The sequence below is a fragment of the Lentilactobacillus sp. Marseille-Q4993 genome, assembly GCF_951230165.1.
Taxonomy (GTDB): Bacteria; Bacillota; Bacilli; order Lactobacillales; family Lactobacillaceae; genus Lentilactobacillus.
On sequence record NZ_CATNVB010000012.1, the window covers coordinates 1 to 57,671 of the forward strand.

The 57,671-nt window shown below is 40.8% G+C and carries 53 protein-coding genes and 1 other annotated feature (1 of these 54 running past the window's edge); of the genes, 35 read left to right on the forward strand and 18 right to left on the reverse strand.

Annotated features, from left to right (window positions below):
* Nucleotides 1-353: 353 nt before the first annotated feature.
* Complete coding sequence (locus QOW94_RS06010; protein WP_283679359.1) at nucleotides 354-1,157, forward strand: helveticin J family class III bacteriocin; 804 nt, start codon at nucleotides 354-356, stop codon at nucleotides 1,155-1,157.
* Nucleotides 1,158-1,292: 135 nt separating this feature from the next.
* Here the strand turns inward: QOW94_RS06010 and QOW94_RS06015 are convergent, their stop codons facing one another.
* Nucleotides 1,293-2,132, reverse strand: a complete 840-nt coding sequence (locus tag QOW94_RS06015) for a hypothetical protein (protein WP_283679360.1) — start codon at nucleotides 2,130-2,132, stop codon at nucleotides 1,293-1,295.
* A gap of 274 nt (nucleotides 2,133-2,406) precedes the next feature.
* Between QOW94_RS06015 and QOW94_RS06020 the strand changes: the two genes are divergently transcribed.
* Nucleotides 2,407-3,183 (forward strand): helveticin J family class III bacteriocin, encoded by a 777-nt coding sequence (locus QOW94_RS06020; RefSeq protein WP_283679361.1) that lies wholly within the window; start codon nucleotides 2,407-2,409, stop codon nucleotides 3,181-3,183.
* A gap of 57 nt (nucleotides 3,184-3,240) precedes the next feature.
* On the opposite strand, the gene QOW94_RS06025 is transcribed toward QOW94_RS06020, so the two are convergent.
* A complete protein-coding gene (locus QOW94_RS06025; protein WP_283679362.1) occupies nucleotides 3,241-4,053 on the reverse strand; it encodes a hypothetical protein in 813 nt (270 codons plus the stop codon).
* Nucleotides 4,054-4,349: 296 nt separating this feature from the next.
* Nucleotides 4,350-4,979 carry a helix-turn-helix domain-containing protein gene (locus QOW94_RS06030; protein WP_283679363.1) on the reverse strand — a complete coding sequence of 210 codons (630 nt, stop codon included), beginning with the start codon at nucleotides 4,977-4,979 and terminating at the stop codon, nucleotides 4,350-4,352.
* A 395-nt stretch (nucleotides 4,980-5,374) separates the two neighbouring features.
* Between QOW94_RS06030 and QOW94_RS06035 the strand changes: the two genes are divergently transcribed.
* The 3 genes from QOW94_RS06035 to QOW94_RS06045 all read left to right on the forward strand — a co-directional run bounded on the left by QOW94_RS06035 (nucleotide 5,375) and on the right by QOW94_RS06045 (nucleotide 7,645).
* Nucleotides 5,375-5,674, forward strand: coding sequence for a hypothetical protein (locus QOW94_RS06035; RefSeq protein ID WP_283679364.1), 300 nt, complete (start codon nucleotides 5,375-5,377; stop codon nucleotides 5,672-5,674).
* Nucleotides 5,675-6,530: 856 nt separating this feature from the next.
* A complete protein-coding gene (locus tag QOW94_RS06040) occupies nucleotides 6,531-6,692 on the forward strand; it encodes a hypothetical protein (RefSeq protein WP_283679365.1) in 162 nt (53 codons plus the stop codon).
* Between the two features lie 467 nt (nucleotides 6,693-7,159).
* On the forward strand, nucleotides 7,160-7,645 hold the full coding sequence (locus QOW94_RS06045) for a hypothetical protein (protein ID WP_283679366.1): 486 nt from the start codon (nucleotides 7,160-7,162) through the stop codon (nucleotides 7,643-7,645).
* 1,027 nt (nucleotides 7,646-8,672) lie between these two features.
* Here the strand turns inward: QOW94_RS06045 and QOW94_RS06050 are convergent.
* Entirely contained in the window at nucleotides 8,673-9,005 is a 333-nt protein-coding gene (locus QOW94_RS06050) for a helix-turn-helix domain-containing protein (protein ID WP_283679367.1), read from the reverse strand.
* Nucleotides 9,006-9,442: 437 nt separating this feature from the next.
* Between QOW94_RS06050 and QOW94_RS06055 the strand changes: the two genes are divergently transcribed.
* From QOW94_RS06055 to QOW94_RS06065, 3 genes are all read left to right on the forward strand, one after another.
* Nucleotides 9,443-10,450, forward strand: coding sequence for an aldo/keto reductase (locus QOW94_RS06055; protein ID WP_283679368.1), 1,008 nt, complete (start codon nucleotides 9,443-9,445; stop codon nucleotides 10,448-10,450).
* Nucleotides 10,451-10,559: 109 nt separating this feature from the next.
* The gene (locus QOW94_RS06060; protein ID WP_283679414.1) at nucleotides 10,560-11,951 is read left to right on the forward strand and encodes a class II fumarate hydratase; all 1,392 of its coding nucleotides are present in this window, start codon (nucleotides 10,560-10,562) and stop codon (nucleotides 11,949-11,951) included.
* 1 nt (nucleotide 11,952) lies between these two features.
* The gene (locus tag QOW94_RS06065; protein WP_283679369.1) at nucleotides 11,953-12,594 is read left to right on the forward strand and encodes an HD domain-containing protein; all 642 of its coding nucleotides are present in this window, start codon (nucleotides 11,953-11,955) and stop codon (nucleotides 12,592-12,594) included.
* Here QOW94_RS06065 and QOW94_RS06070 read toward each other — a convergent pair whose 3' ends face one another.
* Together QOW94_RS06070 and ybaK are read right to left on the reverse strand one after the other, a co-directional pair.
* Nucleotides 12,595-13,326: a hypothetical protein gene (locus QOW94_RS06070; protein ID WP_283679370.1), complete on the reverse strand. Its 732-nt coding sequence runs from the start codon at nucleotides 13,324-13,326 to the stop codon at nucleotides 12,595-12,597. It abuts the gene before it with no gap.
* Entirely contained in the window at nucleotides 13,307-13,828 is a 522-nt protein-coding gene (gene ybaK / locus QOW94_RS06075) for a Cys-tRNA(Pro) deacylase (protein WP_283679371.1), read from the reverse strand. Before ybaK ends, QOW94_RS06070 begins: the two co-directional genes overlap by 20 nt.
* 120 nt (nucleotides 13,829-13,948) lie before the next feature.
* Between ybaK and QOW94_RS06080 the strand changes: the two genes are divergently transcribed.
* Both QOW94_RS06080 and QOW94_RS06085 read left to right on the forward strand, forming a co-directional pair.
* A complete protein-coding gene (locus tag QOW94_RS06080) occupies nucleotides 13,949-14,680 on the forward strand; it encodes a GntR family transcriptional regulator (protein WP_283679372.1) in 732 nt (243 codons plus the stop codon).
* Between the two features lie 895 nt (nucleotides 14,681-15,575).
* The gene (locus QOW94_RS06085) at nucleotides 15,576-17,966 is read left to right on the forward strand and encodes a phosphoketolase family protein (protein WP_283679373.1); all 2,391 of its coding nucleotides are present in this window, start codon (nucleotides 15,576-15,578) and stop codon (nucleotides 17,964-17,966) included.
* Nucleotides 17,967-18,046: 80 nt separating this feature from the next.
* On the opposite strand, the gene aroB is transcribed toward QOW94_RS06085, so the two are convergent.
* Together aroB and aroF are read right to left on the reverse strand one after the other, a co-directional pair.
* Nucleotides 18,047-19,129, reverse strand: a complete 1,083-nt coding sequence (gene aroB / locus QOW94_RS06090; protein WP_283679375.1) for a 3-dehydroquinate synthase — start codon at nucleotides 19,127-19,129, stop codon at nucleotides 18,047-18,049.
* Nucleotides 19,129-20,139, reverse strand: a complete 1,011-nt coding sequence (gene aroF / locus QOW94_RS06095; protein WP_283679376.1) for a 3-deoxy-7-phosphoheptulonate synthase — start codon at nucleotides 20,137-20,139, stop codon at nucleotides 19,129-19,131. The genes aroB and aroF overlap by 1 nt, the downstream gene beginning before the upstream one ends.
* Nucleotides 20,140-20,518: 379 nt before the next feature.
* Nucleotides 20,519-20,760: a binding site (T-box leader), on the forward strand.
* A 41-nt stretch (nucleotides 20,761-20,801) separates the two neighbouring features.
* Between aroF and QOW94_RS06100 the strand changes: the two genes are divergently transcribed.
* The 3 genes from QOW94_RS06100 (at nucleotide 20,802) to ahpC (ending at nucleotide 23,506) form a co-directional block, all read left to right on the forward strand.
* A complete protein-coding gene (locus QOW94_RS06100; protein ID WP_283679377.1) occupies nucleotides 20,802-22,277 on the forward strand; it encodes an anthranilate synthase component I family protein in 1,476 nt (491 codons plus the stop codon).
* The gene (locus tag QOW94_RS06105; protein WP_283679378.1) at nucleotides 22,261-22,866 is read left to right on the forward strand and encodes an anthranilate synthase component II; all 606 of its coding nucleotides are present in this window, start codon (nucleotides 22,261-22,263) and stop codon (nucleotides 22,864-22,866) included. Before QOW94_RS06100 ends, QOW94_RS06105 begins: the two co-directional genes overlap by 17 nt.
* Before the next feature lie 76 nt (nucleotides 22,867-22,942).
* Nucleotides 22,943-23,506: an alkyl hydroperoxide reductase subunit C gene (ahpC, locus tag QOW94_RS06110; protein ID WP_283679379.1), complete on the forward strand. Its 564-nt coding sequence runs from the start codon at nucleotides 22,943-22,945 to the stop codon at nucleotides 23,504-23,506.
* A gap of 64 nt (nucleotides 23,507-23,570) precedes the next feature.
* Here the strand turns inward: ahpC and QOW94_RS06115 are convergent, their stop codons facing one another.
* Both QOW94_RS06115 and QOW94_RS06120 read right to left on the reverse strand, forming a co-directional pair.
* The gene (locus tag QOW94_RS06115; RefSeq protein WP_283679380.1) at nucleotides 23,571-25,037 is read right to left on the reverse strand and encodes an amidase family protein; all 1,467 of its coding nucleotides are present in this window, start codon (nucleotides 25,035-25,037) and stop codon (nucleotides 23,571-23,573) included.
* A 12-nt stretch (nucleotides 25,038-25,049) separates the two neighbouring features.
* Nucleotides 25,050-25,934: a LysR family transcriptional regulator gene (locus QOW94_RS06120; protein ID WP_283679381.1), complete on the reverse strand. Its 885-nt coding sequence runs from the start codon at nucleotides 25,932-25,934 to the stop codon at nucleotides 25,050-25,052.
* A gap of 106 nt (nucleotides 25,935-26,040) precedes the next feature.
* On the opposite strand from QOW94_RS06120, the gene QOW94_RS06125 reads away from it, so the two are divergent.
* Together QOW94_RS06125 and QOW94_RS06130 are read left to right on the forward strand one after the other, a co-directional pair.
* The gene (locus QOW94_RS06125) at nucleotides 26,041-27,666 is read left to right on the forward strand and encodes a malolactic enzyme (protein ID WP_283679382.1); all 1,626 of its coding nucleotides are present in this window, start codon (nucleotides 26,041-26,043) and stop codon (nucleotides 27,664-27,666) included.
* Between the two features lie 22 nt (nucleotides 27,667-27,688).
* Nucleotides 27,689-28,654 (forward strand): AEC family transporter, encoded by a 966-nt coding sequence (locus QOW94_RS06130; protein ID WP_283679383.1) that lies wholly within the window; start codon nucleotides 27,689-27,691, stop codon nucleotides 28,652-28,654.
* 93 nt (nucleotides 28,655-28,747) lie between these two features.
* On the opposite strand, the gene QOW94_RS06135 is transcribed toward QOW94_RS06130, so the two are convergent.
* Together QOW94_RS06135 and QOW94_RS06140 are read right to left on the reverse strand one after the other, a co-directional pair.
* Nucleotides 28,748-29,530, reverse strand: a complete 783-nt coding sequence (locus tag QOW94_RS06135; protein ID WP_283679384.1) for a hypothetical protein — start codon at nucleotides 29,528-29,530, stop codon at nucleotides 28,748-28,750.
* An 18-nt stretch (nucleotides 29,531-29,548) separates the two neighbouring features.
* Nucleotides 29,549-30,349 carry a hypothetical protein gene (locus tag QOW94_RS06140; protein WP_283679385.1) on the reverse strand — a complete coding sequence of 267 codons (801 nt, stop codon included), beginning with the start codon at nucleotides 30,347-30,349 and terminating at the stop codon, nucleotides 29,549-29,551.
* A gap of 200 nt (nucleotides 30,350-30,549) precedes the next feature.
* On the opposite strand from QOW94_RS06140, the gene QOW94_RS06145 reads away from it, so the two are divergent.
* The 4 genes from QOW94_RS06145 to QOW94_RS06160 are packed head-to-tail and all read left to right on the forward strand — an operon-like array spanning nucleotide 30,550 to nucleotide 33,157.
* Complete coding sequence (locus QOW94_RS06145) at nucleotides 30,550-31,062, forward strand: ECF transporter S component (RefSeq protein WP_283679386.1); 513 nt, start codon at nucleotides 30,550-30,552, stop codon at nucleotides 31,060-31,062.
* A gap of 2 nt (nucleotides 31,063-31,064) precedes the next feature.
* A complete protein-coding gene (locus QOW94_RS06150) occupies nucleotides 31,065-31,799 on the forward strand; it encodes an AIR synthase related protein (protein ID WP_283679387.1) in 735 nt (244 codons plus the stop codon).
* Between the two features lie 9 nt (nucleotides 31,800-31,808).
* Nucleotides 31,809-32,570 (forward strand): adenosylcobinamide-GDP ribazoletransferase, encoded by a 762-nt coding sequence (locus QOW94_RS06155; RefSeq protein WP_283679388.1) that lies wholly within the window; start codon nucleotides 31,809-31,811, stop codon nucleotides 32,568-32,570.
* Between the two features lie 8 nt (nucleotides 32,571-32,578).
* Nucleotides 32,579-33,157, forward strand: a complete 579-nt coding sequence (locus QOW94_RS06160) for a histidine phosphatase family protein (RefSeq protein ID WP_283679389.1) — start codon at nucleotides 32,579-32,581, stop codon at nucleotides 33,155-33,157.
* A gap of 59 nt (nucleotides 33,158-33,216) precedes the next feature.
* Here QOW94_RS06160 and QOW94_RS06165 read toward each other — a convergent pair whose 3' ends face one another.
* Nucleotides 33,217-35,199: an ABC transporter ATP-binding protein/permease gene (locus QOW94_RS06165; protein WP_283679390.1), complete on the reverse strand. Its 1,983-nt coding sequence runs from the start codon at nucleotides 35,197-35,199 to the stop codon at nucleotides 33,217-33,219.
* Nucleotides 35,200-35,342: 143 nt separating this feature from the next.
* Here QOW94_RS06165 and QOW94_RS06170 point away from each other — a divergent pair, with 143 nt between their 5' ends.
* The 6 genes from QOW94_RS06170 (at nucleotide 35,343) to QOW94_RS06195 (ending at nucleotide 42,368) form a co-directional block, all read left to right on the forward strand.
* Nucleotides 35,343-35,900 (forward strand): hypothetical protein, encoded by a 558-nt coding sequence (locus tag QOW94_RS06170; protein WP_283679392.1) that lies wholly within the window; start codon nucleotides 35,343-35,345, stop codon nucleotides 35,898-35,900.
* A 197-nt stretch (nucleotides 35,901-36,097) separates the two neighbouring features.
* Nucleotides 36,098-37,660 carry an Nramp family divalent metal transporter gene (locus tag QOW94_RS06175; protein WP_283679393.1) on the forward strand — a complete coding sequence of 521 codons (1,563 nt, stop codon included), beginning with the start codon at nucleotides 36,098-36,100 and terminating at the stop codon, nucleotides 37,658-37,660.
* 35 nt (nucleotides 37,661-37,695) lie between these two features.
* Nucleotides 37,696-38,142, forward strand: coding sequence for a universal stress protein (locus tag QOW94_RS06180; RefSeq protein WP_283679394.1), 447 nt, complete (start codon nucleotides 37,696-37,698; stop codon nucleotides 38,140-38,142).
* An 88-nt stretch (nucleotides 38,143-38,230) separates the two neighbouring features.
* Nucleotides 38,231-39,577 carry an MFS transporter gene (locus QOW94_RS06185; protein ID WP_283679395.1) on the forward strand — a complete coding sequence of 449 codons (1,347 nt, stop codon included), beginning with the start codon at nucleotides 38,231-38,233 and terminating at the stop codon, nucleotides 39,575-39,577.
* Nucleotides 39,578-39,802: 225 nt separating this feature from the next.
* Nucleotides 39,803-41,230 (forward strand): NAD-dependent succinate-semialdehyde dehydrogenase, encoded by a 1,428-nt coding sequence (locus QOW94_RS06190; RefSeq protein WP_283679396.1) that lies wholly within the window; start codon nucleotides 39,803-39,805, stop codon nucleotides 41,228-41,230.
* Nucleotides 41,231-41,453: 223 nt separating this feature from the next.
* Nucleotides 41,454-42,368: a metal ABC transporter solute-binding protein gene (locus tag QOW94_RS06195; protein ID WP_502867250.1), complete on the forward strand. Its 915-nt coding sequence runs from the start codon at nucleotides 41,454-41,456 to the stop codon at nucleotides 42,366-42,368.
* 81 nt (nucleotides 42,369-42,449) lie between these two features.
* On the opposite strand, the gene QOW94_RS06200 is transcribed toward QOW94_RS06195, so the two are convergent.
* Nucleotides 42,450-43,547, reverse strand: coding sequence for an ammonium transporter (locus tag QOW94_RS06200; RefSeq protein WP_283679397.1), 1,098 nt, complete (start codon nucleotides 43,545-43,547; stop codon nucleotides 42,450-42,452).
* A 213-nt stretch (nucleotides 43,548-43,760) separates the two neighbouring features.
* A complete protein-coding gene (yjeM, locus tag QOW94_RS06205) occupies nucleotides 43,761-45,248 on the reverse strand; it encodes a glutamate/gamma-aminobutyrate family transporter YjeM (protein WP_283679398.1) in 1,488 nt (495 codons plus the stop codon).
* A gap of 212 nt (nucleotides 45,249-45,460) precedes the next feature.
* On the opposite strand from yjeM, the gene QOW94_RS06210 reads away from it, so the two are divergent.
* On the forward strand, nucleotides 45,461-46,738 hold the full coding sequence (locus QOW94_RS06210; protein ID WP_283679399.1) for an APC family permease: 1,278 nt from the start codon (nucleotides 45,461-45,463) through the stop codon (nucleotides 46,736-46,738).
* Between the two features lie 8 nt (nucleotides 46,739-46,746).
* On the opposite strand, the gene QOW94_RS06215 is transcribed toward QOW94_RS06210, so the two are convergent.
* Both QOW94_RS06215 and QOW94_RS06220 read right to left on the reverse strand, forming a co-directional pair.
* A complete protein-coding gene (locus QOW94_RS06215) occupies nucleotides 46,747-47,640 on the reverse strand; it encodes an RluA family pseudouridine synthase (RefSeq protein ID WP_283679400.1) in 894 nt (297 codons plus the stop codon).
* Nucleotides 47,641-47,730: 90 nt separating this feature from the next.
* Nucleotides 47,731-48,183 carry a universal stress protein gene (locus tag QOW94_RS06220; RefSeq protein WP_283679401.1) on the reverse strand — a complete coding sequence of 151 codons (453 nt, stop codon included), beginning with the start codon at nucleotides 48,181-48,183 and terminating at the stop codon, nucleotides 47,731-47,733.
* Nucleotides 48,184-48,345: 162 nt separating this feature from the next.
* Between QOW94_RS06220 and lplA the strand changes: the two genes are divergently transcribed.
* From lplA to QOW94_RS06235, 3 genes are all read left to right on the forward strand, one after another.
* Entirely contained in the window at nucleotides 48,346-49,356 is a 1,011-nt protein-coding gene (lplA, locus tag QOW94_RS06225) for a lipoate--protein ligase (protein WP_283679402.1), read from the forward strand.
* Nucleotides 49,357-49,442: 86 nt separating this feature from the next.
* A complete protein-coding gene (locus QOW94_RS06230; RefSeq protein ID WP_283679403.1) occupies nucleotides 49,443-49,859 on the forward strand; it encodes a hypothetical protein in 417 nt (138 codons plus the stop codon).
* 12 nt (nucleotides 49,860-49,871) lie between these two features.
* The gene (locus QOW94_RS06235; protein ID WP_283679404.1) at nucleotides 49,872-50,363 is read left to right on the forward strand and encodes a hypothetical protein; all 492 of its coding nucleotides are present in this window, start codon (nucleotides 49,872-49,874) and stop codon (nucleotides 50,361-50,363) included.
* A 446-nt stretch (nucleotides 50,364-50,809) separates the two neighbouring features.
* On the opposite strand, the gene QOW94_RS06240 is transcribed toward QOW94_RS06235, so the two are convergent.
* Nucleotides 50,810-51,148, reverse strand: a complete 339-nt coding sequence (locus tag QOW94_RS06240; protein WP_283679405.1) for an iron-sulfur cluster biosynthesis family protein — start codon at nucleotides 51,146-51,148, stop codon at nucleotides 50,810-50,812.
* A gap of 364 nt (nucleotides 51,149-51,512) precedes the next feature.
* Between QOW94_RS06240 and QOW94_RS06245 the strand changes: the two genes are divergently transcribed.
* From QOW94_RS06245 to QOW94_RS06270, 6 genes are all read left to right on the forward strand, one after another.
* Nucleotides 51,513-52,676, forward strand: a complete 1,164-nt coding sequence (locus QOW94_RS06245; RefSeq protein WP_502867251.1) for an aminotransferase class I/II-fold pyridoxal phosphate-dependent enzyme — start codon at nucleotides 51,513-51,515, stop codon at nucleotides 52,674-52,676.
* The gene (locus QOW94_RS06250; protein WP_283679407.1) at nucleotides 52,673-53,698 is read left to right on the forward strand and encodes a D-2-hydroxyacid dehydrogenase; all 1,026 of its coding nucleotides are present in this window, start codon (nucleotides 52,673-52,675) and stop codon (nucleotides 53,696-53,698) included. Before QOW94_RS06245 ends, QOW94_RS06250 begins: the two co-directional genes overlap by 4 nt.
* A gap of 133 nt (nucleotides 53,699-53,831) precedes the next feature.
* Nucleotides 53,832-55,241: an APC family permease gene (locus QOW94_RS06255; protein WP_283679408.1), complete on the forward strand. Its 1,410-nt coding sequence runs from the start codon at nucleotides 53,832-53,834 to the stop codon at nucleotides 55,239-55,241.
* Between the two features lie 139 nt (nucleotides 55,242-55,380).
* Entirely contained in the window at nucleotides 55,381-55,806 is a 426-nt protein-coding gene (locus QOW94_RS06260) for an OsmC family protein (RefSeq protein ID WP_283679409.1), read from the forward strand.
* A 101-nt stretch (nucleotides 55,807-55,907) separates the two neighbouring features.
* On the forward strand, nucleotides 55,908-56,345 hold the full coding sequence (locus QOW94_RS06265; protein WP_283679416.1) for a MarR family winged helix-turn-helix transcriptional regulator: 438 nt from the start codon (nucleotides 55,908-55,910) through the stop codon (nucleotides 56,343-56,345).
* Nucleotides 56,346-56,406: 61 nt separating this feature from the next.
* Nucleotides 56,407-57,671 carry the 5' portion of a dihydrolipoyl dehydrogenase family protein gene (locus QOW94_RS06270; protein WP_283679411.1) on the forward strand. It continues 85 nt past the right edge of the window, so the window shows 1,265 of its 1,350 coding nt (coding positions 1-1,265); it begins with the start codon at nucleotides 56,407-56,409; the stop codon falls past the right edge of the window.

Below are 57,671 nucleotides of genomic sequence, written 5' to 3' on the forward strand. Positions count from 1 at the left end.
TGGTAAGATGCTTGTAGTGGCTCATAGCTAGATTCCTTTCATGATTGTTTTCGCAAACATCATTTTACAGGAATCCAGCTATGGGTCCTTTTTTTAGTCACTGTTGCACTTAAATTGTAAATTCAAGTATTATTAACTAATAATAGAACGGAGATATTTCTATGAATTTGGGTATAGTTTATTATGGCGATGTTATTTATATAGCCATAATGTTTTTGTTAGCTTTTGCAATTATTGGCGGAATAGTTTGGATTTTAATTAAACTGGGAAGTAAGGAAAAATCTGGTTAGAACTAGATTTAATCTTTTAGTGTGTGTTATAGCTACCCTAAAAATGTTGTATTTTCACGAGGATTGATACCAACCGATGGTTCTAAAGACATTGTTATGACGGATAAAATGCTATTAACCAATTTTGGACATTCCCAAACTCTTGAATATTACAAAGATCCCATTGACGGCCAGGACTACTTTTGGGTTGCAATGAACAACAAAAATACCCCATCATCTGATGAATATTGGGCTACCCAAATTGGAAAGATTCAGTTTGTGGCTAACCAAACCTGGGATTATACCCAAGCACCACGATTGACGAACTTAGTGGCAGCAAACTTTACCGGTAAAGCACCATTTTCGATTGCGCGTGCTGATGGCGCGCTATCATCAACACCAACCGCTAGCCGGACTAACGATGGGAAACAACGGCTAATGTTTATGACCAGTAATGCTACTGATGACACAGGTAGTTATCAATTATCGGCCTACAACGTAGATACGATTAGCGCAAAACTACATGCATCTGCTTCTGGAACTGTCTCATGTGCTGATCTTACAAGTAATCTTGTTAGTGCACACGTTTTTAAACCAGGTACTTTGGAAGTTCCTAATAAATCATGGCAAGGATTAGAGTTTGCGGATGATAATGCTGTGTATATTTCTGGTGGTCATACAGGAATGAAGCCAAAAATTATGAAAGGTAACTGGCAATTCACCAAGGAGCAAACCGTTAGTTTTTCCGGTATTGATGACATCACAGACGTTGAAACTGAAGGAATCCAACAAAAAGGAAATAAAATTTTTGTTGGTCTTGAGTTTCATCACAGCAATGCGGACCCACACCGCGTCTATTCAATTAGCAAGTCTAATTTTAAGTTTTAGTACTACAAACAGGTTCATATGATAAGCCCCTAAAATGAATCAGGCTCCGTCAAATTTTGGATAAACTTTGACGGAGCCTGATTTTTACGTTACACAAACAAAGCGACCTATAACACTTATATCCCTGGTCGCTATTTATTCCGGGATTGCAATGGTAAATCCAGGAGCTTCATCATCGATAAGACGGTGAGGATTGTTATAATAATAAATACCGATTTGATATCGGCTCAATGCATTCCGTTTTGTTTGACTATAACTTTTATCTAAACCATCTTTGATTAACTTAAATCTAGTGTTATCAGAGATATTTGGCTTGTAAAATCGCTTATTAAAATACCTTTGGACTACTGGAAATTCAAGAATGTTTTTGTAGCCATCAACTGTCGGGCTATTCCAATCCCAAGGGCTGGCTCCGTTAGAAGCTTTGGTAAGCTTGATTGATAATTGAGTATTAGGAAACAGCTTTAAAACTTCGCGGGTCAGTTTTTGCGATGGTGATTTTTTAATGTAATTTAAATATTCAGTGTCGGTATTGAAATAACGATAATTGATATTATTGAGTTGTTTATAGTTGGGATTAACACCTGGGGTTAGATAACCATGCCAAACAATCCCCCGTAATTTACTGCCATCATTACCATTGGGCGTGATTCCTTGAATATAGTAATAAACCGATCTTTTTGAATTGTGGGACAAGATCACGCTTTTGCCATAATATCGCCAACTGTAATTTTTATAATTACGTAAGTTAGCTTTAGCTTTCGTATGTGTCCCGTTCCAAAGATAAGCATTCTTGGAATTATTAGCTAAGTGATATGCTACGCTGGCATTACTACCAGTCATTTTTTTGACTACTGTATACCCTGAGTCAGCACTAGTGCTAATCATTGTTGTAGCAAACCCAGTGAGCAGGCTTGGAATTAATAGCATCAAGAATTTTATTTGTTTTTGTATGTTAATCCATTTTTTATTCATTTTAAATCTCCCCTCAATAACCACATTATCTAATAGCTAGGAGCAGTTTGAAAAAATTTATTAATCGATAAAACAACTAAGACAAAATCGAAAAAGTGGTGAATTTAAAATTCAATTAATATAATTAAGACAAAAATCATTGGCGTTTATTGGCTTCTTGGGCCACTCCTTGTAAGTTAGATACGAAAATAATTAAAACTCCAAGTTCATGAAGCGTCACATAACTTTAAAAAAGGAAAAACCGTTAATTATCTCTTAAAACCTGTCTCACATATTGACTACAATCCATTCTCAGGTATTGCAGTACTTCACTCATGGTGCTAACGCAACCCCGTATTTCTGGATTGCTATTAGGGGATCCCAAACCAATAAGGATAATGCGGATTCTAAAAAACCAGATTTAACTTACTGGCCTACTCAATTAGCAAGAGTTCAATATTCATCAGGGACAACGCTAGAATATACTCAAGCAACTCGCTTAATCAGTCTTCGGTATGCGAGTAATAAGGGAACATCAATTGGTAGCGTCTTACGAGTAGAAGGGGCGTTATCCAGCGATAAGTCCAAATTGCTTATCATGACAATCAATACCGATAGTCCACGAAAAGCAAGCTTTACAGAATATGATAACGAGGAATTGAACAACGCGTTGGATCAGGTTGCTGGAACTTCTAATCCTTCTCTAGGGTGTGAAACAAAAGTCGTGAAAGATGCTAGCACCGGGAAAAAGTTAAAACCAGGATTCATTAGCCAGAGTGTCTTTTCACTGTCTTATTACGGATCAATCCAAGGAACGGAATTAGCTGATAACGATGCAGTTTATTTATCAGCTAGTAAAACCGGAAAAGACGGCATTGCTTTGAGCAGAGTGAACTGGAACACAACTTCACCAATTCATAAAAAAGTTGATAACTCAAATTGGGTATCTGGTCAAACAGAAGGCGAAGCAATTCAATTGTCAGGTGATAATGTACTCATTGGAATTACAATGTATCCGGGAGCATCAGTTGAGAACCGAATCTACCGATTCCCTAAGTCTGCGTTTAACTAACCTAAAAAGCAGCAACTCACAAATTAGAGCTAAAGTGAGTTGTTGCTTTTTCGTGTGTTAACTTAGTGGCTTAGCTACCGTTACACCAGCATAATAACCGTCGTCATATGAAAGAACGCCACCGGTTTGCCGATTACTTTCGTAATAGATGCCAATTTGATAGTCATTCAAAGCTGACCGCTTTTGTTGGTTATATCCATGCGCATCGAAAGCTGTTTTAATTGCAGTTAGTTTTTGATTAGCAGAAGTTACTTTCCCGCGGGGATTGTAAAAGGCATAGTTGGCATCTTTAACGATAAGTACATCCGAAAATTTCTTTTGAAAGTCAGTTAAAGTTGATCCATAAGCCGTTAATTTTGACAAATTCAATGAAAGTTGGGCATTAGGAAATAAATGCAAAACTTTCCGGCTCAAGTTTTGCGAAGGTGATTGATTAATATAACGCTGATAGTCCTTGTCACTTAGAAAATAGTTAATGTCAAGGCCATTCCAAACCTTATAATTAGGGTTATACCCCTGCTTTAAATAGCCTCGCCAAACATACCCATAAAGATTGGGTGTCCCGTGGGGAGTCATACCTGCTACGTAGTAATAAACAGCAGATTTATTATTTTTCCGCATAATAACTGTCTTCGCACGTGTCCAAAAAGAGTTAGGATAGTTTTTGAGGTTGTGTAGCCGTTTTGTGTGTTTAGCATTCCAAAGATAAGTATTTTGCTTAGGATTCTTGGCGTGGAATGGCGTACTGCTAGTATAGTATTTTGTTTTCACAATTTGGTAATTACTGCTGGCCTGTAAATTATAATAGTTTGTAATTGTAAAAAGTAAAGATACCGTAAGTACTAATAGACCGATTCTGGTCCATTTCATAAAAACACCTCCTATCGTTTATCTTTATTATACTATATCGTGAAGACAGGGTAATCACATCAGGATTCGAAGTTGATTCACACAACCAGTTATTCCCGGATTAAAAACCGTTCAACGAAGTACCGGAAAAATGATAACAAATAGGGTTACTTTCAACCGAATAACGTTAAAACAGCCCCTCTAATCTATCGAATAGATTTGATGGGCTGTTTTAACAACGTTTCCAAGGGACGATAACTTAATATGGACCCTATTCTTAAAAGTTGTGAACGAGACAATCAAATATATTGTGGCCTTTAGTTTGTTCTTTTTCTGAAGGATGGTTTTAAAATAAACGCACAAATAGTTCCAAACATTAGAAAAATCATAAAAACTATTTTTCCAATTATTTCACCAGTTATGAACACTAAGTTTTGGGAAGAGATATTAATACTTTTTTCAAAAAAGACTAGCTCCGATATGCATACTATCAGAGTTACTCCAGTAACTAATAAAATTTTTAGAATCATTTTTTTGAAGGATATTATGCCCCAATCAGGATAAGTTATAACCACAACAACCGAACAAATTAACATAACAATCGGAAATATAAATTTAATATTATTAAATAGCCCAAAATATCTTAGATACGACAAAAAAGTAAATAAACAATTGACCTCGTATACAATAAAGAATACTTTGTTAAGTCTGTTATTACGAGAGTTTTGCTCTTTATAATGATCAAGCATATTCTCATCGTTTAATAAGTCATCTAACGAAATACCATATAACTTACTTAGTTTAACTAAACTACTGATATCTGGGAAACTACGATGGTTTTCCCATCCAGAAATAGTCTTTCTAGATAAATCAAGATATGTAGCAACATCTTTTTGCGTTAAATTTTTTTCTTCTCTAAGAATTTTTAATTTCTCGGAAATTTCCATATTTGTTCTCCTAGTATTATTGCCAAAAAATTAGAAACGCATCACAAAAAACATTTTATCACAATCCTATAATATCAGTGTTTGTTGCGGGTCTTAAAATCATAGCTTGTTTTTGTAATAGGTTGACCGTTTAATAATATTAAACAGGAGGGATATATATGGGTAAAAGCTTGAGAAATATTACTATTGAAAAGTTAACAAAATTTATTGGAAGCAAATCCAAAAAGCAGTTGCTTGTGGACAGTGGATTCTTGAATTTGCTTTCGTCTATAAAGTCTAATTATGTATAGATTAAGGATCAAAATAACCTAACGTCAACGAGTAAACTTAATAAAAAAGAGACTATATTTAACATGACTATATAGTAATTTAAATACGAAGGACAGGAGAAAACTATGAAAAAAATATTACATCCAACCACAAATAACATATATATATGGGGATTGCTTGACTGCCTCTGTTTAGCATCTATTGCAATATTAGGCCCTCTTAAAATTATAGGGAATGGTCAGAATGGAATAATAAGCAAAACTATTCTATATACTTACTTGCTGATTTTTTTGATAAGCATTTTTAAATCTATAGCAGGTATAGTATTCAATCAAAAATACACAGATGGCGGAATTCTAAGTGTTGTATTTTTAGAGTTATGTTTTTCTCCGTTAATTGTACTGATGGCACTAAGCACCTGGTAAAAATACCGGTCTCTGCACTTAATTAGTTATTGACTTTATGTAAATGAATTCTGATATACCATTCGTATATTTGATCATAATATAATGTGATGACTTGTGGAGTAACCGAATATGAATAGATATGATATTTAGTAAGGGTTTTAGGTTAATCTTTAACTGTTAATTCAAGTTCAACATCACTATTTAAAAGTCGACTAGTCCAGAATATTCTGCTCTGGTGGACTTTTATTTAATCAGGTGCTTTTTTATTATTTTTAGTGTTTATGGCATATTCCAAAAAACTAAAAATGAAAAAATTTGCATCAGCAAGGATAATACAAACACTACAATTAAAAACGCATCTGGTTTTTGTGTTGAAATAGTAGAACAATAATCCAAACTAGTGAAATAACAAAAAATAACAAACTCGTAAGTGACAACGCCAACACTCCCTTTCGGATCAACTAGAATAATAGACCAATAAGTTTACAGGTACAACTGCATAAAAGGAAAATTAACTTTTTAAGCATATTATTTTTTGCCGTGTTTCAAACCAACGTGATGTCATTTGTAAACTCAGAAACTCATTAGTAATTAAGCCTACTATAGTTCTGAATTTTTAAGTTTAGATATTAGCTAGAGAATCATCATTAGAGATATAGCATATCTTGAATGTACCGTTTTAATTCTGTGTAGGTTTTGTCCAAATTTTTATGGTACTCTCCACCAAAGTCTGTGCGACCAATTCATGTGTGGTAGACCCCCTTTAAAATAAGTGCTTACTTAAAATTAAAAAACAATTAACCACCTGTTGAGACGGTTTATATATGGATCTTTCGGTCTATACTTGAATAAAAAGTTAAGGGAGGTGGTTGTATTGCCAACTACAAGTTTGGTATTTTTTGTTATTTCATTGGCTTGGATTATCGTAAGAATATGTCAGCATAAAAAGCCGGATGCGTTTTTACTTTTAGTATTTATCTTGTCTGCACTCATGCAAGCTGCAGAAATCATGACTTTCTTGAACATGCCATATTAATAGCAATGGTAATCCAATAAAAGCAGCTTTTAAGTCATGAGCTTAAAAACTGCTTGGTCAAACTATTATGATCTCCACCACTTCTCTTGCGCCGTCTGGATAAATGCCAATCTCAATATGAACGGCTTCTTTGTTTCTTCAATCTATATTAAAGAAACATTCAATCATTAATCACGATATAGTCACATATTTATCAGATAGTAATATTATCACCAAATGGGTACATAATTCTTATTAATTCATGTTGTTATTTGAAATTTTTAGTATTAATAGAATGGGCGTGATAGTAATGCGGTTTGTTTATATTGATTATAATGGGTGGTTCGATTTCCAACCATTATCAGCACTGATATAGTGCAGTTTTTTGGCGATTATTACATTTTCCACTTACCAGATAAAAATAAGCAACGTTAAAAAAATGTATTTGGGTCAATGGAACATCATACATACGAGAAGGTGGCAATAACATGGAGAAAGCAAAGCAAAAAGGGATATGGATTAGTGCAGCTGCTATCTTATTACTATGCCTTTTGAATTTTGGAATTACAATAAACCGTTTGACACCCAGCAATCACAGTCTAACTCGAATTGCTAACCAACATCATCAAAAACTTAACAATCATTGGACGGTCACTAAAGTTGATCGAGAAGGTGATTTAATTTTGATGGGAACCACTAAGACCAGGCTAATTGTGCAGTTTCTACAAAAAAACGCTTTTTATTACAGAGCATTAGTTACTAGAACATACTTATTAAATACGCTGCGCTACCGAACAACTTATGATTTAATGCCGATTAAAAGAGCAAACTATTTTGTTTATGGTAAATTAAATCGGAATCGTGCGGTCCCAACAATTAATCATCGTCCAACTTCTAGCTTGGCAGTCGGAAAAGCACAGATTTGGTATGGATTAGAATCGCATAAGTTAAACCAAACTTTGCGGTTTCGGTGATTGTTCAATTAGTAAATTCAGTTTGAAATTTAGGCAGGCAAATAGGTTCGTGTGATAAGTGAACCGCCCCGTAATTGCTAGACAAATCTAACGATTATAGGGTGCTTTTGTTTACTATCATAATAAAAAACAAGGTTAATCAAGATAAGTGTATAATCCAAATTTGGCGCTTAAAGTAACTCATTAAGCTGAATGGGGTATCGAGTACAAACAAAAGAACTCCTAGTATATGAAATCAGAATTTTTGTTGTTCCGTGTCCAACATACTAGGTGTATCTTCGATAGTCTCAACACAGAGAACTTTTTTGTAATTTCAGCACTAGTTATGTAGTTTGATGATGGCTAGTATATCTAATTGCTAGTTTGCGGCCGAGATACATAATTCCGTTTACTATTGAGTAGTTAATCTTAAATTGAAGTATCAAAGCAAAAGGGAGTAGTAAAAATAGGGAGTCAGAAATTCTAATTGAAAATATTACTATCAAATTTAACCCCATGGTAATAAATAAGGATGCGATAATAATCGTCCAGTTTTGAGCCTTTGTAATTCTGGTCGCGAAGGTATGTTTGTTATCTTCTTTTATCTGGGAAAAAGTGGATTCTATTTTGCTTAAAAATTTGCTCATTAAAGACATCTCCTTCATCATTTTGTCTTAAAGAACTTACATCAATGTTGTCTGTCATCCATAGTGTAAGTTTTAATCTTAGCAAGTCAAGATTCATTCATGTTACATAGCATAAATATTTTCTTCATTTAAATAAGTGAAAATCTGTCTCGCGTATTGCCTACAATCCACCGTATGAATCATTCTTTAATGATACGTAGTACTTAATTTGACAATTCAAGATTCAAAAAACGATTGCATTCTCAAAGAGAAAGATGCAACCGCTTTTTGATAGTGAATCAGTTTTCTGTATACCACTTGATCTACCTAAAATCTTTAATGAAGATAATACGTTGCTTCATAAGCAAAGGAGGTAATCATTTGGGACTTGTTAGCTTGTATAAACTATCAATTTTTGTAATTTACAAGTACAATATGCAGAATGTCATTATAGCTACCACAACAGGTAACCAATATTCAGATAACCAGTTCCAGATACCCTCAATCGATGGGTTTTCGTTTACTGATTTAGATTTGTCTGCCGTAATTTCTTTTGTACCAAACACCAATTCATTCAAATCAACGCTTAGTGCTTCAGTCAGTTTAAGCAGTGTATTTAAATCTGGGACGGCTTCTCCTCGTTCCCATTTTGAAATCGATTGCCGGGTAACGAAAACTTTGCTGGCTAAATCGGTTTGCGACAATTGTTCCTTTTTCCTTAATTTGGTTAGTTGAGAACTAAATTTATTATCCATTTGGCAATCTCACCTTTCTAATTCAAAAAAATTATAATCTGGTAGTATTTGAGAGTAAAGCAATCGTTGAAACAAAGGTGTTAAGGGTGAGTTGCAATTGCGCAATTAAAATTAACAACGGTTAAAAAGATGACGTTACCGCAATAATAAAGCAGACCACTCCCACGCCTAAAGCAAACCAGAAGAGACGAGTAGCTTTTCCTATCTTTATACGAATGATCATTGAAATTAGTCCGACCAATAGACTTACTGACGTAAAAAGTAACATTATATTCATGGCTGTTATATTCTCTCCCTCAGTTGGATACTTATATGTATAGTTTTATTCAATGGTATATTATGCAATAATAAGATGAAATTTTAATGACGTTTTTCCTATTTAGATATGAAATATTGGTAAACTTACAGAACGTAACAGAAAGTAAAGAGGACAAACTATGTATATCGCAGCTAAAAATCGGTACCAAAATATGGTCTACAACCGGGTGGGGAACAGTGGTCTCAAGGTGTCTGCCTTGGCACTTGGATTATGGCACAACTTTGGTAGTGTGGACTCGTTTGAAAATCAAAAGGCAATCGTCAGACGGGCGTTCGACAACGGAATCACCTACTTTGATTTGACTAATAACTACGGTCCCGTTCCTGGTAGTGCCGAAGAGAATTTCGGTAAGATTTTGAAAACTGAAATGAAACCGTACCGGGATGAATTGGTTATTGCTTCCAAGGCGGGTTACGAAATGTGGGATGGCCCTTACGGTAACTGGGCATCAAAGAAGAGCATCATTGCGAGTGCTGATCAGAGTTTGCAACGACTGGGATTAGACTATGTCGATATTTTTTATTCCCACCGACCTGATCTAGAAACGCCAATTGAGGAAACTGCTCGGGCTCTTAATCAGTTGGTGACCCAAGGGAAGGCCCTCTATATTGGGATTTCTAACTATAACGGGGCTCAGACCAAGGCCATTGCTAAGGTTTTTGATGACTTAGGAACCCCGTTTATCATTTCGCAACCCCGATATAATATGTTCAACCGAGGGATTGAAAGTGACTTATTGCCAGTTATCAAGCAGGAAAAAAAGGCCGTTGTGAGTTTCAGCTCCTTGGCTCAAGGATTGCTGACTGATAAGTATTTGAACGGAATTCCGGCTGATTCGCGGGCCAAGAAGAGTACCAGTCCGTTTTTAAGCGATGATCAAGTTGAGCAAACGTTAGCAACGGTAAAGAAGCTAAATGAAGTGGCCAAAAGCCGAAACCAGACGTTGGCTGAAATGGCGATTGCTTGGAACCTACGGGAACCAGAGGTGGTCAGCACACTGATTGGTGCTAGTCGGCCAGAACAAATCGATGACAACGTTAAGGCGTTAGCCAATTTAGATTTTAGTGAGTCCGAACTGGCTGAAATCGACAAGATTCTGAGTGAACAAAATACCATTAAGTGGTAAATATTAAATTCTAGCCGGTGGTTTTCCGTTGAATGTTTGACGGAACCCCGGTTTTCTATTGCCATCAAATCAGCTATGATATGAGTAAAGCAAAAAAGATGGGAGCGTCATAATGGAATACCGAGTTGAGTCAGACACGATTGGAGAAGTTAAAATTCCCAAGGAAGCCCTTTGGGGACCGCAAACTGAGAGGAGTAGGCACAATTTTCAGGCGGGACCAGAAATGCCTTTGGAATTGATCAAGGCATTACTAAGAATTAAACGGGATGCTGCGAAAACTAATCTGAAGTTGGCTAATTTAGATAGTGAAAAGGCGGAGCTGATTGTGGCAGCTGTTGACGCACTATTGAGTCAAGATGACGACCAATTACGGCAAGAATTTCCCCTGAAGGTCTACCAGACTGGTTCAGGAACTCAGACCAACATGAACGTCAATGAAGTCGTTGCTAACATGGCCAAACGGTTGAATCCTCAAATTGAGATTTTACCAAACGATGATGTAAACCGGGGGCAAAGCTCCAACGATGTCTTCCCAACGGCAATGAACATTACTGCCCATCACGCGGTAATCCAATTGATTGATGCGGTTGAAGAATTAAGGACCGAATTGAGTAACAAAGAAAGTGAGTTTGCGACAACCGTAAAGATTGGTCGGACTCACTTGCAGGACGCCACTCCCTTGACGTTTGGTCAGGAAATTAGTGGCTGGATTGCGATGCTAGATCATGACATCAAGTTCTTGACCCAGCTAAACGACAGCTTAAGGTTTTTGGCAATCGGTGGGACTGCGGTTGGAACGGGGCTTAATGCGGTGCCTGGATTTGCGTCTGGAATTAGTGAGCTGCTCTCCGAAGATTACGATGCTGATTTTTCTGCGGAAACTAATAAGTTTGCGGGGTTAGCCGCGCATTCGGAACTGAATGTGGTCCATGGAGCAGTGAAGACGTTAGCTGCTGACTTGATGAAAATCGCTAACGATATTCGGTTCCTAGCTAGTGGTCCCAGGGCGGGCTACGGTGAGTTGCACATTCCAGCTAACGAACCTGGTTCATCGATCATGCCCGGTAAGGTCAACCCAACGCAGGCGGAAGCTCTAACAATGGCCGCTACCAAGGTGATGGGAAATGACGTCACTATTGACATTGCGGCTAGTCAGGGTAACTTTGAAATGAATGTTTACAAGCCGGTGATTATCCAGACATTCTTGGAGTCGACGGACTTGCTGACGAAGACCAGCGCTAGTTTTGCAACTAACCTAGTCGCAGGGATGACGGTTAATCCCACTAGAATGAGGGAGTTGGTGGACAATTCATTGATGACGGTTACCGCATTGTCACCCCACATCGGCTACCATGATAGTGCCAAAATTGCCCAGACTGCGGAAAAAGAAGGACTGACTTTGAAGCAGGCGGCTTTGCAATCCGGATTAGTCACCGAAGCCCAGTTTGATGTTTGGGTCGATCCGCTAAAAATGACAAACGCACAGAAAGAGGACAAATGAGATGCACAAGGAACTAAGAGCTATTGATGAATACGTGCAGTCTGAACTGGGGTACGAAACGTCGGGGCACGATTATACCCATATCAAACGAGTGGTGCGGTTGAGTGAGCGCCTCCTTGAAGGTGAACAAGCCGACGAAGAGTTAGTACTGGTCGCTGCGTACCTTCACGATGTGAGTGACGACAAGGTGACGACTGACCCCGCCAAGAAACGGCAAGCTATGAAGGATAAGTTGACAGAATTGGGTTATTCTGATGAATTCACTACCAAGGTGTTTGAAATCATCGATAATATGTCTTTCAGCGCCAATTTACAGGGAAAACACCACCTCAGTATCGAAGGACAAATCGTTCAGGACGCTGACCGCCTAGATGCAATTGGGGCGATTGGAATTGCCAGAACTTTTTACTTTGGCGGCCACTTTGGCGAAATCATGTACGATCCTCGAATCATGCCCAGACAAGAAATGGACAAGAGCGAGTACCGCAAACGGAATACGGTGGTCAATCACTTCTATGAGAAGTTGTTGAAATTGAAGGACCAGATGAATACCGAAACCGCAAAAAAAATCGCCGCAAATCGCCAGCAGGTGATGCTAGCGTTTCTCGACGAATTTTATGATGAGTGGAACGGCAAAAAGTAGTTAAACAATGCGAATTACTAGGTTTAATAGCACCGATATTCCGCAATTTAGGGTTAGAACTTCGGCTAAAATCAAAGTGGCTCGCTCTAAAATTGCAAACACAGAATTGAAGTCACTGAGAAGACTGATCAGCAATGTCAACACGACGAGGGCAATAATCAGCGGAGCAAGGCCAATCTTACTGTTAGCATAATCGGCACTACTGAGATCAAAGCCGCCAATGCAGATGTTAGCGGTCAGCAGGATGAAAATAATCAGCTTGCCGATGGTGAGACCACTCCATTCAATGGCCAACGGACTGCCAGAGAGAATACTGGCAGTGACTGGATTGGCGACGGTGGGGATGAGCCAGTGGCCAAGCAAAATAATCGTGATTGAGCAGGCAAACGTTGGGGCTAACCCAATTAGAAAGTTGCCTGCTTTTTGGTACCAGTTTGAATTATTCCACGAGTGATTAACGTAGCCGAGGGATGTGTCCACATTATTTGGAAATTTGATTAGTCTAAAGCCGTCAATTTTATGGCCAAACACCAGTGCTGTCAGCAGGTGGGCGGTTTCGTGAATAATAATCCCAATACACCCTAACCACAGCTGAGCATTCATTCCAAACCTGGTCGCAACCATCCGTTTGGTGTTGCGATTAATCAGCGTAAGAATTATGGTATAGATAAAAGGCACCAGCAAAAGAAGTGCCAGTACCAGCAAAATGTTTTTAATGAGTATCGTCAGCATTATCTTCCTTTATGTCGGCGAAATCCGCCTTAACGAGTTCGGCTAACTGAGTAGCGTCAAGTTTGACTGACCGACCGATTTGGCCAGATGAAACGATGATTTGGCCCATCTCCTTGGCCTCTTGATCGATATAGATTGGGTAGTGGAATTTCTCCCAGATTCCAACCGGGGTGTTGGCCCCGTGCTCATAACCGGTTGTTTTCAGTAGGTCTTTGAGCGGTACCATGCCGACCTTTTTGTTGCCGGAAGCCTTGGCGAGTTTTTTATAACTTAAATGCTCGTCAACTGGCAGGACACCAACCAATGGGCCAGTGTTGTTACCAGTGAGGACGAGCGTCTTGTAAATCGTGTGCTCGTCTTGGCCGATATGGTCAACGCTGAGTTGGGCCACGTCGCCTTCTTGGTGGGTTGGAAATTCCATTTGTTCAAACGGAACTTTGTTTTTATCAAGGATTTGCTCAACTAATGTTTTGTGAGCTTTTTTCTGTTTTTTCTTAGACATTTTGCAACACCTCGCATTTTATTTTACCATTCTGCGGGGTAATTACATATGGTTTCAAATTGATAATCTGGTATACTTTATCAATAGAATTTAATTTGGACGATGTACAGAGGGGTAACGATGGCTGATTTAGTTTATCGAAATATTATGAAGGATCTTAAGAAACGAATTCATGCTAATGAGTTTGAGACGAAGAGGCTGCCTGATGAACGAAGCTTAAGTGAAGCATACGGGGTGAGTCGAAGCTCTATAAAACGGGCGCTAAATGTGCTTGCCAACCAGGGCATTATCTTTAAAAAACGTGGGTCTGGAACATTTATCAACCCCCTGTATCAAAAGAACAGGTCGATTTTTCAGTATGAGGGGTCAAACTTGGGGGTCACTGATAGTTTTAAGAGTGACGGGAAAATTCCCAAGATCAAGCTGCTTGATTTCAAAGTGATTCCGGCTAGTGAAGAACTACAAACGGAACTGTTTTTGAATCCGGGCGAGTTTGTTTACCAAATTGAGCGACTGCGGACGTTTGATGACAAACCGTTCATGATTGAGATGGGCTTTATCCCAATTAGAGTGGCCCCTGAACTATCAAGCGAAGTTGTCGAAGGCTCGATTTTTAATTCGTTTGAAGAAAAGACTGGTAGGGCAGTAACTAAGTCATTTATGTCGATCAAGGCCGAACCGTCAACGGAAGAGGACCGTGAGTTGCTGAAGTTGAAGGACGTGGAGCCGGTTGGCGTGATGGAAGGGATTTTCTTCCTAGATGATGGGACCCCGTTTGAGGTTTCGAATATGCGATTGCATTACAAATATCTGAATTACAATACGTTTGTGGATTTGGATGAGAATAATTAGGGGGAGTGAGACCCTTTTGGGAATCACCGACTTTTATAATGACCACACTTACAAGTGATGTTGGGCTTGTAGGTGTGGTCATTTTTTTAAACTGAAATTAAGGTACATAGATTTAAAGTAAGATAAAAGATTTTTTGAATGTGGGCGAGGTAATTGACAGCAAAACTGTGTCGTCAAGTGGTCATTAAAAAGCAATCCATATCAGCAGTGGCGGTCGGACAGAAAGCATACGAAGATGCTTTCGGTGTCCCAGCGATTTTTAATCCGTATTCCTACAAGTAGCTAACCTTGTTATTTACTCAACTATCAGTATGTTGAAAAAAGATTAATTTTTATATTTGAAATCAGAATAAATCAATCTAAACAACACAGAAGTGCCCTTGAGTATAGAAGTGAGTTGATATTTAAGACTATGCTGCCAAGTAGTCATTAAAGACCAATCCATATCAGCAGTGAAATTATCCTTAGTGGTTTACCACTTAGGATAAGGCTAGTATTTAAGACTTTTGTTCTTTAAAAGGCTTAAATCTATGCCCACTGCGTTCCATATGGATTGGTAAAAATGACTACTTGATTTTAATCTATGCCCACTGCGTTCCATATGGATTGGTAAAAATGACTACTTGATTTTAATCTATGCCCACTGCATTCCATATGGATTGGCAAAAATAACTACTTAATAATAGAGTGTCCAAATCAATATCATGCTGAGAGAGTGATTATTTAACGATTTTTATTATTTAAAATTATTGGACCGTATCAATTTTTTAAAGGTTGACTTTTTCATTTTTTGGACTATTATTGGTGGTGTAAATTTGATTAATCATTTGATTGATGATTTTTACGGGTATTCAAATGCACAATAATGCTAAAACTTAGAAGGAGTGTTTAATTCATGGCTGTAGATTACGATTCCAAAGAATATTTGGAACTTGTTGACAAGTACTGGCGTGCTGCTAACTATATTTCAGTAGGTCAACTATACTTGCGTAAGAACCCATTGTTGAAAGAACCATTGAAGGCTGAAGACGTTAAAGTTAAGCCTATTGGTCACTGGGGAACTATCGTTTCTCAGAACTTCATCTATGCTCAATTAGACCGTGCTATTAATAAGTACGACTTGAACATGTTCTATATCGAAGGTTCCGGTCACGGTGGTCAAGTTATGGTTTCTAACTCATATCTTGATGGTTCATACTCAGAAATTTACCCTAACATCAGTCAGGGTGAAGAGGGTATGGCTAGATTGTTCAAGCAATTCTCATTCCCTGGTGGAGTTGCTTCACATGCTGCCCCTGAAACCCCAGGTTCAATCCACGAAGGTGGAGAACTTGGCTACTCACTTTCACACGGTGTTGGTGCTATCTTTGATAACCCCGACGTTATTGCTGCTGTTGAAATTGGTGATGGTGAATCTGAAACTGGCCCATTGGCTGCATCATGGTTCTCAGATAAATTCATCAACCCAATCACTGATGGTGCTGTTTTGCCAATCATCAACATGAACGGTGCTAAGATTTCTAACCCAACAATTCTTTCACGTATGAGCGATGAAGAATTGAAGGAATACTTCGGTGGTATGGGCTGGAAGGCTTACATTGTCGCTTGCGATGCTGATACTGATCACATGAAGGTCAGCGAAGAATTCGCTAAGACTTTGGATACTGTTATCGAAGAAATCAAGTCCATTCAAAAGAATGCTCGTGAAAATGAAACTCCTGACAATGTTAAATTGCCACATTGGCCAATGATTATCTTCCGTTCACCTAAAGGTTGGACTGGTCCTAAGAAGGATCTTAATGGTGACCCAATCGAAGGTTCATTCCGTGCTCACCAAATTCCAATTCCTGTTGACGCAAACGACATGGAACATGCAGACATGCTTGTTGACTGGATGAAGTCATACAAGCCTGAAGAATTGTTCAATGATGATGGTGTCTTGAAGGATGAAATTCGTGCCGTTGCTCCTAAGGGCGACAAGCGGATGTCAGTCAACCCAATCACTAATGGTGGTATCAACCCTAAGCCATTAGTTCTTCCTAACGTTAAGGACTTTGAAGTTAAGTTCAAGGCTCGTGGTACTGAAGAGAAGCAAGATATGGTTGTCTGGTCAGACTGGTTGAACGAAGTTGCACAACTCAACCCAACTAGTTTCCGTGGCTTCGGTCCTGATGAATCTAAGTCAAACCGTTTGTACTCACTTTTGGATAACCAGAAGCGTCAATGGATGGAAGATATTCACCCAACCTTTGATGAAAACATGGCAAACAGTGGTCGAGTTATTGATTCACAACTTTCAGAACACCAAGCAGAAGGTTGGCTTGAAGGTTATGTATTGACTGGTCGTCATGGGTTCTTCGCAACATACGAATCATTCGGACGAGTTGTTGACTCAATGTTGACTCAACACTTCAAGTGGTTACGTAAAGCTGCTGAACAAACTTGGAGAAACAAGTACCCATCATTGAACTTTGTTGATACTTCAACTGTATTCCAACAAGATCACAATGGTTACACTCACCAAGATCCAGGTATGCTTACTCACTTGGCTGAAAAGAAGCCAGAATTTATTCGTGAATACTTGCCAGCTGATGCTAACTCATTGTTAGCTGTTGGTAATGTTGCATTTGCTTCACAAGAAAAGATCAACTTGATTGTTACTTCAAAGCACCCACGTTTGCAATGGTACTCAATGGAAGAAGCAACTAACTTGGTTAACAACGGTCTTGGCTACATTGACTGGGCATCTACTGATCAAGGTCAAGAACCAGACGTTGTCTTCGCTGCTGCTGGTAGTGAACCTAACCTTGAAGCACTTGCTGCTATTTCAATCTTGAATAAAGAATTCCCAGAAATGAAGATTCGTTACATCAACGTTGTTGATTTATTGAGACTTCGTTCACCTAAGGTTGACCCTCGTGGTTTGAGTGATGAAGAATTTGACAACTTGTTCACTACTGACAAGCCTGTTATCTTCGCATTCCACGGCTTCGAAGGTTTGATCAAAGATATCTTCTTTGATCGTCACAACCACAACCTTCACGTACATGGTTATCGTGAAAACGGTGATATCACTACTCCATTCGACATGCGGGTATTGAACCAACTTGATCGTTTCGATCTTGCTAAGGAAGCCGTTCAAGATATTCCATCATACGCTGTTAAGGGTAGCTACTTCGTTCAACGTATGAATGACACTATTGATAAGCACAATGCTTACATTCGTGAAGTTGGTACTGACTTACCAGAAGTTACAAGCTGGAAGTGGGAAGGACTTAACAAATAATCTTTGATTATGAGTTAATCTTTTAAACTTAAAATAATGGAACCCCCAATGAGATTAATTTCTCATTGGGGGTTCTTTTTTTACACAGTTGCTTTTGAATTTAAATTAAGAAACTCAGCAAGTTCACTGATGGCCACTGTTTTGATAGCGGGGCTGCCAATTCGTTTGAGGTAAACCAAATTGATTGTACCGTCATGGGCTTTCTTGTCGTTCTTAATTTTATCTAGAATGTCCTCAGCTGAAAAGTTAGGTAGTTCAGTAGGTAACCCAACTGTGGTAAGACGCTCAAATAATTCTGATTCGATGGTGGTTGGTGCTAATGAATGGTCTGAAAAGACCTTGCAAATGGCTAACATGCCAATACTAACGGCCTCACCATGTCTTAGTTTACCGTCACTTAGGGCTTCAACCGCATGACCAATGGTGTGGCCAAAGTTAAGGACTTGACGAAGAGAACCTTCATGTTCGTCGGCTTCAACTACCTCAGCTTTGTACTTGATGGACAATTCACTGAGTTGCTCTGCGTTATCCAGGATATCTGCCGGTGAATTGATATGTTTTACTAGTTTCCAAATATCATGATCGGTCAGTCCGGCGACTTTGACAACTTCACCATATCCCTCAACTAGATCTCGCTGTGACAGAGTTTTCAAGGTATTGGGGTCAATAATTACCAAATCAGGCTGGTAGAAAGCACCAATGATGTTTTTAATGGTCCCAAGGTCCACGGCGGTCTTGCCACCAACTGAGCTATCTACTTGAGCGAGGAGTGAGGTTGGAATTTGAATCAAACTGATTCCGCGCATGAATGATGCCGCCAGAAACCCTGCTAGATCACCAGTTACACCACCGCCAAGGGCGATAACGCCATCATCTCGATTAAATCCATCAGCAGCCATTTGCTGAGCAAGATTTTCTAGAACAGTAAGTGATTTTGATTGCTCGCCAGCCGGAAAATGATAACAAATAGTGTTAAACCCAGCATGATTTAGTGAGTCAGCAACTTGTGATTGGTACAAGGGAGCCACATTATCGTCGCTAATGAGAGCAGCTTTTCTGGTTTCCCAGACAGAAGCCACCATTTCACCAACTGATGACAGTAATCCCCTGCCAATTTTGACTTTGTACGGGTGGTTTGCGGTGTTAACGTTAATTAATTCCATTATGCAGTCACCTCAGCTTTTTTGGTTGGCTTTACTAGTGACCGAATGGCTGTTGCTTGGTTAGCCATTTCAAGGAACTGGTCTGGGGTCAAAGCTTGAGCACCATCTGAAAAAGCATGGGCTGGATCATCATGAATTTCAACCACGAGACCACTGGCACCAATTGCAACCCCGGCGAGTGCTTCCTTAGTCACAAATTCAGTGTGACCGGCAGCGTGGCTAGGGTCAACGATGACTGGGTAGTGGGATAGTTTTTGGAGAACGGGAACTGCGCCAACATCAAGGGTGTTTCTGGTGTACTTATTATCAAAAGTTCTAATTCCACGCTCAGCAATCATAATTTGGGTGTTACCACCAGCAGCTATGTACTCAGCAGCATTTAATATGTCGTCGATTGTAGCTGACATTCCCCGTTTCAACATTACCGGAATTTTGGTCTTACCAACAGCTTTGAGCAGGGAGAAGTTCTGCATATTACGAGCACCAATCTGAAAAATATCGGTGTACTTGCCGACCATTTCGACGTGATCTTCGTCCATAACTTCAGTCAATACATCCAGACCAAACTCATCTGCAGCTTGGCGGAGAAATTGAAGACCTGGTTCACCTAGGCCTTGGAATGAGTATGGTGAAGTCCTTGGTTTGAAGGCACCACCCCGAAGAACGGTTGCCCCACCGGCCTTGGCCACTTCTGCCATTTTCCGAACGTGGGCCAGTGATTCGACTGAACAGGGACCTGCCATCATGGTGAAGTTGTCACCACCGATTGTGCTATGCGGGGTTTGGATAATTGTGTCCTCTGGGTGGAAAGCTCGACTTCCTTGAACTGAGGCTGGGTGATTTTCAATTATTTGCGCAGCTGCGTCAAGTTCAACTTTATTGAGTGCATCTCGGTCCGCTCCCTGAATGGCGATGCGATTGTCGTGAACGAAGACCTCGGTGTGATCCCCAAAACGGTTTGTAATTTCTGAAATAACGGCTTCTTTACCTGGCTTAATAACAATAATCATAGTGAATTCCTCTTTTCATTTTTTTAAAATAAAACCCACAGCGGTAGATTTGCTGTGGGGGAATTGAGAATAAAAAATGGCCCCACAGCTTGGATGCTTACTGTGTGACCAAAATAATCATGCTATAATTGGCCGCACGAGTTTTAGACAGTGTCCTCAACTCGTACGTTGATGACACTATCTCGACCAATAATAATATTGAACTAAATTACAAAAGTTAGTTTGCATGATTAGAATCTCCTGAATAAGTTTTAATTTAATTGTTATGAATTCTAATCCCTAAAACTAGTGGTGTCAACCCAGAAAAAATATTTTTTAATCAGAATTGACTTTTTCTAATTTTAACTGTATCTTAGATTCAACTTTTAAATAGTTACCCACTAAACCAATGAGGTGGAGATCAAGGTTAGGATGACCGCACAGAGAGTCGCAGATGCTGAGATGCGACCGGCCCCAACTAGCTAAATGGACCACTGAGGGTTTCTCCGAAGTAATAGTACGAGAAAACGGCACGGCACCCGTAAGCTGCCAGAGATATGTTAGTATCTCGCAGAGGGTGATGGATAAGCTTTTTTGCTTACCATTGAAGTAAGGTGGCACCGCGGAAACTCCGTCCTTAACGTTAATGTTAGGGCGGAGTTTTTTTGTTTGGAGGAAATAAGATGAAAATAGAAGAATTATTGAAGTACCAGGCTGAATATCAAATGGTTCCCGTTTCGGTTTCCGTTATTGATGATGGATTCGACTCCTTGCAAGCAATGACGGCTTTGCGGGAGAGTGGCAAGCCCAGCTTTTTGATGACGGGGAATACGCAGCACGGCAGGGATAAGTACACGTTCATTTGTGTTGACCCGGTATGTAGTTTGACTTACCTGGATGGCGTTTTGACGGTTGATGATTTTCATAACAATCCGAAACAAGAACGGGTCCAGCTGGCTGATTACGTGAATGAATTAATGGCAAGGTATAAAGCTCCAGTCGTTGATGGGTTGCCACCGTTTGTGGGCGGTGTATTTGGATATTTTAGTTATGACTACGCTCGGTATGCAACAACTGCTCCAATTAATCGAGTTGATAATCCGAATAATTTACCCGATGCGGATTTGTTGGTGGTGGACACTTCGGTCGCTTATAATCACAAGACTCATCAGATTACGGCGACAAAGCTGGTACCCGTAACAACGTTGACTGAACAATATGAAGCGGTCGTTGAGGGGCTTAATGATATTTTGCAAACGGCAGTTGATCTAAGGCAGGGAGGAAAGATTCAGACGCCCCAAATTAGTCCCTTGAAGTTACAATTTTCCGAGGCTGAGTTTGCGAATCGAGTGAAAACCACGCAGAAACACATTATTGATGGAGATATCTTTCAGCTGATTCTATCTAATCCTCATTATGCGAATATCAACGGTAAACTACTCTCGGCGGCTGCTAAGTTCTTTAGTGACAACCAAGCACCTTACCAATTTTACTTTGAACACAATGACTTTGAAGCCCTGGGAGCCTCACCGGAAACTCTGGTTGCCAAACGAGGTTTGCGGTTGTTTTCCTATCCACTTGCCGGGACAAGAAGGCGTGGCAGGACAGAAGATGAGGATAACCAACTCGCTCACGAACTGCAAACCAGCCAGAAGGAGTTATCAGAGCATAACATGCTGATTGATTTAGGGAGAAATGACTTGGGTAAGGTTAGTCAAATCGGGTCGGTTAAGGTAACGAGTACAAGGAACTTGCTTAGATTCAATAATGTGATGCACTTAGGGTCGGTGGTTGAGAGTACCATCGCGGAGCAGACTAAATTAATGGATATTGTTGATGCGGTCCTTCCTGCTGGAACCTTGTCTGGAGCCCCTAAGGTTTCAGCAATGCAGATAATCGCCAAGTTAGAAAATAATAAACGGGGGATATACGGTGGTGGTATTGGCTATCTTGGGTTTAATGATGAACTCGATCTAGCAATTGGAATCCGCTTAGTTTACCGAAAAGGTACCAAGTTGGTGATTCATTCTGGAGCGGGTATCGTTGCTGACAGCATTCCGAAGTATGAGTACCAAGAGTTTAACAATAAAGCGCGGGGAGTGATAAATTCACTCTATGCAGTAGATAGGGAGGGTGATGTAAATGAATTTGCTAATTGATAACTATGACAGTTTTACCTATAACCTAAGTCAGTTGATCAGCGAAGTAGCCGGCGAAGATACGATGGTCCTAAAAAATGATGACCCCCGGTTAGACAATATCGAGCTGCTTAACCCAACCCATTTGATCCTATCGCCAGGACCAGGACGACCAGAAGATGCTGGCAAATTAATCTCAGTGTTGAAACGCCAAATTAGTCGGGTTCCCATTCTAGGAGTTTGTCTAGGCCATCAAGCAATCACCGAGGTATACGGTGGTAAGGTGGTTCACGCACCAGAATTGATGCATGGCAAAGCGTCAAAGATGAAAGTTATTACTGCTAGCCCGCTATTCGCAAACTGCCCAGATACCTTTATAGCGGCAAGATATCACTCGTTAATCGCATCGCCAATGGGATTTCCCAGTGAACTGAAGGTGATTGCCGAAACGAAAACCAATGAAATTATGGCCATTGCCGATGAGCAAAACGCAGTCTATGGCGTTCAGTTCCATCCGGAATCAATCATGACTGATGAGGTGGTTGGTCGTGGAATTATCAGTAATTTTCTGGGAATTAAGATTCCAGAAACTGAAAAAGCCAGTCATTAGTTTAGAATGATTATTGATTACTCTTCCAATCTAGTTTAGAATGATTATAGATAGAAAACGAAAGGGGATTCTAATTATGAATTTTATTGGTAAGGAAATTGATGACTTTCAAGTTAATGCATATCAAGATGGTGAGGTTAAACAAGTCACTAAGAAGGATATGCTTGGTCACTGGTCAGTAATGTTATTTTATCCAGCTGACTTTTCGTTCGTTTGTCCGACTGAGTTAGGGGACTTGGCTGATAATTATGAGGAGTTTAAGGCAAATGGAGCGGAAGTATATTCCGTTTCAGAGGATACCGAGTTTGTTCATCAAGCATGGCATGAGCAGAGTGAGGAAGTAGGTAAGGTTCAATACCCAATGATTGCCGATCCGGCTGGAAAACTAGCTCGGTTCTTCGAGGTTCTTGATGAGGATGCTGGCCAAGCATACCGTGGCGTATTCATTATTGATCCCGAAGGTAAGGTTCGGTCATACACCATTAATGACATGGGCATTGGCCGTAACGCAAAGGAAGTACTGAGAACCCTTGAAGCAGCCCAATTTGTTGCGGAACATGGGGATCAGGTTTGCCCCGCAAACTGGAAACCTGGAGAAAAGACGTTGAAACCAGGGACCAAGTTGGTGGGTAAAATTTAGTTTTACAATGTAGAAAAACCGTTATTGATTTCTGACATAGAGATCAGTAACGGTTTTTTTGTTGTTATTTCAATTGTTCAAACAATCCCGCACTCTCAAACAACTTACCAGCATTCAATATCAAATCTTCGCGACCTTTACGAGCCATAAATTGGATACCGATTGGTAAACCTTCTTTTGACACGTGGGTTGGCAAACTAATTGCCGGTTGCCCACTGATGTTTGCTAGCTGGGTGAATGGTGACAGAGTCAATGATGGTAACCATTGATCCCAGATGATTTGTAGTTGTTCACTAGGATTGTAATCCTCGATGTGTTCCATCTTTTGGTAGTTCTCAGGAGAAACCAAGGGGGTGTCGATTCGTGGTGCGGTGTGGGCAGTTGCTGGAGTTAAGTACAGGGGGTACTTAGTTGCAAATGCATCCATCGTGGCCGCGGTCTCGTCCCAGAAGGTAAGAGAACTACTGTAATCGATAGCACTAACCCCTTTACCGGTGTAACCGAGAGCCCAGGTTAAGGTTTCCGCTTTCTGCTTGATGGTTGCGTCATCGAACGGCATCGACGCAAACATGGTTGCCGTTTCGCCAGCGTTCATTTGGTAATAGCTTTGCATTAGCTTGACCCCATCGATTGGGGCGTCAACTTCCTCTAAATCAAAGCCTTGGTCCTCAAGAAATGAAACGGCGTTGGTGACTGCTTCAACGGCGGCTTCAGATACTGTGGTACCAACGGGTGATTTGGTGCTAAAGGCAATTGGACCAACGTCAGGAGTCAGCTTGGTTAGCGTAGTTGCAAACGGCTTGGCAGGCAACGGCACCTGAAACGGAGCTGCCATCTGGACGGTCGAAAGGCCATCAAGCAGTTGAGCGGTGTCATCGATAAACTTAGTAATCGCAAAGTTGATTGATGCTCCTTGCCACCCCCGCCAGCCATCGGGGCCGGTTGGTACGCGACCTCTAGTTGGTTTTAAACCAATCGTACCGGAAAACGATGATGGAATTCTAATTGAGCCACCACCATCTGATGCGGTAGCGATTGGGAGCCAAGAATCACTAATTGCTGAAGCGGCTCCTCCAGATGAACCGCCAGAGAAGTAGTCTAGATTCCAAGGGTTGCGAGCATTACCATACAGTTCGGAATCGGTAATGTTTTTAAACCCGAATTCTGGGGCGTTAGTTGCTCCAACTGGAATTAAGCCAATTTCTAGCAGGCGTTTGACGAAATTGTTGGTCTGGGGGGCTCTAGCGTCTTTAAGTAGTTTAGAGCTACCACTATCAATCTCACCCGCTAATCCCTGACCAAGCCCCTTGAGGAGAATGGGGACCCCACCAAACTGACTGTCAGCGGAGACCGATTTCGCAAGTTCAAGCGCATGATCATGCCATAAATGGGTTACGGCGTTCAGTCGTTCATTATTAATATTGATTGTTTCGGTTAGTTCATTGATCAACTCAGCTGAAGTGACTTGATTAGTCTTTAGCAGCTGGGCTAATTCGATTGCTGATTTAGTTTTCATCAAATTGGCTGCCAAAATTTCCACCCCTTAGTCTATTTTCTTACCGCTTATTATATCAGTAAATTGCTGTTCCTTTGGTGGCAAACGATACCCTTTTCGGTAAGCAAGGTACACTTTGAAAGTAGGTAAAAATTTATCAGTCAAGGTTGTGGCTAACAGATTATCGTCATCACCAATTGCCAAACTAGTTAGCAAAGCGATTCCCGCCCCAGTTTGAACGATATTCTTGAGGATTTCGACTTCCGTGGTTTTAAAAATGGTTGCTGGTGACTTGCCAGTCCGTTGTTCGAGCATTTTAAATACACGATTATGAACGAAGCCTTCGTTAAACCCGACAAACTCGTGGTTGGCGGCTTCACTGAATGCAATCTGGTCAGTATTGATGGTTCCCTGCTTTGCACTGGAGATTATTTTGAATGAGTATTCAGCTAATAGCTTGATCTCCAAATCCTGGGAACTCAACGGTTCACTGGAGCCGAGGAAGGCGATGTTGATGTTGCCTGAAGTTAAGTCAGCTAGCAGGCTAGAAGAACCTCGAGTGACGGCATTGAGGTTTCGCAGTAGTCCTTGCTGTTTTAATGCTGGTACCAGTTTGGGGAAGAAATAGGTCCCAATGATTGGCGGGAGACCAAGGGAAATTGTCGGTTCCTGGGCGGATTTGATTTCCTGCTCGGCAACTCCCATCTCTGCCAGAATACTATTTGCCCGGATAGCAAACTGCTTGCCCGCTGCAGTGATATTAATGGTGTGGTGACCAGGATCGTTGATCACCAGTTTGGTTCCTAGATTGTCCTCCAACCTTTTAATGGCGTAGGTGATGGTTGGTTGAGTGACGCCAAAGTATTCGGCAACCTTTGAGAAATTGGTTAGTTTAGTTAATTGGACATAGTATTCTAAATCTTGAAATTGCATAGTCTCACTCCTTGCTATAAATAAATTTTATCATAACTAAATGGTTTGACTATATTTTTTATAGTGATTTATAGTGATTGCAGACTTTTACAAAGGGGTACAAAACATGAATGCACGAGATATATTAAATAATCCATTTTTAAATAAGGGAACTGGTTTTACGCAGGCTGAAAGAGATGACCTTGGCCTGAATGGTTTGGTCCCACCACGAGTTCAGACTATCGAGGAACAAGCCGAGCAGACCTACGCTCAATACCAAACTAAGGTTAATGCATTGGAAAAGCGGTTGTTCTTGATGCAAATTTTTAATGAGAACAGAACGTTGTTCTATAAGTTATTCAGCCAACACGTTGAAGAATTTATGCCAGTTGTTTATGATCCAACGATTGCGGACACGATTGAAAACTATAGTCATTTATTTGTTCAACCACAGGACGCAGTTTTCCTATCAGTTGATGAGCCTGACCATATTATCGAATCAGCTTTGAAGAACGGAGCAAACGGCCGGGATATTCGCCTGATCGTAGTTAGTGATGCTGAGGGAATCCTTGGAATTGGTGACTGGGGCGTTCAAGGAGTTGATATCGCAGTCGGTAAACTGATGGTTTATACAGCAGCTGCTGGAATTGATCCTAACCAAGTGTTGCCAGTCATCATTGATGCTGGAACCAACCGTAAGAGTTTGCTAGATGACCCCATGTATCTTGGTAACCGTCACGAACGAATTCGCGGTGACAAGTATTATGACTTTATCGACAAGTTCGTTGAAACGGTAGAGGACCTCTTCCCTAAGGTTTACCTGCACTGGGAGGACTTTGGCCGAAGTAACGCTGATAACATTCTTAACAAATACAAGGATAAAATTACGACTTTCAATGACGATATTCAGGGAACGGGGATTATCGTACTTTCAGGAATTCTTGGTGCGCTTCAAATCTCTGGTGAAAAGTTGACGGATCAAAAGTACCTGTCATTTGGAGCAGGAACTGCCGGTGCTGGAATCGTCAAACGAATTTATGATGAGATGGTGCTTCAGGGATTAAGCCCCGAAGAAGCTAGACAACACTTCTACTTAGTTGATAAGCAGGGATTGCTATTCGATGACGATGAAACGTTGACACCTCAACAGAAACCGTTTGCTAGAAGTCGGGCTGAATTTGATAACGCCGACCAACTTACTGATTTGGAAGCTGTCGTTAAGGCAGTTAAACCAACGATTATGGTAGGAACTTCAACGGTTCCCGGTGCCTTTACCGAAACGGTGGTTAAGGAAATGGCTGCCAATACGGACCGGCCAATCATTTTCCCAATTTCAAACCCAACTAAGTTGATTGAGGCTCAAGCTGAGGATGTTATTAAGTGGTCTGATGGAAAGGCGCTTGTTGCAACTGGAATTCCAAGTGCTCCGGTTGAGTATAACGGGGTGACTTACGAAATTGGTCAAGCCAACAATGCTCTTGTCTACCCAGGGCTGGCTCTTGGAACGATTGCGGCGGACTCTTCGATTCTTTCAGATGAAATGATTAGTGCTGCTGCTCATTCACTCGGCGGAATCGTTGACACTACTGTACCTGGGGCTGCTGTGTTGCCACCAGTTTCTCAATTGGATGTCTTTTCCAAGACGGTCGCGTTAGCTACTGCTAAGGCTGCTGTTGAGAATGGTACTAGCAAGCTCAGCGAAACGGATGCTGCCAACCAAGTTGACAATCTAAAGTGGGAACCAAAGTATTAATTGACGTTGAAAGGATTTTATAATGACTGCTTTAATGACTTCAATCTCAAGCGTGGCCGAAATTGTTTTGGTTATTGCTTTGGGGTTTTATCTAAGAAACTCCGGAAGGTTAGATGATAGTTTCAAGGGCAACATCTCGTTTTTGATTATGAATATTGCCTTGCCACTATCAATCTTCGTTTCCGTCCTTGAAAACCTTACCCGTAGCAAACTGGTTGGGCTGTCGAGTGGCTTGATCTATGTGGCAATTAGTTTTGCACTTGGCTACTTAATTGCCTGGCTACTGGTTAAGATTCTCAAGATTAGAAAGGGGCGGCGGGGGACGTTCATAAATATGTTCGTTAACGCCAATACTATTTTCATTGGCTTGCCGCTAAACTTGGCCCTGTTTGGCAAGATTAGTTTGCCATACTTCCTGGTGTACTATGTAGCCAATACCGTTTCTACATGGGCAATCGGGGTGTTCTTCATCTCAAACGATGACCCAACAAAGGATGGTAACAGTGAGAAACAAAAGTTTAACTGGCGCAAACTGTTGCCGGCACCGTTACTCGGCTTCTTGATTGCCCTGGTGTGGTTACTACTTGAGCTACCGTTGCCTAAGTTTATCGATTCCACCTTCTCAATGGTCGGTGGAATAGTGACTCCGATGTCCTTGATCTATATTGGAATCGTCTTAGCTGATGCTGGGCTAAAATCAATTCATTTTGACCGGGATACGGTCATGGCGTTGGTCGGGAGATTTATCATCGCCCCAGCAGTTATGATTGGCCTTGTGCTCATGTTTAAGAGCTCAGGTCACCCGATTCCAAACCTAGAATCAAGTACATTGATCATTCAGTCAGCTGCTCCTGGGTTAGCCGTACTGCCAATCTTAGTGGGTCAATCTCATGGAGATGTGGAGTACGCGACTAATGTTGTGACGACAAGTACGGTGCTGTTTGTGATTGTGGTGCCGATTTTGATGGAAATTGTGAATATTATATAAGTAAAAAGGCCGAGAATGGCGGTGGGACAGAAAGCATACTAAGATGCTTTTGTCGTCCCAGCCGTCTCCCGACCTTTTTTTAATTTAGATATTTCAACCGATGGTAAGCACATTGTTGTGGTTGTCCAACTTTGCTAGCTCTTTCTTAGAAAGAATATTTTTGTAGTACTTATCTGTGAACTTATATTTGATTTGATTTTTGGCTGGAAGTCGCCAAATCTTTACATCGCCTTTCTTTGCTAACTCCCTAACTCCGTTAACTGATTGGTTGGCACTATCGATTGTTTTCTTCGCAATCTTTTTATCAGCTGTTGAATATGTTGCAAGAGTTTTTGCTGGGACTAAGAAATGCCAGCCAGATAGAATCATTTGGTTATTTGCCTTTTTGGATACATTCATAAAATGAGCTAACTTCTTGTCATTAAATCTAGTTTCTTTAACCGTGGTGGTATAAAACGGGGTAACGATTTTAAAGTTCCGGTTGTATTTTAGCTTGCTCTTATCTTGCTTGATTTTAGTGGGTGTTCGGTAAGTTGCAAAGCTAACAAATTTCTTCTTAGGGTGTGATTTTGAGATCCATTTACCTGTGGTTACCTTTTTCTGACTTTGTTTTAGAACTGCGTTTTGCTTATCGATGAGCTTTATAGCGGTGATCAAGTCATCTTTGGAAAGACTAACGTCCCCCTTGGGAGATAGCGTAAATTGACCATTCGGTAACAGAGAAATGTACTTTTTGGCCTTCTTTGTGATAGCTAGGGCCGTTTTTGATGGTGCGGGAATATCTGGAGTTGTGGCAGCTTGAACAGCAACGGTACTGGCTGTAGCGGCCGTAACAATGGCTGCAAATGTTGCGATGATAGTTTTGAATAGTTTCATGGATTGATTCTCCTTGAATTAAAGTATTTGGGGTTTTAAATCTTTTTCTAGTTTTTTAATTTCGTGATGGGAAAGGCCACGGTTGATTTTCTCAAAGTATGGTTTTGAAACTTTGAGGATGACTTGGTTTTTCTTTTGATTCCGCCAGATTTTAACTTGGTTGGTTTTCGCTAATTTTCTGAAGTGGTCAATCACCTGATTACTCATCTTTAGGAAATTGTTGGCTAATTTGAGATCATGCCTGGAGAATTGGGACTGCTTATCCTTGGGGAGATAGTGGTGCCATCCAGCCAATTTGGAAAGCTTTTCGGTTTTGGCGAGAACTTTACTTTCGGCGTTAAATTGGTTGTTGGCACTACTTGTTGGAGTGGCAAAGTCTTTAGTAATTCGATAGAAGGGTTTAACCACGGTATACGTTTGGGTGGTGGCCCATTTAGTTCGCTTTACATTGTGAGGTTTGGTTAGGGTTATGTACTTAGCTGATTTGTGAACCCGATATTTTAGTTTGTGGTTTGCGATTTTGTTCTTTTGGTTAGATAGATATTGGTTACTTTTAGCTATGAGCTTTTTGGCAATTTTGACTTGTGATGCGGACAGGTGAGTATTGATGTTCTTAGACAGATTGAAATGAAAATTATCGTAAGTGACGTACTTAGCAGCTTTTTTGGTCACTTTGATCTGTGATGTAGTGAGGGGTGGATGGTACGTAGCGGTTTCATCTGCATTAGGACTAATTTTGGTAGCGTGGACCGTCGTTATGGAAACGGCAAATGTTGCCGTTATGGCAGCGGTTATTGAGATAAGTCGAGCCAGTTTCATAAGTAAACTCCTTCTTTTTCTTAAATTACTTATGATGGTATTACTTTGGTGGTGATTGTAAAAGGAACCAGTGGTTTACATGGCTGATAAAACGCATGATTTAAGCATTCAAACGATTAGATTTTTTTAATATTCATTTACTAACCAGTCAAAAGCAGTGATAATGAATGTATAACAAAAAATGAACGGGGAAGATACTAATGGGAAATACAGCGAATAATATAAAAATCAAAAGAATTGTGCTGGCGGCACTATTGCTGGCAACATGTGTTGTTGGAGCCAATATCAAAATTGCTGGTTCAATTGCTCTTGATTCGGCAGCAGCATTCATTGGGGCAATTGTTCTAGGACCAGTTGACGGGGCGGTGCTAGGGTTCTTTGGCCATATGATTTCGGCATTACTGTCCGGATTTCCATTGACCTTACCAGTTCACCTGATAATTGCGGTAATGATGGCGGTTTGCATGTTTATCTTCGCTTTAATCAGACAAAAGCTTGGCAAACGGAAGATGGGAGCCGTTATTTTTTCGGATATTGTTGGTTATCTAATTAATGTTCCCTTGGAGCTATTATTACTGTACCCAATATTGAAACAGGGAGTCTATGCGTTCTTTATTCCGTTGACGTTGGCAACGGTTGTTAATCTTGTGATTTGCGAAGTTATTTATATCGTGTTTGCGGATCGACTCAGTAAGTTAGTTGGTGAGGATTAGTTATGGCAAAATTCAGAGACTTAACGATTGTATCGCTGTCACCGACTGATACGCTGGTGATTGCTGCAGATAGTAGTGCTGGGATTGGTGAAAAACCGGATGACCAGGTTAGCGTTGATCCAGCTGTTACGGCAGCCTTTTCTTTGCGGGTACCCTTACTGGAATTACTGTGTTACGGGGCAACTCCAATCTGCGTTGTTGACACTATTGGTAACGAGATGAATCCGACTGGTGAGAAAATGATTGCGGGCATCAAATCAGAGCTTGAACGAGCTGGGTTAGCAAGTATTCCCTTAACTGGAAGTACTGAGGATAATATGACCACGATGACAACGTCAGTGGGCGTAACCGTGATCGGCAGAGTTCCGAATCGGCCTGAAGCAATGACTGAGGCGCTAACTGTTTACCAGATAGGGACGCCACTTGTTGGTGATGAGGTTAAAGACCATCTTGAAGACGTTCCAAGCTATGATTTGGTTCGCAAACTGAAATCGGAAACTGAAGTTCGCGATATGCTACCGGTTGGTTCCAAGGGGATTGCGTATGAGGTTAGTCAAATCGCTATCGTCAACGATTTGAATGAATCTGAGATTTCAACTGTGTTGGCAGACAATGAATATTTAAAATCGGCGGGCCCGGCAACCGTAATTTTAGTTGCAGTTGGTAAATCAGGAATTGCCTCCTTCGAAAAGAAGTACCCGCAAGCCAAGCGGTTAATTCAACTAGATAAAAAGTAGGAAGATAATATGATCAAAGCACTAGTTTTATACGCCCAGTTTTTTACAAGGATTCCGTTACCGTTTGCTATCGATGATCCAGGAACTAAATTTAAGCAAAATATCCAGTTCTTTTCTCTTTTTGGGCTGATTTTAGGGTGCCTTGAAGGGCTGATTTTTTGGGGCTGGCTCCAAGTGTTTCCGACCTGGTTTGCTTGGATATTGTTTATTATTGGTGATGGTATCATTACAGGCGGTTTCCACTTAGATGCATTTGCTGATACCGCCGATGGGTTGTTCTCCGCTAGGACGGTTGATAAAATGCTGACGATTATGAAAGACAGTCGTTTGGGTACAATGGGGAGCCTTGCCCTAATTTATTTTTATGCCATCATTGGTGGGGCGGGAATTGTCTTGGCAGATGCCAACTTTGATGATTTATTTTTTGTGCGACTAGCAATCATCATGATTATGATTACTAAAACCTCGGCCTGTCTCCAGTTTTATAAAATGAAGTATGCGGGCAAGGGTGGTGGTCTTGCCAGTATTTGGCAGGGGATATCTACATGGCGAATTGTGCTTGACCAAATCTTTGCGGCCATAGTGATTTTCCTATTATTAGGATACGTTGGTCTGATTAGCTATGTAGCGGTTGTGATTGTAGCCATTGGTTATCGTTGGGGGATTTATAAGCTCTTCAATGGAATGACTGGTGATACGGTTGGTAGTTTTGCTGAAATCGGACAAATCGTTTTCCTACTAGTATTCACAGCCATTAAAATTAATTTTTAGGTGAGTATATGAAATTATTTCTAACGAGACACGGTGAAACTAACCTAAACCTGAAACGGAAATTTTATGGTAGTTTGGATGTTCCAATTGATAATAAAGGATTTGAGCAGGCAAATGAGTTAGCGGATAAATTAAGATCAGTCCGGGTTGAAACTTGTTATACCAGTGAGTTGCAGCGGGCTATTCAAACAGCAACAATCATCCAAAGCGAAAATCAATTCGGGTTTCCGATTATGAAACTTAGTAATCTAAACGAGATGGGCTTTGGCCGCTGGGAAGGATTGGATGCCGATGAGATCCAGAATCAAGACCCAGTGGCTTGGCAACGTTGGCTAGATGATCCGTTTGGCGTAAAACCACCAGAAGCGGAAGGCTACGTAGCTTTTAAAAAGCGGGTCCGCAAAGTATTGGTTGAGATATTAAATCAATCGGATGAACAAGAACCGGTACTGGTTGTTGCCCACTTGGGGACACTTAGGGTAATCAACCAGTATTTCTTTCCTGAAGTCGGGTATTTTGATGCACTCTTTCCGGCTGGCAAGGTAATCGTGATTGATTCGCAAACCAAAGCAAGGACTGAAAAATAAATTAAAAGGGCCTCACCAAAGCTGAAACGTCAGCATTGGTGGGGCCTGTTTTTTATATTTTAATCAGCTGCTAAGGCATCGATTGGATTCAATCTTGATGCTCGTCTTGCTGGTAATAAGGCAGCAATAAACGAAATCACGATAGCAATAACGATTGTTGTAATGATATTGCCAGGCGTTATTTGGACCATATTGTACTTAACAATGCCGTAAAGAACACTGTTAAGACCGGCTGCAGCTCCCCACGCAAGCACAAGTGAGATTGCTGCTGAGAACAAACCGATAAAGACCGATTCGGCTGTGAATAGTCGCCGAACGTCCTTCCGACGGCCACCAAGTGCCCTCAGAATTCCGATTTCTTTGGTTCTTTCGGAAACTGACATGTACATTGTTACAATAATCATCAAGGCGGAAACTAACAATGATATTGCAGCGATTGCAGAAAGAATAATTGTAGCAATTTGAACGTACTGATTGACGGTGTCAAGAATTTCACCGACTGTGATGGCACCAAACGTGTATTTCCCATCGGTCTTGACATTCTTAATTGCTGTTGCAACCTTTTTGACTTCAGTACTCTTTTTAACGTTAACGGAAACGTAGTTTGCATTAGTTTCCGCTTTTGCGCGTTTTAGTAATTTTTTCATAGTGGCAAAGCTAGTAGCGGCGGGAACTGATGCCGTTCCACTCTTTGTAAAGCCTACCACCTTCAAGGTTCCCTTTACCTGAACTGGACGATTGCTATCGGTAATCCAAGGAAGGGTAAGCTTAATTTTCTTCCCTAGAAGCTTTTTGTAGGTTTTGCCACTGCTAAGAGCGATTGCTTCGTTCTTACTAATGACAATTTCATCGTTCCCTGGTTTATGGCCACTATTGATCGTGTTACTTGCGAATGCTTTTGACCAGGTCTGGATACCGTTCCCGTTGGAGTTTTTTCTACCTCGAGAGAGGGTATAAGTCGCTAACTGGTAACCTGGCTCAACCTTATCAACGTTTTTGATGTCATTAAGTTTGGCAACTTCGCTATCCTTTACCAACATTTTGCGAGGCTGGCTCTGGAACTTACTCATTGAAGCCTGGAAGGCAGCCGTGCTCATCTTTTTCCCACTTGGATTTTTCATTACTGTAATTGAGTTAGGGTTGACCATTGAGTTAATTTGGTCCTGGATAAACCCACTAACACCGTTCCCTAATCCACTGAATAGGAGAACAGCGAACAAGCCAATTGCGGTTCCTAACATGATGAGGGAATTTCGCCAAAAGTTATATTTAAGGTGCTTGAAGGCATTGTTGTAACTGGCTCCTGCAGATAGCGGTTTAGATTCAATCTTTTGAGTGTCCGTTGGGACTGGATATGCAGGCTTTAACCGTTTGTCATCATCCAAAATACCATCAGCCAAATGGACAATTCGAGTTCCGTAGTCAGCAACATCCTGAGAGTGGGTGACTGTGATCACTAATCGTCCCTCAGCTGCAATTTGGTCTAGAATTTCAAGAACTTCCTTAGTGTTTTGGGAGTCCAGTGCACCAGTTGGTTCGTCGGCGATAATAATGTCTGGGTCGCTGGCAAGGGCTCTGGCGATTGCAACTCGCTGTTTTTGACCACCTGATAATTGATTGGGGTGTTTCTTAAGCTGGTCCCCTAAGCCGACGCGTTTGAGTAGTTCAATGGCACGCTGTTTACGTTCACCACCACTTAGTTTAGTCATATCAAGGGAAACTAAAATATTATCGACGATGTTTAAGTGGCTAATTAGATTGTAAGATTGGTAAATGTAGCCAATCGTACTGCGCCGATAGTTATCGAGTTGCTTCTCCTTTGTATGATCGAGTTTCTTTCCATCAATGAGAACCTCACCGGAAAACTTGCGGTCAAGCCCGCCAATGATATTCATAAGTGTTGATTTACCACCACCGGATTCACCGAGAATTGAAACAAATTCTCCGCGTTCGAGGTTTAAATCGATTCCCTTCAAAACTGGGAACTCCTCACTACCTAAGTAGTACGACTTATGAATGTCGTGTAATTCAAGAAATGCCATTGTGCTCCTCCTTAGTTTGGATGCATGGTGTAAATATAAGCACATGAACGAATTAAGTCAAACGAAAAAATAATTATATTAGTTGTACACAACCTTTACGAACTATATACTTAGGGTGTAATAATAATAAAAGGAGTGATTAGATGACTAAATACGTTGCAAAGATTACACCATTAAATGGTGATAAGATTGGTTATAGTGCATCAGGTGAGGCCACATTTGAAGTTAAGGGTGACAAGCTTGACGTCGAGATTACGATGGATGGAACCTCGCCAAATACTGAACACTGGATGCACTTCCATGGATTTCCAGATGGCAAGGATGCTGAACCCGCAACTGCTGCCCAGGATACTAATGGCGACGGTTTTGTGGATCTTCCGGAAACGGAACCCGTATCTGGTACGACCATGGTTCCGTTCAACGATGCCCCTGAGGAAATGAACGTTTTAACCGATACCTATCCAGTTTCTGATGCAGATGGTCACTATCATTATGAAAAGGAAGTTCCGTTGAGCGAAATTAACGAAAAGTTCAAGGAAGTATTCAATGATGATGATTTACGTCTAGACAAACGAGTTATCTACATTCATGGTGTGCCAAAAGAAATGGAATTTCCAGACACTGTCCAGGGTGAAGTTGGGATGTATGATCCGCACACAACGTTACCAATTGCAACTGGCAAAATTGTTAAAGTTGACTAATTTATTAGAAAAAAGCTGATTTTTTAGAATTTTTTCAACCATTATCAACCGCTTACATGATTGATAACGCTGATAATTTTCGATTGTGAAGTACCTCTAAATGCCCGTGCACGGGCATTTGGGGGTTCTTTTTTTTGAAAACTATGTTAGTATTAACGATGGTGAATAGGACTTCACCTGAAGGAGGTATCCGCTTTATGGATAATAACAAATCTCCAAAGAAACAACATTTAATTCATTATGCAAATGGTCGTTCTTTGGAGGAAATCAACGGAACCGTTGAGGTACCAAAAGGAAAAGGATTCTGGAAAACACTGTTTATGTATTCAGGCCCTGGCGCATTAGTAGCTGTTGGATATATGGATCCAGGTAACTGGTCAACATCAATTTCTGGTGGTCAAAGTTTCCAATACTTACTGATGTCTGTGATCTTAATGTCGAGTTTAATTGCAATGTTGCTGCAATACATGGCGGCTAAACTGGGCATTGTGACACAAATGGATTTGGCTCAAGCCATCCGAGCAAGAACGAGTAAGGCACTTGGAATTGTATTATGGATTCTTACAGAATTAGCTATTATGGCAACCGATATCGCTGAAGTTATCGGTGCGGCGATTGCTCTTTATCTTTTATTCCATATTCCGCTAGTATATGCGGTGTTCATTACGGTTTTTGATGTTTTGCTTCTTTTGTTACTGACAAAGATTGGGTTCCGGAAAATTGAGGCGATTGTTGTTGCTTTGATTATGGTTATCCTATTTGTGTTCGTATATCAAGTTGCTCTTTCACAGCCTGATTGGCTGGGAGTATTGAAGGGATTGGTACCAACTCCAAAGACCTTCTCGAGTTCACCAGAAATTGGTGGAATGAACCCATTACAGGGTGCTCTTGGAATCATTGGGGCAACGGTTATGCCACATAACTTGTACCTTCACTCTGCTGTTTCACAAACTAGAAAAGTGGATCATGATGATGAGGAAGATGTTGCTAGAACTGTTCGGTTCTCAACATGGGACTCAAACATTCAGTTATCATTCGCTTTCGTTGTTAACTCATTGTTACTTATCATGGGAGTTGCCGTATTCAAGACTGGTGCCGTAAAGGACCCTTCGTTCTTTGGGTTGTTCCAAGCACTCTCAGATACTTCCGTATTGAGCAACGGAATTCTAATTGCTGTTGCCAAGTCAGGAATTTTATCGGTTCTGTTTGCTGTTGCCTTGTTGGCATCAGGTCAAAACTCAACTATTACTGGTACCCTTACCGGACAAGTTATCATGGAAGGTTTCATTCACATGAAGATGCCATTATGGTTACGTCGTCTGGTAACTCGTTTAATTTCAGTTATTCCCGTGTTGATCAGTGTGGCAATGACTAGTGGTCAATCGCCAATCAAGCAACACGAAGCTCTTAACACATTAATGAATAATTCCCAAGTGTTCCTAGCTTTCGCCTTACCTTTCTCGATGTTGCCATTACTCTTAATGACGAACTCGAAGGAAGAAATGGGAGATAGATTTAAGAACTCGTTCTTGGTTAAATTCTTTGGTTGGGTTTCAGTTGTTGCATTAACATTCCTTAACTTAAAGGGATTGCCAGATTCAATCGCTGAATTCTTCGGAGCAAATCCAAGTGCCGGTGAAATTCAAATGGCTCATTACATTGCTTACGTAGTGATTGTCTTGATTTTGGCACTGTTAGCTTGGACGATTTACGACTTGTATCGTGGGAATAAGAAAGTTAATAGTTTAGATAATAAATAATTAAAAATTGGAATAATCGAAAGAAGGGAAAGTTCATGCAAGAAGAACAGCATAAGAACTTTAAACGAATTTTAGTAGGTGTCGATGACTCAGAAGATGCTCAATTAGCATTTAGATACGCAATTAGAGAAGCACGAAGCTCAGATGCAACTTTAATTATTGCATCAATTCTAGAACATGAAGAAATGAATGTTTACGAAGCTTTGAATAAGGATTATGTTCATGGCAAACGTGACGAATTGATTGATCACATTTCTAAGTACCGTGACCTTGCTTTAAGGGCAGGAGTCAAGGAAGTTGAAATGATTATCGATGAAGGTGAGGCAGGGGAAACAATCGTTAAGAATGTTATTCCTGCATCCGATGCGGATCTACTGATTATTGGTTCATTATCGAAGACTGGGATTAGAAAATATTTCGGTTCGCAAGCAGCCTATATGGCTAAGTACTCACCAATCTCTGTAATGGTAGTTCGTGAGTAATCATTTATAACTGCTCGAATAGAAAGTTGAACTTTGATTTTGGGTTCAGCTTTTTTTATACCAAATTTTAATTAGGTGGGGGAAAATAATGGAACTTACAAATAAACAACGATGGTGGTTTACTGCCACTTTGTTAGTTGGAACGTTTACCATGTCAATAAGCCAGTCATCACTATCAACTGCATACCCAACGTTTATGAAGTATTTCAACTTACCGGCAAGTACAGTAGCTTGGTTAACTACCGGATTTATGTTGGTAATGTCGGTTGTGATGCCATTATCGCCGTGGTTGATGAATAATTTCAAATTTAAGCCACTCTACTTAACGTTATTAGCAATTTTTGGAGTAGGCACTATCATCATTATCTTTGCCCCAAACTTTCCGATTATGATGATTGGTAGGTTGATGGAGGCTGTTAGTGTTGGAATTCTGTTTCCGTCTTACCAATCAATAATCTTAGAAATCACACCCCAGGAGCACCGTGGTGCAATCATGGGAACTGTTGGACTGGTGATGGGATCTGCCCTCGCCGTTGGGCCAATCATTTCGGGGGTGGTCTTACAGGTTCTTAACTGGCAAGCAATTTTCGGCCTCTTTTTGGTCGTCCTGGTAGTTGTGTTCTTACTGGCTGCTAGAACGATTGTTAGTCCCCGTGAAATCAAGAGGACCAAGTTTGATTTTCTGTCTGTGTTTTACTCACTCGGAATTATTGGTTTACTATACTTCATTAATGAATTAAAACAATTGCAAACCGGAAACTATATCAACTGGATTATTCTGACTATTTCCTTAGTATTATTGGTTTTATTCGTTACAAGACAATTATCTTCAAAGGAGCCGCTGTTACGGTTAGATATTTTGAAAATCACTAACTTTGACTTAGGGGTGGCTTTGACTTCACTTTCATATATGTCGTTGATTACGGTGACTATCATTATGCCATTGTATTATCAACAGGTTCTCGGTATGACGCCACTCTGGTCAGGGTTATCGTTGGTACCGGCCGCTGCGTTGTTATCTTGGCTTAACCGGCGGAGTGGAAAAATGGCTGATCGGGTCGGTTTCAAACCTACGATCATGATTGGGTTTGGTCTTTTTATCGCTGGTTGGTTGTTATTGCTAGTGACATCAAATTGGCACAACGTCTGGATTGCCATTGTTGGTTCAATGGTGGTTGAAGCTGGAAATGCATTCGCGATGATGCCCGCAACAACCCTTGGAGCTAATTCGTTGACTGATGATTTGATTCCGCATGGTTCGTCAATTATTGCGACGATTCGCCAAATAATGGGATCGACGGCGGTTGTTATTGCTACGGTTATTCTGGGTGATGGTAACTTTGCTGGCGTGTTCCTAACTTTTATGACGTTAGAAATCTTTGCAATGGTTTTGGTATTTATTATCAAGGATAAACGTCACATGGTCGCAAAATAAAAATAATTTACAAAGCAGAACACCAATACAACGGCGTTCTGCTTTTATTATGTAAACAGCAGTGCTTGTGATTGATTCGGTTTACAGCTTGTGATATTCTTTTAAGTGAGCGACGAGCGAAATCGCTTTAAAAACTATTAAATCAGTCAGGCAGCCACGAAGGTGGTTGCTTTTGTGTTCTTTAGGGATTGATTACTGATTCACAAACTAGGAGGAATTAGCAAGATGGCATACAAAACTGTAAATCCATACACAAATGAAGTTGTAAAGGAATATCCTGAGGCTACAGAACAAGAGCTTCAAGGTGCAATTGCCACAAGTTATCAATTATTCAAAGATATGAAGAAACAACCAATTGCGGACCGAGCAAAGATTCTGCATGCGGTTGCCAAGAACATTCGAACTCACGCTGACGAGTTGGCTAAAGCAGCCACTGTCGACATGGGTAAATTACTTCGTGAATCAAAAGGGGAAGTAGAACTTTGTGCGATTATTGCAGACTGGTTTGCTGATCATGCCGAAGATTTACTGAAACCAGACAAAATCGATACTATCGCTACTGGTGAAGCCGAAGTCCAAAAGCATGCTACCGGAGTTATCATGATGGTTGAACCATGGAACTTCCCTTACTACCAAATCATGCGGGTATTTGCTCCTAACTTTATGGTTGGGAACACAATGATTTTAAAGCATGCTTCTAACACACCAACTTCTGCTAAGATGTTTGCTGATGTTGTTGCTGAGGCCGGTGCTCCAAAGGGGGCATTAACTAATTTATTCCTTAGTTATGATCAAGTTACTGAAGCTGTTTCAGACCCAAGAATTCAAGGGGTTGCTTTAACTGGTTCAGAGCGTGGTGGTCGTTCAGTTGCTGAAGCTGCTGGTAAGAACTTAAAGAAGAATACCATGGAGCTTGGTGGAATGGATGCATTCATCGTATTGAAGGATGCTAACCTTGATGACGTTAACGACATTGCATGGCGGGCTCGTTTGTACAATGCTGGTCAAGTATGTACTTCATCAAAACGATTCATCGTTATGGATAACCTATATGATGACTTTGTTGCCAAACTAAAGGAAAACTTTGCAAGCGTTAAGCCAGGTGATCCAATGGATGATGACACCACATTGGCCCCAATGAACTCAGAAAAGGCTAAGAACAAACTTCAAAAACAAGTTGACGAGGCTGTTGCAGCTGGGGCAACCGTTGAATACGGTAATGAGCCAATTGATTTGCCAGGCCAATTCTTCAAGCCAACTATTTTGACTAATATCACAAAGGACAACCCAGCTTACAGCACTGAGATGTTTGGCCCAGTAGCCCATGTTTATAAGGTCCACAGCGAAGAAGAAGCTATTGAACTTGCTAACGATTCAATGTTTGGACTTGGTGGGATTGTCTTTGGTGGGGATGCTGACCATGCTGCCGAAGTTGCCTCTCAAGTTGAAACTGGAATGGTGTTTGTTAATAACTTTATGTCGTCACTACCAGAATTACCATTTGGTGGTGTTAAGAACTCAGGTTACGGACGTGAAATGAGTAGCATCGGTCAAATGGCATTTGTTAATGAGCAATTGATCGTTAAGGCCGACAAACCTAACTTAGCAAACCCAGCTGGAGGTTTGGTTGCGTTAGATAAGAATGGTAAGTAATTCAATAGTCATACGTAAATAAAACTGTTTTTCTCCTAAACGAGGAGGGACAGGGTGATAAGAAGATACGATAAGAAGCAGGTAAGCTACTTTGGTCGTTTCACTTCCACGTCATTCTAGCCCCTCTTTTTTGTAGATTTCGAAAAAGCATTGACAAAATATTCACAGAGTTTCATACTACTAAAGAGTAGTAATTACTATTTAGAAAAAGGAGATTATTGTTTTGGTTAAAAAATCAAAATTATTTGCTTTAATTGTTGCGTTATTCTCAGTGTTACTTTTTGTTGCCGGTTGTTCATCTAACGGTGGTTCGAGTGCCAAGAGTGAAAAGATCAACGTTGTTACCACAACTGATTTTTACGGTGAAGTTGCAAAGGCAGTTGCTGGTGATAAGGGTAAGGTAACCTCAGTTATCAACAACCCTAACGTAGATCCTCATGACTATAACCCAACTACCAAAATTGGTACTGAAGTTGCAAAAGCCAATGTTGTCGTTGCTAACGGGGTTGGTTATGACACTTGGATGAGTAAGTTGGTTAAAGACAACTCTAAGGTTAAGTACATAAGAGTTGGTGAGTTACTTATGGGTAAGAAGGATGGCGACAATCCTCATCTTTGGTACAAACCAGAAACAATGCCAAAATTAGCTAATGCGTTAGCTGCTAAGTTTGGTAAGATGCAACCAAAGAACAAGGCATACTTCAAGAAGAATGCTAAGAAGTACATTGATTCATTAAAGCCTGTTAACGATAAGATCGACAGTTTGAATGCGATTGCTAAGAAGTCAAAGAGTAAGGATGTTTACGTAAGTGAACCAGTCTTTGATTACGCTCTGGAAGCTGCTGGATTCAAGGTTGGTAACAAGAAGTTTGAAGAAGATACTGAAAACGGTGTTGATCAAGCTCCAAGCACAATCAAGAATATGCAAGCGGGTATCAAGGGTAAGAAGATTGCTTTCTTTGTCTTCAACAAGCAAGTTGATTCAAAGACCGTTGATAACATGGTTTCACTTTCTAAGAAAAATAACGTTCCCGTATTACCTGTAACGGAAACCCTTCCTGCAGGAAAGACATACAAGACATGGATGTTGAGTCAATACACCCAACTTGAAAAGATTCTTAAAAACGCAGAAAAATAAGTTAATAGAATAGTAAAAAGTCCCGTGGTCAGAGATTTGGAAGTTGTAGATTCTTCCTTCTCATGATCATGGGACTTTTTGTTAAGCTTTATCCGTAATAATAACGGGGTTAAGGGTGGTTAATTTGCTTGTCACCCAGTAACTTATGATGCAACCAATTAGAGTGATAACAATGGTTGTTATTAGTGCTAGCAATTCAACGATTGAGAATCGGAAATTACCGGTAAGAATTCCAGCCGCTCCTGCCTGGTTGACGTTAGGGCTGGCAAAGATGATTAAACCGAATGTACCAATGACGCCACCAACCCCATTGACTGCAAACGAATCAACCGGATCGATGAACCTAGTATTTGCTAGTTTATTAGCGAAATAATGGCAGGTGATACCGCTAATCACGCTAACTACCAGCATTGCAAAATTAGAGACGTAAGCGACCAGGGCGGTACTAGTAACTAAACCACAGATGATCCCAGAAGTTAAGCCGCTGAGAGTAAGTTGTTGAATACGGGACTGATAGCTAATCCAGCCAATGGTAGCGCCGATAACTGCAATCAGAGTGTTGGTCATAATGAGAACCCCATGATTACTGAAACTACTAGCGGGGGCAAGATTGAAACCAAACCAGCCAGTTAGGATAAAGAATACTGCGATGTAGTCCTCTATCGTTCGATTTCGGGGCTGCTTAACTTTGCGATTGGTAACAAACCAAGATAGCACTAAACTAGTCAAACCGGCTGTTAAATGGACAACGAGGCCACCTGAGAAATCTAGGGCGCCAAGTTTGAATAACAAACCGTTTTCGGACCACATCAAGTTTGCGATTGGTGCGTACACCAGAAGGGTCCAAATGGGAATGAAAGCGATGAAGAATCGCCAGGTTACCCGTTGCAGGATAGTTCCGGTGAACATAACCACTGAATATAGATAAAAGCATAATTGGGCAATCATGGAAATTGATGGGTTAATCGGGATCAATTGCATTTTGGTTGGGATAAAGTTAAATGTTTCGGTATTGCCAAATAGCAACCAGCAACCAATCGCGACTAAAAGGGCAACTAACATTGAAGCAAGGTACTGGTTTGTCTTTGTTTCCGGATAGCAGTTTATGTACATTATGGGAACAAAGAAAATCATTGGAATCATTATGATGGAACAAAGGAGAACGAAATTAACGTTCATATGGCATCACTCCTGTTTAAATAGCAATCATTACTATTAATATTATGAGGAGTGTAAACCGCGAATGTCAAGGGAGCAATAATAGTTAGCAGAGTGTTTGGCAAGTATTCGGAAGTGGTAAAAAAAGATACAACAAAAACACGCAGCGATAAATTTCAAGAATAAGGAAATTATCGTTGCGTGTTTGCTTTTAGCCATATAAATACTATTTAGTTATTTTGCTTGTCGGCGCTTAGCTTGGAACAGGAATATCCAAGCAATAAACCCGAAGATGATTGGTCCGCCAATTGTCCAGAACCCGGTCTGGTAATCATGATCAAGGAATGGTTGAACAGCTGAGAAGCCAATTCCACCAATTAGAACAACCATAACGAGAACCACAACGGTATTGGTTAACGCCCGGTTTTTGAAAATTTCAAATGGTCTGTCGAGCCCCTGCTTCTTTTTGAAGAATGGGAATGCTCCAACAAGGAATAAGTAAGGGAAGGTAGTTGAAATGTTTCCCATATCAGTCAGAATTGTATAGAACTTTTGAGCGTTCGATCCCCCGAATGAAACGAAGAAGATGAAAACGCACACGATGATTGCCTGTAACCACATCGCGTATGATGTCATTCCTGCTTTGTTGAGCTTAGTCATTTTCTTAGGCCAGAAGTTTTTGTTTGAGCCCAAGATAAATGATTTCAGTGGTGAATAAATCAGCACGAAGAAGGATCCGAGATACGCCATGAACATACTAAGACCAGCAAATCTCGCCAAACTAGTTCCGAGGAGAGTGGTTGCAGCTGCTGATAAGTGAAGGGAATGACCCATGTATACGCCTAGGTTGTTCATGAGGACGTAGGTAATGTTACCAAGGTTTGTGGTTGCGTTACCTAGAACTGATTTCCAGTTAGTGGTGATTCCCCAAAGGAAGATTGAGATTGAATAGGTAAATGTGATGACGATTGTTGAAATGATGATTCCACGGGGGAAAGTTCTTTCTGGTTTGTCTAGTTTATCAGTAATTCCACCCATTGACTCACTCCCGGCATAAGCAAACACCGCGTAAACAACAAAGCTCAGTAGCGCAATGTTGGAATGAAACTCAGGATTAGGTGATTTGATAAAACTAGAGATGCCGTTGATTGGTTGGGCGAGGTGACCGCCGTTTAGGAATAATGCCACGATACTAAAAATCGCAAATACTCCAGTGAGAATCATAACTAAAACCCCACCGATCGAGGCAACCTTTGAAATTGAATCGATTCCATGAACCGCGAAGAAAGTAACTAGTAAAATCCAGCAGATTCCAAGAATTCCGACCGTTTCAGTTGAATTTAGACCGAGAAGACTCCAGGTTTGCGTTTTATCACTTCCAAACAGGAAGGTTGAGAACGGAATCCAAACCTTTGATGCTGTTGACATCATCCAGATGATCCAAGATGATAACCAGATGAATGTTCCGATAAAGGCCCATTCTTCGCCAATCGATCCAGCAAGCCAGGAGTAGATTCCACCCTTTGCTTCTTTGAAGGATGATCCGTATTCAGCGAACATCAACCCACTTGGGAGGAAGAAAAAAATCGCTGCTAGGATGTACCAGATGATACTGGCGTATCCCATTTGGTCAAACGCAACGGTAGTGTTTGCGAATCCGTAAATGGTTGAGAAAATCATCAGGATCAGACTAACCGTTGTGATTTTTTTGTTTTTTGCCATAATGTTCTCCTTGAATGTATAAATGAATAAATAGATATTTCGAACAACTTTACAATCCTACATCAACAGTAAGAGTGAAGGAAGAAAATTTGGTTAGATGTGAATAACAATTAAATTAAAATTCATATTGTTAATATTTATTTGAATGGTGGACATGAAGCTAGTTTACATTAATAATAGAACCAAGAACACAACATGGGGGTGACTGCGAAATGACGAAACAAAAGAAAATGGGGTTTGCATCCATATATTTACTCGGGGTCAACGGGATTATTGGCTCCGGAATTTTTTTGCTACCCAATCAAATCTTTTCGCTAGCGGGGAACAAAAGCTCGCTAGTCATTATTTTGGCTGCGATTGCAACGTTGATGATTGCCCTCTGTTACGCTGACCTTGCTAGTCGCTTCACTGGAGATGGAGCAGCATGGTTGTATACATATAATGCGTTCGGGAGATTCCCGGGCTTTCAAGTAGGGTTCTTCTCGTGGATTCAGGGAGTGATTACAATATCTGCGGAGATTGCTGCTTTGCTGAGCATTTTAAAACCAATATTTCCTAGTCTAACTAATCTGTGGGAATATCGGTTGGTTGGAATCGTAATAATTATTGTCCTTGCCATTCTCAGTTTGTTGGGTGAGCAGGTAACGAAAATCAGTGATAATTTATCTTCAATAGTAAAAATTGTGATTTTGCTGGCGTTTATCGTTATTGGTTTTATTGGATTAAGTTCAAAACAGACAATTATAGCAACCACCTCAAAAAGTCCATACGAAATGAGCTCAGCGTTTAGTAAGGCCTTCTACATGTTTACGGGTTTTTCATTTTTACCTATTGCCGCGGCGGACATGAAGGATCCCGAAAAGAATCTACCTAAAGCATTGATCTGGGTGATTGTGACGGTTGGAGTGATTTATGCTCTTGCCCAAACGATTGCGGTCTTGTCACTCGGAAATCAGATAACGAAAACCGATTCACCGCTAGCTGCTGTTTTTCAACAAATTCTTGGTCATCAAGGGTACCTTATAATTTTGGTCGGTATGGCAGTGTCAATTATCGGGGTTGCCTTATCAGTTAGCTTTAGTACTCCTGTCGTAGCTGCTTCCCTTTCAAACGAGCATAAGCTACTGCCATCGTTTATCGGTAAACAGTCCAAAGGCGACGTGCCGTGGGTTGCAGTAATTATCACAACGGTACTTAGCGGGCTGGTGTTTCTGAGTGGAAGTTATGTTTTTCTAGTTTCCTGTGTTGTTTTGATTTCACTGATTCAGTATGTACCAACGGCATTAGCGGTGATTCATTTTCAGTCACAACCGTCTGATGGCTGGAACCTACCCGGTGGCAAAATAATTCCTGGAATTGCAATTGGAATGTGCGCATATTTGCTTGCTGGGGTGGCATTAAAGGTATGGCTGTTTACGGGAATCTTGGTGGTATTAGGATTAGGTCTGTATCTGTTTGATGATCATAGTGAGAAGAAAGCAAAAGACTAGCCCGCGGGCTAGTCTTTTATTAATTGATTAAAGTATTCGGGTACGGGAGCAGTAGCTGTTATAAGCTCACCCGTGTATGGACGGTTTAATTTGACTTGCCAAGAATGAAGTCGGAGATTTGGGAATAAGTCGTTGCTGTACAGTGGGTCTCCAACTAAGGGATAACCAAGGTAAGCAAAGTGAACTCGAATTTGGTGGGTTCTCCCAGTCTCAAGGACTACTTTTACCTGGGTGTAGTCGCCCTTGGTTTGTAATACTTCATAGTTTGTGACTGCGGTTTGCGAATTTGGACCATTGACCTTTCGCTTCCGTTTATCATCAGGGTCGCGGCCGATTGGAACGTCAATTCGACCAATCGTTGGTAACCCAATGCCGTGAACCCAAGCTAGATAGGTGCGGTGGATTTCCTTACGTCGAAGCATTTCCACCAGAATTGGTACTACGGCAGGATTTTTGCCAAAGATAACGGCCCCACTTGTTTCTTGATCCAGACGGTGAATCATGTAGGGGATGGTATTCTCTGATTCAAGGTAACCAGCCGCTTGGTTGATGGTAGCTCCGGATTCACCAGGTTGGTTTGGATGGGTCTTGTCACCGGGGCGTTTGTTGACAATGAGTATGTCCTCTGTCTCGGTGACAATGGTGATGGGGTGGTAGTCAGGGGTAATGGTTTGGAGCTGGTTTTTGAAATCTGATGCTTCAAAATGCAGGCTAATGTTATCCCCTGGTTTGATTTGGAAGTTCATTGGTAAATACTTCCCGTTTACGAGGACTCTGTTGGCCTTCCTGAGGTTAAAAATCAAGTATTTAGGAATTAATAGGTGGTCATGAAGAAACTGCCTCAGCGCCATTTCAGGGATGTCCTGAGAAACGGTAAGGTCATAGTTCCAAGTTGTTTTCATAAGCAAGTTCCGTTCTATACGTATTGTAAGTAAAAAAAGTGAAGCTTATCGGTAATTTTAACCGGTTAGCTTCACTATATTTCTGATAATTTAGTCGTTTTTAGCCTTTGGTCTAATAATCAAAACGTCAGTCGTTGCTTGACGAGTAACGAAGCTTGTTACTGAACCGATAATCAATCGCTCAACTGCGCTTAATCCAGTCGAACCAATTACAATCAAGTCAGTATTATGGTCCTTTGGAAATTCGCGGGCGATGATTGGCTTAGGATTACCAAAGCGAATATGAATATCCACGTCCTTGACCCCAGCATCACGAGCCTTGTCAGCCATTTGTTCCAACTTTGATTCGGTTGTTTCAGTTAGTTTGAAAACGACGTCTCCGCTTACTGCTGATCCGTATGTTTGATTGAATTGATTAACTTCAAGCACATTAAGAATATCCAAATGGGCGTTGTTTTCTTTTGCCAGTTCGATTCCGCGCTCAAGAATACTGTTTGTTACTTGGGAGCCATCAACTGGAACTAAAATGTTTTTGTATGCCATATTTGCCACCCCATATCAATTTATCTTTCTTTAACTAAATGATAACATTGTGGGCTTGTGAATGTAATCTTTTTTAATTTTAAAGTGTAACAAGGCTTGTTGTAATCGCTTTCTAATAATGGTAGTATTTACGTAAAATGAATATGAAAGAGGGAATTTCACATGTATTATCACGTAATGAAATCAAATGATATCCGCAAGAACCTTGCGACTGAAACATATTTGATGAACGAGAAGAACTTTGACGAACCATTGCTTCTTTTCTATATTGAGGGGCCTTGTATCATTGTCGGACGGAATCAAAATACGCTCGAGGAGATCAACAAGGAATACGTTGATGAACATGGAATTGTAGTTACTAGAAGAACTTCTGGTGGCGGAGCCGTATATCAGGATTTAGGTAATCTCTGTTTTAGTTTTGTGGTTGATAGTGATAGCGAAGAGTTCGGGGACTTTAAGTCGTTTGTTCAACCAGTAGTTGATGCCTTACACCGGATGGGTGCTACTAGTGCTGAGGTTTCTGGTCGAAACGATATCTTAGTTGATGGTAAAAAGTTCTCAGGAAATGCTATGTACACTAAGGATGGTAAGACGTTCTCCCACGGAACTTTAATGCTTGATGTTGACCTAACCGTTTTACCAAAGGCGTTGACAGTGCCCGAAGATAAAATCAAGTCAAAGGGAATCAAGTCAATTAGCTCACGGGTTACTAACTTGAGACCATACCTTTCATCCGAATACCAAACAATGACAACCCCTGAATTTAGGGATGAATTGTTGAAGGAATTGTTCCATGTGGATAACCTAGAGGATATTAAAGACCGCGAGTATAAGCTCACCCCTGAGGATGAAAAGGGTATCGACAGAATCTTTGATGATATCTTCAATAACTGGGATTGGGTATATGGAAACTCACCTGAGTTTACCGTTAAGAAGCGCCAACACTTTACTAGTGGAACGATTGACGCCCGCCTTCAAGTCGATGATGGTAAGATCAATAACGTTACCTTCTTTGGAGACTTCTTCGGGCCAAAGGATGCTGGCGAATTAGCTGACAAACTAAAGGGAGTCCGGTTTGAAAAGGCTGATGTCGAAAAAGCCCTCGCCGATACTGATATTAATCAATATTTCACTGGTATCAGCAAGGATGACCTGTTATCAATGCTTTTCTAACAACAGGAAATACGTTAAACTAAATATAATTACAGATGGGGTAAATTCAGATGAATTTACCTCGTTTTATTAGAGGCGGGGAAAATTTGAAAAAAGAAGAGAAACTAGTAATTAATTGGGCAATCGTGTCATTGGTGGTATTCTTGATTGCGAACTGGTTTATGACGATCAAGGGAATGCGGCTGGACAAACCAGTCGTTATGTCCGAGGCAATGCAGGTGACGGTTACGGCGATTGTTTTTTACGCCGCCACGATTGTCCTAGCACTGATCAAAGTCAGAATCAGCTATTACTTACTAGCAGTTGTAATTGCAATATACTCAGTTGGTTTTGTTGGGATGGGTGTGACGATGTTCACTGATAGTGCGGCAAATCCATTCCTTAAAATCATTATGTTGGCGATTGCTATTTTCGGTATCGTCGTTAATGTTTACTGGGTAATCTTAGCGTTTAAATTACGAGCAGCAATTGCTCGTGACCATTTTCCGAAACAACAAAAATGATAGGAGTATTTTATGAAGAGGGATGTAACTGATTTTGTTGAAACTGTGAAGGCTGATCAGGTTGAGGTCAAAGAGTTTGAACTTAGTCTTAAACAGTTGATCAAAGCTCAAAAGAAGGACTTTACTGACGTGTTTGACTTTATTGCCAAGCAGGTAAGCTCCGATAAACTGGGTGTGGCTGAGATCAAAGTTAGTGATACCGATGCAGTCGTTAGACTTGAAACCAACGTTATTAACTTACCAATTCAAGAAATTGACCGGGTTAAGAAGATGATGGGTGACGAAGGTGAGCTGGAAATCAACATTTATCTTGTGGCCACGTCTGAATTTGTTAATCAATCAGGATTGAGAATCGATGAGGTTGCGTCAGCAGCGGATTTTGCTGCCAACCCAGACGATTTTTCCAGCCAGATGCTTGACTGGATCTCTGACCAAGCAACCAAGATTTCTGAGGGAATTGAGAACGATAAGAAGCTTGATAAGAAGAAAACTACCAAAAAGTAATTGTATTTGTAAATCAAATGTGGCATAATGTTTTTATGCGATGAGTCGAGAGATCACGCAGCTTCGGCTGTTCCGCGCAAGCGGCTAGGTGATATTTTTCGAACGGGACACATATCTGCACGGATTTGCAGGTGTCTGATTCTAGCGGATTGTGGAATCCAAGGAATCTACTTACTTCGGTAAGTACCGTTAAAAGGACCGTAACCCTTTGGGTTACGGTCCTTTTTCATTTGGGAGTGGGAGCACTACAGAAATTTTTGATTTCGTCTTAGTGCCCCAGCAAGAACAACAATTAGTGAATTCTGCGAACAGCGGGATTCACTCTTGATGTTTACTGCGTGTAGCAATAATTCGAATAAAAGCAAAAATGCCACGATAATTTTGATGAAAATTAAATTATCAAGGCATTTTTTCGATGTGATTAGTTATGTTTCAGCTATTTTCATTTAGGCATGAACAAGGTGAACTGCACTATCTAAAACGCCACTGTCACCAGAGAGAACAAAGTTATTATTTTTTACATCGATTTTCATATTATCATCGAGGTAGGTTTGAGAATAGCCCTTTACGAACCATTGGCCAATGTTGGTCTCAACCGGTTGGTCATAGTCAGGAGTGGTTGCACTTTTGTTTACTACAATTAAATCATACGCAGTTTCTAGTGAGCAAAAGCCAGCGTCTGAAAAGGGGCCTACCCCATCATCTAAACTTAGTAGAATGCGTTCATCATTAGTTACCTTGGCGTTGATCTTAGCGATTGCTGCATCAGTTAAAGTTAATTTCATTTTTTTCACCTCTGATTGAAGTGTAGGCTCTTATTTGAAAAAGTCAACTAGGTTGTGTGCAACTTAATAAAATAAATTTGCAATTTAAAATCAGTATGCTAAGATTATAGTTAAATTATTCTAAGGAGTTTTTAATTTATGCAAATTAATAACGTTATCCAACTGAATAATACCTATTACTTTTGGTTTTTCGGACAGTGATCTGTTAAGCCAAAAGCATTTTACGATGCAAAAGGCCCCGCAGATCACTTAGCTGACTGCGGGGGATAATACCGAGAGTAATTACCTTCCCAGTCAGTTTCCGTTGACTGGGATTTTTTTATGGAAAGGGAGAACTACTATGACAAAGGATTTATCAGCGATTATGAACCATGGCATTACGGAGATTCAACCATCTTCGATTTTGGCTTTCAACCAGGAGATTTCGTCAATTGAAGGTATTATCAAACTAACTTTGGGGGAGCCAGACTGCAACACCCCCGATCACGTTAAGCAAGCTGCTATCAAGGCAATTGAGAACAATGACAGCCATTACACAAATTCGCGGGGAACCATCGAACTTCGCCAAGCAGCCAGCCACTTTTTGAATAAGAAATATGGCTTAGATTATGACCCGACTGATTCTATTATCATCACTGCCGGAGCAACGGGATCAATCTACTCTGCCCTAACAGCGATTCTTAATCCAGGAGATTCTGTAATCATTCCAACCCCAATTTTCCCATTCTATATTCCGGTAACTAAAATCAATGGTGGTAATCCAATCTTTGTGGATACTTCTGATGATGGGTTTATTTTGACCCCAGAAAAACTTGAGAAAGCGATTGAGGATTCAAACGGAACGGCCAAGGCAATCATCCTTAACTTCCCAACGAACCCAACCGGAGTTACATACAGTAAGGACGACCTTGAAAAACTAGCCGCTGTTTTGAAGAAACACGATATTTTTGTATTAAGTGATGAAATCTACAGCGAATTAACTTATGAAGGTACCCACACTTCAATGGGAACCATCCTTCCAGACCAAACGCTTGTAATTAGTGGCGTTTCTAAATCTCATGCTATGACTGGTTGGCGAATTGGATTTATCTGTGGACCCGCTCCAATCATCAATGAAATTGCCAAGGTCAGCGAGTTTACGATTACTTCACCAACTGCTAATGCCCAGGCGGCAGCTACTGAAGCCCTTGAAAACGGAATGGATGATGCGTTGCCAATGAAAGAAGAATATCGTAAGCGACGTGATTTACTAGTTAAGGGGCTTGCCGAGGCAGGGTTTACTTGTCCTACTCCTAAGGGAGCGTTCTACGTATTTGCTAAGATTCCTACTTTTCTAACCCAGAATAGTGATCAGTTCTGTCATGAACTTGCCCATGAGGCAAAGGTTGCTTTGATCCCCGGTTCATCATTTGGCCTTGGTGGTGAGGGGCACGTTCGAATCAGTTATGCAGCTAGTGAGGAAGATTTAACCGAAGCCGTTAAGCGAATTAAAAAATATGTCAACGAAAAGCAGGGGGTTACACCATGAAAATTTTGATGTATAACACACGGGATGATGAGAAAGCCGCGATTAAGCAGTGGGTGGCGGACAATAATATTCAAGTTGATATGAATGATGTGCCACTAAGTGATGAAACCGCTAAGCTGGCGGCTGGATACGATGGAATTATTACTCAGCAACACGGTTCAATTGGTAGTGAGCAAGTATATAAAACACTAAGCTCATTAGGAATCAAACAAATTGGCCTGCGAATTACTGGGTTTGAGATTGTCGACCTTGAGTTGGCAACTAAGTATGGTTTGAAAGTAACTAACGTACCGGCTTACTCACCAAGATCCGTTGGGGAATTAGTATTAGCCCATACAATGTGGTTGGTTCGCCACATGGGGGTTGTTTCTGAGCGGGAAAAGGTCGGTGACTTCACGTGGACCGGAATTCAATCCCGTGAAATTCATGATTTGACCGTTGGAATTATTGGGGTTGGTAAGATTGGTAGCGCCGTGGCTCGACTATTTAATGCGTTAGGGGCCAAAATAATTGCGGCTGACCCTATCAAAAGACCTGAGATTAGTGATATTGTTGAATATGTTAGCCATGAGGAGGTGTTCAGGACTGCAGATGTTGTCACGTTACATACCCCATTAACCGAAGAAACCCACCATATGATCAACGAACGGACCCTTTCGCTAATGAAACCGACCGCATTTCTAATCAACGCTTCCCGCGGCCCAGTTATCGATACTCCCGCCTTGCTAGCAGCCCTTAAATCGGGTGAAATTGCTGGGGCTGCCCTAGACACGTTTGAGGGTGAACAAACAGTTGTCAATCAAGACCTTACCGAGACCGGATTGAATGATCCAGTGTTGAAAGAATTGTTTGCCATGCCAAACGTAAATGTTAGTCCCCATATTGGCTTTTACACTGATGTTGCTGTGTCCAATATGATTACCATTTCGTTGGATAATGTGGTCTTGATTTTGAAAGGGAATGGAGATGGCCATCTGGTTAATCCAGCGGTATTGAATAGGGGAGAAGTAGTAACAAAGTAGAAAGAGGAATATATGTTTGCAAAGTTTTTGAAAATTGTATGTCCTTTTTCAAAATAGATTGACTTTAGCAATACTCAAAGATTAAAATTAAACTCATAGATTCTAATTATAATTTAATATTGGAGGACACCTTATGTCTTTAGGTTCAAGAATTTTCCGTCGGGAAAAATTAGACAGGTACCTTGAAACGGATAAAAAATTCGGAAAAACCATGACGGCTATCGATTTGATTTCACTAGGAATCGGTGCTGTTATCGGAACGGGAATTTTCATTCTCCCAGGAACAGTTGCTGCAACAAAAGCTGGTCCCGGAATCATCGTATCTTTCATTTTAGCTGCTATTATTTGTTCGACCGCTGCGATGTGTTACGCCGAGTTTGCTTCTGCCTTGCCAGTTGCGGGAAGTGCGTACTCATACGGAAACCTAGTTTTCGGTGAAATCATCGGCTGGGTACTTGGTTGGGCACTTATTTTGGAATACGTGTTGGCGGTTGCGACCGTTTCTAGTGCTTGGGGAGCATACTTTAAGTCTTTCTTGGCCGGATTCCATATCAACATTCCTAATGCAATCGTTGGTCCGTTTGATCCCGCAAAGGGAACGTACGGAAACTGGATTGCAATAATCATCGTAATTCTGATTTCGGCGATGTTGAATCACGGGGTTCACTCGTCAGTTCGAATCAATAATTTCATTGTTTTGGTCAAGATTGCCATCATCGTTTTGTTCATTGTGGTTGGAGCATTCTTTGTTAAACCAACTAACTGGCACCCATTCTTACCATTCGGAAACGCCGGAATCCTTCATGGGGCAGCGGCCGTCTTCTTTGCTTACTTAGGTTTTGATGCGGTTTCTGGCTCGGCGGCCGAGGTTAAGAATCCAGGTAAGAACATGCCAATTGGAATTATTGGGACGTTAGTCATTGCGACCGTTCTCTACGTTGGGGTTTCAATTGTACTGACTGGGATGGTTCCATTTACTAAGTTGAACGTTTCTGATCCGGTTGCGTTTGCACTCAACATGGTTCACCAAAGCTGGATTGCCGGCATTATCTCACTAGGAGCCCTTGCCGGAATGTTCACCATGATGGTAACAATGATTTACTCATCATCAAGATTGATTTATTCAATTGGCCGTGATGGTTTGCTACCTAAGTTCTTGGGTAAAATCGATAAAAAGGGAACTCCTAAAAATAGTATGATTACCATTACGATTCTGATTGCCTTCTTAGGTGGATTTGTTCCACTTGATCAGTTGGCAAACTTGGTTAATATCGGAACTCTAATTGCTTTCTTGTTTGTATCAATTGGAATTATTCCGTTAAGAAAGAACAAGGATATCGACAATTCGAAGGACTACAAGGTACCTTTCTACCCGGTAATGCCAATCGTATCAGCGTTGCTATGCATCTTAATGCTAACTCAATTACCATTGGAAACTTGGATTGCATCACTGATTTGGTTTGCATTTGGCCTAATTCTTTACTTCTCATACGGAGTTAAGCACAGTCGCTTAAATGACCCAGACAAGGTGGTTGAGGAATAATAAAATAAAACGGAAACCAAACATTTGGTTTCCGTTTTCTTATATGTTCGATTGCGAGCAATCAAATTAATAGACTTGCCCTCCTAAATAACATATCATGAAAGCGTTAACCGATAGGGAAAATATGGAGGGATTTTAGATGACAGTTGAAGGCTCACTTTACCATACAGAAATTGTTAACGAAAAAGGATTAACAGGTCAAAGCTACGTTCGGGGAAACGAAGGCTTGGCTCTTGGAGTAAGTAGTTCACTTCTAGAGGGACCAGGAACTAATCCTGAGCAGTTCATTGGATTTGCGCTTAGCACCTGTTTTAACGCCACAATTGGCTTAGTTGAAGGCCAACATAAGTTAAAGCATGATAGTGTTATTCACACAGGAGTTGATATTCTTAAAGATACTAAGGGATATAAATTCATCGTTCGTTGTGAAATCCTATTCCACGAATTGGATAACGCAACAGCTCAGCAAATGGTTGATGAGGCGTTAGACCAATGCCCAGTTGCAAAACTATTGAAGGCAAATGAAAACGTAACGTTTGAAATTGTGGATCAATTCTCATTCTAATAATTCAGACTAAGCAAGTAGCCTAAAGTGCTACTTGTTTTTTTAATTCCTGTGAGTATAATTAAAACCAATCGCACACGATTGAATGGAGGGATGACTTGATACCGAAGGATATGCAACTGGCTAATCAGCTTTGTTTCTCAGTTTATAACGCCAACCGATTGTTTAATAAGTTTTACCAAAAAGCACTCAGTGATTTCGATCTGACGTACCCGCAGTATGTGGTGTTGCTGGCATTATGGGAAGAGGACAACCAATCGCTTCATGAGCTTGGCCAAAAGCTGGATTTGGAAAGTAATACCTTGACGCCACTGCTTAAGCGACTTGAAAAAGCTGGTTGGGTAATTAGGCATCGCGACGAAAACGACCGGCGCCAGTTAATCGTTAGTCTGACTGAATCTGGAATTACCAATAAGGATAACGTGTACAGGGCAATTTCAAATTGTGTTGGTAATGAAGCATTTAATGTCAAGCAATATCAAGAAGCTCTAAAAATGAATGATCAGTTGATAGCTGAACTAACGGATCTACTCAAGTAAAGTGGAACCGTTTCTTTTACACAAACAATCGTGCACGACCAAATAAGTGGAGGTAATCCAAATGAACTATGACGTAATTTTTATTGGTAGTGGCCATGCAAGTTGGCACGCAGCGGTGACCTTGAGTCAGTCTGGTAAGAAGGTGGCAATCGTTGAGGAAGACACAATTGCTGGCACTTGTACGAATTATGGCTGTGATGCCAAAATATTATTGGACGGCCCATTTGAAATGAAGGATCAGCTAAGCCAATACCCAGATATTATTGAAGGTGACGTTTCAATTAATTGGCCGAACCTAATGAATTACAAACGCCAAATCATCAATCCGTTACCAGATATACTTGAAAATCTGTTTGTTAACGTTGGCATTGATGTTATTCGGGGCCACGGTAAGCTGGTTGATGCCCATACGGTCAAAGTCAATCAGGATAACTACACAACGGAGAATATTGTGGTTGCCACTGGTGAGGATTCCCGGAGACTCGATATTCCAGGTAGCGAATACATGAATAACAGCCGTGATTTCTTGAATATTAGTGAAATGCCAAAACGGATCACGTTTGTTGGTGCCGGAATTATTTCCCTTGAATTTGCATCAATGGCTATTCAATTAGGCAGTGAGGTAACCGTAGTTGAGTTTGGTGACCGTGCGCTTGCTAACTTTTATGATGAGTACGTAGATAAGGCAGTTGCTAAATTAGAGAAGCTTGGGGTTAAGTTTATATTTAACGCATCAGTTACCGAGGTTGATAAAATCGATAATGATTTGACTGTTAAACTAAACTCTGGTGAATCATTTGCTGCTGATTATGTATTGGATGCTACTGGTAGAACGCCAAATGTTGATGGCATTGGTTTGGAAGACCTAGGAATCGAGTTTTCCAATCGTGGCATCAAGGTTGATGATCATTTGAGGACAAATGTACCATCCGTCTATGCCAGTGGTGACGTCCTGGATAAGCCTCAGGGGAAGTTGACACCAACTGCAACCTTCGAATCTAACTATATTGCAACTCAAATTTTGGGTGACCCAGCTGCAATTGACTATTCAGTTGTTCCATCGGTGGTATTTACATTACCTAGAATTTCCCAAGTTGGGGTAACCGTGGCTGAAGCTAAGCAAGATGAAACCAAATATGCGGTTGCTAAGGTTGAATACGGCAAGCAAATGTTATTCCAACAAAAGAATGAACTGGATGCGGAGTTCACCGTTATTGTTGACCGGGAATCTAAACTGATTGTTGGGGCAACGATTTATGGTAACGAAGCTGCTGACTTAATCAACTTCTTTACACTAATTATTAACCAAAAATTGACAGCTAATCA

Bases quoted from the DNA above. Each gene is read 5' to 3' on its own strand.
- QOW94_RS06015 (WP_283679360.1), bottom strand. From the start codon at position 2,132: ATGAATAAAAAATGGATTAACATACAAAAACAAATAAAATTCTTGATG.
- QOW94_RS06025 (WP_283679362.1), bottom strand. From the start codon at position 4,053: ATGAAATGGACCAGAATCGGTCTATTAGTACTTACGGTATCTTTACTT.
- QOW94_RS06030 (WP_283679363.1), bottom strand. From the start codon at position 4,979: ATGGAAATTTCCGAGAAATTAAAAATTCTTAGAGAAGAAAAAAATTTA.
- QOW94_RS06035 (WP_283679364.1), top strand. From the start codon at position 5,375: ATGAAAAAAATATTACATCCAACCACAAATAACATATATATATGGGGA.
- QOW94_RS06045 (WP_283679366.1), top strand. From the start codon at position 7,160: ATGGAGAAAGCAAAGCAAAAAGGGATATGGATTAGTGCAGCTGCTATC.
- QOW94_RS06050 (WP_283679367.1), bottom strand. From the start codon at position 9,005: ATGGATAATAAATTTAGTTCTCAACTAACCAAATTAAGGAAAAAGGAA.
- QOW94_RS06055 (WP_283679368.1), top strand. From the start codon at position 9,443: ATGTATATCGCAGCTAAAAATCGGTACCAAAATATGGTCTACAACCGG.
- QOW94_RS06065 (WP_283679369.1), top strand. From the start codon at position 11,953: ATGCACAAGGAACTAAGAGCTATTGATGAATACGTGCAGTCTGAACTG.
- QOW94_RS06070 (WP_283679370.1), bottom strand. From the start codon at position 13,326: ATGCTGACGATACTCATTAAAAACATTTTGCTGGTACTGGCACTTCTT.
- ybaK (WP_283679371.1), bottom strand. From the start codon at position 13,828: ATGTCTAAGAAAAAACAGAAAAAAGCTCACAAAACATTAGTTGAGCAA.
- QOW94_RS06080 (WP_283679372.1), top strand. From the start codon at position 13,949: ATGGCTGATTTAGTTTATCGAAATATTATGAAGGATCTTAAGAAACGA.
- QOW94_RS06085 (WP_283679373.1), top strand. From the start codon at position 15,576: ATGGCTGTAGATTACGATTCCAAAGAATATTTGGAACTTGTTGACAAG.
- aroB (WP_283679375.1), bottom strand. From the start codon at position 19,129: ATGGAATTAATTAACGTTAACACCGCAAACCACCCGTACAAAGTCAAA.
- aroF (WP_283679376.1), bottom strand. From the start codon at position 20,139: ATGATTATTGTTATTAAGCCAGGTAAAGAAGCCGTTATTTCAGAAATT.
- QOW94_RS06100 (WP_283679377.1), top strand. From the start codon at position 20,802: ATGAAAATAGAAGAATTATTGAAGTACCAGGCTGAATATCAAATGGTT.
- QOW94_RS06105 (WP_283679378.1), top strand. From the start codon at position 22,261: ATGAATTTGCTAATTGATAACTATGACAGTTTTACCTATAACCTAAGT.
- ahpC (WP_283679379.1), top strand. From the start codon at position 22,943: ATGAATTTTATTGGTAAGGAAATTGATGACTTTCAAGTTAATGCATAT.
- QOW94_RS06120 (WP_283679381.1), bottom strand. From the start codon at position 25,934: ATGCAATTTCAAGATTTAGAATACTATGTCCAATTAACTAAACTAACC.
- QOW94_RS06125 (WP_283679382.1), top strand. From the start codon at position 26,041: ATGAATGCACGAGATATATTAAATAATCCATTTTTAAATAAGGGAACT.
- QOW94_RS06130 (WP_283679383.1), top strand. From the start codon at position 27,689: ATGACTGCTTTAATGACTTCAATCTCAAGCGTGGCCGAAATTGTTTTG.
- QOW94_RS06135 (WP_283679384.1), bottom strand. From the start codon at position 29,530: ATGAAACTATTCAAAACTATCATCGCAACATTTGCAGCCATTGTTACG.
- QOW94_RS06140 (WP_283679385.1), bottom strand. From the start codon at position 30,349: ATGAAACTGGCTCGACTTATCTCAATAACCGCTGCCATAACGGCAACA.
- QOW94_RS06145 (WP_283679386.1), top strand. From the start codon at position 30,550: ATGGGAAATACAGCGAATAATATAAAAATCAAAAGAATTGTGCTGGCG.
- QOW94_RS06150 (WP_283679387.1), top strand. From the start codon at position 31,065: ATGGCAAAATTCAGAGACTTAACGATTGTATCGCTGTCACCGACTGAT.
- QOW94_RS06155 (WP_283679388.1), top strand. From the start codon at position 31,809: ATGATCAAAGCACTAGTTTTATACGCCCAGTTTTTTACAAGGATTCCG.
- QOW94_RS06160 (WP_283679389.1), top strand. From the start codon at position 32,579: ATGAAATTATTTCTAACGAGACACGGTGAAACTAACCTAAACCTGAAA.
- QOW94_RS06165 (WP_283679390.1), bottom strand. From the start codon at position 35,199: ATGGCATTTCTTGAATTACACGACATTCATAAGTCGTACTACTTAGGT.
- QOW94_RS06170 (WP_283679392.1), top strand. From the start codon at position 35,343: ATGACTAAATACGTTGCAAAGATTACACCATTAAATGGTGATAAGATT.
- QOW94_RS06175 (WP_283679393.1), top strand. From the start codon at position 36,098: ATGGATAATAACAAATCTCCAAAGAAACAACATTTAATTCATTATGCA.
- QOW94_RS06180 (WP_283679394.1), top strand. From the start codon at position 37,696: ATGCAAGAAGAACAGCATAAGAACTTTAAACGAATTTTAGTAGGTGTC.
- QOW94_RS06185 (WP_283679395.1), top strand. From the start codon at position 38,231: ATGGAACTTACAAATAAACAACGATGGTGGTTTACTGCCACTTTGTTA.
- QOW94_RS06190 (WP_283679396.1), top strand. From the start codon at position 39,803: ATGGCATACAAAACTGTAAATCCATACACAAATGAAGTTGTAAAGGAA.
- QOW94_RS06200 (WP_283679397.1), bottom strand. From the start codon at position 43,547: ATGAACGTTAATTTCGTTCTCCTTTGTTCCATCATAATGATTCCAATG.
- yjeM (WP_283679398.1), bottom strand. From the start codon at position 45,248: ATGGCAAAAAACAAAAAAATCACAACGGTTAGTCTGATCCTGATGATT.
- QOW94_RS06210 (WP_283679399.1), top strand. From the start codon at position 45,461: ATGACGAAACAAAAGAAAATGGGGTTTGCATCCATATATTTACTCGGG.
- QOW94_RS06215 (WP_283679400.1), bottom strand. From the start codon at position 47,640: ATGAAAACAACTTGGAACTATGACCTTACCGTTTCTCAGGACATCCCT.
- QOW94_RS06220 (WP_283679401.1), bottom strand. From the start codon at position 48,183: ATGGCATACAAAAACATTTTAGTTCCAGTTGATGGCTCCCAAGTAACA.
- lplA (WP_283679402.1), top strand. From the start codon at position 48,346: ATGTATTATCACGTAATGAAATCAAATGATATCCGCAAGAACCTTGCG.
- QOW94_RS06235 (WP_283679404.1), top strand. From the start codon at position 49,872: ATGAAGAGGGATGTAACTGATTTTGTTGAAACTGTGAAGGCTGATCAG.
- QOW94_RS06240 (WP_283679405.1), bottom strand. From the start codon at position 51,148: ATGAAATTAACTTTAACTGATGCAGCAATCGCTAAGATCAACGCCAAG.
- QOW94_RS06245 (WP_502867251.1), top strand. From the start codon at position 51,513: ATGAACCATGGCATTACGGAGATTCAACCATCTTCGATTTTGGCTTTC.
- QOW94_RS06250 (WP_283679407.1), top strand. From the start codon at position 52,673: ATGAAAATTTTGATGTATAACACACGGGATGATGAGAAAGCCGCGATT.
- QOW94_RS06255 (WP_283679408.1), top strand. From the start codon at position 53,832: ATGTCTTTAGGTTCAAGAATTTTCCGTCGGGAAAAATTAGACAGGTAC.
- QOW94_RS06260 (WP_283679409.1), top strand. From the start codon at position 55,381: ATGACAGTTGAAGGCTCACTTTACCATACAGAAATTGTTAACGAAAAA.